Here is a 43,625-nt window from a genome sequence, read left to right as displayed (position 1 = left end):
TTGATCGCAAGAATTATTCTTATCCAGACCTTGTAAAAGGTTACCAGATCAGCCAGTACGATGAACCTTTTGGCCTTGGTGGCTGGATGGAAGTTGAAACCGATGGGAAGACACGCCGGCTCGGCATTACCCGTGTCCATCTTGAAGAAGACGTTTGCAAGCTTCTCCACCGCGGAACCGGTAGCAACGGATACTCCTTGGTCGATGCCAATCGAAGTGGGGTTCCGCTTATGGAAATAGTGAGTGAGCCTGACATGCGCTCCCCTGCTGAAGCCCGCAATTACCTTATTAAACTCAGAAGCATTTTACGCTATTTGGGAGTTTCTCTTGCCAACATGGAAGAAGGCAGTTTCCGTTGCGATGCGAATATTTCAATTCGGCCTAAAGGTTCAACAGAGTTACTGTCTAAAGTCGAAGTCAAGAATATGAACAGCCTTAAAGCCGTGTACCGTGCACTCGAATATGAGCGTGAACGCCAAGAAAAGGCTTTTTTAAATGGTGAAAGAATATCTCAGGAAACACGCGGCTGGGTGGAAGAGACCGGCCAAACCGTTAGCCAGCGCAGCAAAGAATATGCACATGATTACCGGTATTTTCCAGAACCGGATTTGCCTCCACTGGAAGTCAACCGGGAATGGGTGGAAGAAATCCGGCAGCGCATGCCAGAACTCCCCGATCAACGATGCGAGCGGTTTATTAATGAATTTGGATTATCAGATTACGATGCCGGAATACTTACTGCAAGTAAAGAAACGGCAGACTATTTCGAAATAGTATTAAAACGTTCCGCACGCTCTGCAAAAGAAGTTGCCAACTGGATAGCCGGACCTGTTTCAGGTATCGTAAATGCTCAAGCTATTGATTTTGACATCTTTAGTACAAAGTTACCAGCAGAAGAATTAACTGAGCTGCTGAAGTTGGAAGGCAGCGGCGCAATAAGCATGGCAACCGCCAAAACAGTGCTTGAAGAAATGTACACTACCGGCAAAAGCGCAGGCGTTTTGGTTGCAGAAAAAGGATTAACCCAGATCAGCGGCTCTCAGGAACTGGATGAATTTGCAGCTCAAATCATAAAAGCTAATGCATCCGCAGTAGCAGATTATCAAGCCGGCAAAGAACAAGCCTTGAAGTTCTTGATCGGCCAAATGATGAGAGTTACAAGAGGAAGAGCTAATCCAGAAATTGCCGCGGATATTATTAAACGCAAACTGGAGGAAAGTTAACATATGCAAACTTATTTATTGGTAGCCCAGATAATCATCTCGGTAGCGCTAATTGCGGTTCTTCTCCTGCAAGTGCGCGGAGGTGGTCTGGGAGGGATATTCGGGCAAGCAGATACCGTTTATCGAACCCGCCGTGGCATCGAAAAAACCCTTTTTAATCTTACAATAGTGCTTACCGTGCTTTTTATCGCTATTGCCCTTCTGATCCTTGCCATTACATAGATCAGGATACCTCAAGTTATAGCAAATGCTCTAATTAATAAACGGGCTCCGTGGATATCCACGGAGCCCGTTGCTACTTATTGATATGCAACTTACCTCTTCGCTCCCTACCCCTCCATACTGGCAACCGCCAGAGGCCCCCTTTATAAGCTGGAGCGCAATTTAAGCGAGAGGCTCGAGAGCCTTCTTCCGCTCCTCACCGGTGATGCTAACCGACCCCGCCTCTCACCAGCAAGGAGCAACTACAAGGAAATTTTCTGCGGCACAACACAGCAATGATCTCCATCGCACAACCTCCTTTCCGGTATTGGAGGGTTGATCCAAACCCCTCCTAAAATCCATTATAATATCTGGAAGAAAAAAGTCAATACTTTGTAAGGGTCCAGGTCATGCCACTTCAAGTGTTTAGTAAAAATGTCACCCCCCCGGATATTTATACTAGTTATCTGTAATTGCTAGTACTATTCAGTGAGCGCAATACAGCCTCTTTTGATCGTGTTAATAAAATTCCACCTACATTCATCCTGATGCTTTTCCTCGATTAATAAATTCTCAAGATAGCTCGTTTATTACTAAATAGTAATATCTAACAACCAGATTGTAACAATTTAGTAATGTACCACGTGATATATTTGCATACGGCTATGAAGCAAAGTTATAGCTTGGCTTAAAAGGCTAATAAGTTTGCATAAAAGGTTATTTGTAGTGCAGCCACCATTGTTAGCCATTATTACCGCGGAAAACCAAGCTATTAGGCCTGTTCAGGCTTTAAGCTGCTGGTTTAATGACATTTCACCTCTTCTCAACATAAACAGAAACCTGAGTTGAATCATTGAATAAGATAAAACCTGGCAGCGCAAAAAGTGCGTTAAAAAAATAAATAAAGCCAAGGAGAAAGCAATGGAAACAAAATTTCCTGAAAGAGCAAGACCGCACAAATACAAGCGAAGCACTATTGGCCTCAGAATTTCTACCAAGGAGATGATAGACCGTTGCCGCGCTCCAGGCCAATGTTACGATGGTTTTATTCAACAAATGGTGGAATATTGGGAAAAAAGTAAGGGCTATTCACATTAACGGCACTCAGTCCAGTAAAGGAGGTAGCGCCTGGCAAAAAACAAATCTTCGTTCATCGACCAAGGAAGTTTCTATTAAATTAAGGAGGGAACCAACTAAATGCCTGAAGAAGAAAAGGTAATCCAAGACGGGCAAATCTCACGCCGGCAATTTATAAAAAACGCCGGTATTGTTGTCGGCGGCACTGCAGTCGGTTCAACCATATTGCTCTCCGGCTGTGGCAATGGTGAAACGGTCACCAAAACGATAACCACCACCGTTGCAGGTGGAACGGTAACCAAGTATGCATGCCCCTACGATTCCCAGGAGTTTGATACTCTTGCGGCGTTAAAAACCCATCTGGAATCCCAGCACGGGGAAGGAGGCGGAGGGCTCGAAGGTTTAATAACCCTGAATGTGAATGGCACCAACTACATACTAAAAGTCGAGCCCCAGTGGACATTGGCTTACACCCTTAGAGAGAAATGCCTGCTGCCGGGAACCAAAGTGCCCTGCTGGAGAGGTGAATGCGGTGCTTGTACAGTAATAATGAATGGCCGAACGGTATATTCATGTCTGGTGTTAGCTATTGAAGCTGACGGTGCCGTAATCAGGACAGTTGAAGGGTTGAAAGTCAACGGTGAACTTAGCGCCCTTCAGCGTTCATTCATAAAGAACCGCGGTTTCCAGTGCGGCATGTGCACCCCTGGTTTCCTGATGACCGGCGTTGCACTACTTGAAAAAAATCCGAATCCGCTCCTTGAAGAAGTAGCCGAGGCTGTATCCGGCCATATTTGCGCATGTGGAAACATGAACCGCAATATCCAGTCGATCTATGAGGGAGGTTCTTAAAATGGCTGATGAATTAACTGTAATAGGTAAGCCAGGAAATATCGATCAGCAAGCCGTAGAATGCGTTACTGGTACTATCGAGTTTCCAAACGACCTTTTCATGGGGCAGAAACTGCATGCTAAAATTTTAGGCTGCCCCCACGCCCATGCTAAAGTAGTCAGCATTGATGCCAGCAAAGCATTGGAACTTGATGGCGTCGAAGCTGTAGTAACCCACGAAGATGTTCCCGGCTGGTCCGAGGTCAAATTCCATGTTGGTGATGCAGTAGCTGCTGTTGCAGCCAAGGACGAAAACACTGCTGCTCACGCACTGACATTGATCAAAGTCACATACGAGACCAGAGCCCATGTTGTTGATCCGGATGAGGCAATGGAACCCGGTGCTCCCTTGGTAGGATTGTTCCCGGACGGTAATACCACCCTCAGAACCGATATCGTTCGCGGTGATGTTGAAGCCGGCTTTGCGCAAGCCGATGTCACTATTGAAGATGAATCAGGGTGGACCAATCGTTGGCAAAATGCCCCCATGGGTGGCGGCAATACCACTGCCTGGTGGCAGGACGATATTCTGCATGCTTGGGTAGATACCCAAAATCCTCACGGTGAACATAGCGGTTTTGCAGGCTTTTTCTCTCTGCCGCACAATAAAGTTCGTGTGTTTACCCATGCTGCCGGCGGCGGTTTCGGCGGTGGCCGGGCTGCAGTACAAGCCGTTGCAGCCGCATTGGCCAAGAAGACCGGCAAAATAGTCAGCCTGCATACGGACAAACGAGATAACTTTTTCCGTGGCGTAACTCATTTTGCCTGCAAGTCCAAAATAAAACTGGGAGCTAAAAGTGATGGTACGCTAACTGCTATCGACGCCCAGTTCTGGGGAGATGGCGGCACCAATCCCAGCCCTCCTTATAACGCTCTGCCAGATTGTCTGCAAATTGGTTTTCGGTGCCCAAATGCCAACTTTAAAGTTACCGGAGTTATCACCAATGCTCCCCCGTCAGGCTATTACCGCTGCGTTCAGCACCCACCAGGAGCATTCCTGATGAACACCGCTCTGGACGCCATGGCCGAAAAGCTGGGTATGGATCCGTTAGACTTCAGGTTGAAAAATATTCTGACTATTGAGGAGCCAGATCAGGACAGTGGCGTAGCATTTTCCTTCAACACATTAAGAGAATGCCTGTTGGATTCAGCGGCAGCCATCGGCTACGCATCTAATAAACATGCCCCGGGCGCCAGAACCCTTGATGACGGCCGTAAGCATGGCATGGCAGTGACCGGGCATCTTGATGGTCACGGCGGATATGGCTCCGGTCGAGGTGCTATCATTACACTCAGACCAGACGGCACCTGTTTTATAAATGCCGGCATCGCCCGATCTTCCTGTGGTACCAATACAGCCCACTGCCACTTTGTAGCTGAAACGTTGGGCCTCAAGTATGACGATGTAAAGACTGGCGATTGGGGCGCAACAGCTGTCACTGCCGATGGTGGCATGCAGGCTGGTAGTACCAACACCAACCAGGCCGGTGCAGCTTTTACCATAGCCGCACGGGATGCACGGGAGCAGCTGTTTAAAGCAGCCGCTAAGATGTTTGATCCGCAAGTAAACCCCGAAGACCTGGATGCCCGGGATAGCAAGATATTCCTTAAATCCAATCCTTCCAAATCTATCACTCACAAAGAAGTTTGCGCACGAAATCAGAGAATTATCGGGCGAGCTTCAGCCGGTTGGAATCCAGTGCTTCAATTCGATGTTGGCCCGTGGAAAGCGGGAACACCTGCCAACCAAAGGGTCCCTTGTGCCGCTGGTGCCGAAGTGGCCGTTGATACTGAAAGCGGCGAAGTTGAAGTACTGAAATGGACTGCAGTTACCGATATAGGACGAGTAATTTATTACGATGGTGCTCATGCCCAGGCATGGGCAGGTCTCTATCATATGTTCTGGCAAGCTTTCTTCGCTGAACATATTTACGATCGGGAAACTGGCATCAGCTTGAATCCAAACTTCCTTAATCACCGCTGGCCAGCCAGCCTGGATATTCCTTATGACGCTCTGCAGGAAGTCCTTCGAGAAGGTGTTAGCGGTCTTGGCCCTTACGGGGCAACCGGCGCTGGAGAACCTGTCGCTTCCCAATATAGCGTTATAGCCTGCGCCATCTACAATGCCATCGGCGTATGGATTAAAGAACCTCCGTTTACTCCGTGGAAAATTCTCAAAGCGCTTGGAAAGGCTTAAGGAGGTAAATAAGATGAATATTTTTAAACACGTAAATGCAGCGACAGTTGCTGAAGCAGCCAGCCTCAAAGGTGCAGGTAAAGCCACTCTTATGGCTGGAGGAACCGATTTACTCACTACGTTAATAGACTACATCAATCCAACACAGCCGGAAACGGTTGTCAACCTGAAAAACATACCCAACCTCGATTACATCAAGGAAGAAAGCGGCGTATTGAAAATTGGTGCTCTTACCAGGCTAACCGATATTAATGAGTCTTCCGTAGTCAAGGGCAAATGGAGCTGTTTGGCCGAAGCTGCCGGAAGGGTTGCCACTCCTCAGATAAGGAACATGGGCACCATTGCCGGTAATCTGTGCCAAGAATCCAGGTGCTGGTATTATCGGGCTGCCAACAACTACTTCCACTGTCTCAGAAAAGGCGGGGTGATTTGCCAGGCGGTTCCAGGGAATAATACTTATCATGCTATTCTTGGCGGTCAAGGATGCTTTTCTCCCTTCCCTTCCGACACCGCTATTCCGCTGACTGCTCTTGGGGCAACTATTGTAACCAACAAAAAAAGTATCCCGATTGCCGACTTTTATACTGCCCTGGGCAATAATTTGGGTGCCGATGAATTGGTTACCGAAATCCAGGTACCCGCACCAGCTTCCGGGACCAAGCAGATTTATTCAAGGTACGCTTTAAGAAAGTCTTTCGACTTCCCAGTGTCCTGCGTTGCTATCGTGGCTACCATGTCAGGCTCTAATGTCAACGATTGTAAAATCGTACTTGGCGGCTGTGTTACCCGGCCATGGCGTGTTACTGGGGCAGAGAATGCACTTAAGGGTAAAGCAATCAACGAAACCAATGCTGAAGCAGTAGCTACAGAAGCTGTGAAGGGGGCAGTGCCTCTCCCTTATAACAAATGGCTTATCCAACTGACCAAAACTCTGGTCAAGCGGGCAATAGTTTCTTTAGCATAAATAGTCTGATACAAATTCGTTAATTTTTATTAAGGTGGGGGAGGCTAACCCTCCCCCACCTTAATAAAGCTGGAGTCATGCAAGGATGGTTATTGATTTTGTAATTCTTTGGTTGTAGCATAGAAGTGATGGATAGCAACTTGAAGAGTATTCGTTCGTGTGGGACATTGTGATGAAATTACTGACAAATATCAGAATTCAAAAGAAATATATTGCCTTTTTTACTCTTGTCCCCTTGATAGGAATAACCGCGCTGATTAAAACCGGCTGTCCAGTATGCGAAGGAGAAAGTTTTGTATATTCCTACCCCGAAATGGAGCATGTCAGAATTACAGGAATAGAAACCACTGAGCTACCTGTAACCAGAGATGCCTGCGGTTTGTTCCTTATCTACAATTTTCTGATCGACTTGTCCGTAGAAAACAGCGGGCCAAATGATGCAACGGGCTGGCTGTTAATGCACCTGATAGATTTTAAGGATGGCCAGCTTATAGACCGGCAATATACAGTCATAGAAATCCCCGGCAATGAATCCTGGACGATCACCTACAGGATTTCCTTCCAGGCTGGACATGATGAACCACACCGAACAGAAGTACAACCAAAATTATTAAAAGGAGAAGTCCCTTGCGAAACTTGTGACGGAACTGGGGCTATTTCTTTGAATACATGGCCAATTGTCAATGCACTTAAAGACGATTTTCAGGCCTTGCAATACAATCCCAAACCCTGGGCTCCTCCGCCGTGGCCTGTGGATGATGAAGGATAGAATAGGGGGAAAATAATGGCTATTAATGAAAGGGTATTAAAACGGGTATTTTTTATCGCCTTGTTGCTTGTGATGATGTTTATGGCAGCTACTATACAGATTGAAGCAGGAACCACAGAAGCCCAGGCAGATTTCATGGTAAGCCTTGAAGTGTCACCCGAAGAAATCTATGCCGGGGAAACAACTACTGTTATTGTTCAAATTAAGAATACTGCGAGTGTTGATGGAACATATGAAGCCGTTCTCAAAGTAAACGGCATTGAAGAAGAAGAAAAGTCAGCACGAATAAATCCAAGAGGCACCGGTAGCATCGAATTCAAAATCTCCAAGGATACTCCCGGGGAGTATTCAGTCGATGTCAATGGGCTGGAAGGCAGTTTTGTTGTACTCGAAGGAGCAAATCCGAGTCAACCTTCAAGTTCTTTGCCTGTAATTTTAATCGTAGTGGCATCTGTAGCTATTATCGGTACCATTGTTTTTCTTCTACTTCGAAGAAAAAACACTACAGCACACTAGCAATTGTTTCCCACAATATCACTTGACACGAAGAGGAGTGCGGTCTTGTAATAACAGACGAAATTGGTCTGCAATTGTTTTATTGATGTAAAACTGATACGTTTGTCGTAAAACATTTATAATATTCAGGAATACTATAGTTTTGAGTAAAATAACCCGAAGGGAATTTATTAAAGACGCCAGTCTGGCTGCAGGTGGTTTATTAGCTGGAAGTGGTGCCGCAGCTCTGTATTCAAGGAACCCCGTTTCTACGAATGTTCTTAAACCTAATAACCGATTGACTCAAACGGCAACGAACGAATCGGTTTGCACAGGTTGTGAGACCTGCGAGTTAGTTTGCTCTGTTTTTCATGATGGTGCAGTTGGCCCTAATCTACGCCGCATATGGCTGAATAAAAACGAAGATAGCCTGACCTATCAAGTACTTACCTGTTTGCAATGCGATTATCCCTCCTGTTATTTTGCCTGCCCTCAAAGAGATAAAGCGTTGTGTATTGAAGGGGGATCAGGAATACGTTATATCAATTCCAATGAATGTACCCAAGGCTGCAAAGAATGCGTTAAAGCCTGTACGCTGGAACCACCTAGAATCAGTTTCGATCCTGAACAACAGATTGTGCGAATGTGCGATATGTGCAGGAACAGGCCAGCCGGACCTGCCTGCATTGAGTTTTGCCCTGCCCAATGTCTGAAAATGGAGGGAAGATAATTTGAGCGAGCTTTATGGCTGGGCAGGAAATATTTTGGATATAGATTTGGGAAGCGGGCGTATTTCAAAGATCGCTACTGAGAAATACGCTTTTGAATATATCGGCGGAAAAGGGCTAATGCATTGTCTGGCTTGGGAGCATATTCCCAAAGGAACAAGCGCTTTTAGCCCAGATAATTGCCTTATGCTTTCAACTGGCCCGCTCACGGGTACACCAGCTCCCACTTCGGGCAGAATGGAGGTCGGTGGTGTATCTCCGCAGAGCATACCGGAGATGTATTCACATTCTGGTATCGGTGGCTGGTTCGGCCCCAAACTTAAATACAGTGGATTCGATGCAGTTATTATTCGAGGAGCTGCTCCTTCACCTTGTTACGTATGTATCACTGATGGTAACGCTGAAATCAGGGATGCACGGTATTTGTGGGGTTTGGGTATCTACGCAACCCAGCACGAATTAAAAAGAATACATGGAAAGGATTCGTGCAATCTGGTAATCGGGCCAGCAGGTGAGAAAAAATCCAGAATTGCAATTATGCTTACCGACAGCGGCAATGCAGCTGGCCAGGGCGGATTTGGAGGAGTCGCTGGTTCCAAGAATCTTAAAGCAATAAGCGTAAAGGGATCGGGCTCAATTCGCATAGCTCGACCTGTTGAATTATTACAAAGGCGCAGTGACATTGCCCGCATACCAGCAAAAAATCCTCTGACACAGTATGAGGATCTGGAATATTTTGGACAAACTCTCAAGAATATACCCTGGCCGAGGTTCAAACTTTCTTGCTCTCAATCTTGCGATAGATACTGCATGCCAGCATTGTTAAATGTTCCCAGATCAACCCGTGGTGGATTCCATTGTTCTGATTTTGCTTGTATCGGTAAACTGGCTGCCGGCTGGCAGCAAAGCGATGATCACGGAGAGGAACCTGGAGTCGAGTGGCCATTGTGGTCACACAACATTGAAAGAGGGCTTGAAGTTATCGAGCTAACCAATGACTTGGGCTTGAACCAGTATGAAATCTTGGGTGGAATGGTTCCGTGGCTGGTAATGTGTGCACACGAAGGTCTCTTTTCAGCAAGCGAAACCGGTTTAATCATAGAACCAGAAAAGCCCGAATGGTGGGTAAAACTACTCAACCAGATTGCATATAGGCAAGATTTCGGTGACTTACTGGCTGAAGGAACAAGCCGGGCAATAAGCACCCTGGGAAAAGAAAAATTTGGCGAAACCATATATACAGGTATTCGACGCTATAAAGGAGTTGACCGGCCTACACCAGTGAGCCTTCAGCAAGCTTGGGGGTATGCCGCGCATTATAGCGGTAGAGGCATAAATGCATCTCTACCTTATCCCGACTGGCTACTCAGAGCCTTAACCTGGATGACTCAAACCAGGGATTCCAACAATGATACACACCATCGTTCAAAGGCTGATGACCTGGAGAAATTTAAAAAAGATCCCTATAAAAGCGATATCGGGCCTAAGATGGCTATTTGGGACGAGCATCGCTCAGAAATAAAATGCTCCCTTACGTTGTGCGATTGGGCGTTTCCTATTGTTCATTTCTCCAGCGCTGAATCAAAGTTTTTATCTGCAGTTACCGGTCGGGATACTTCTGAAGAAGAGCTGGACTTCATCGGAGAGAGGTTAAAAAATCTGCAAAGGGCAGTGCTTATCCGAAATCACGACCGAAGCAGAGAGCAAGAAGTTAACGAGATTTTGCCTTTTTTCAAACGCCCTGATGGAACAACGGGATCAATAATAGATGAAGGCGGTTTTTCTTTAATGGTAGATAATTATTACAAGCAACGCGGCTGGGATACCATCACCGGTTGGCCAACCAGAACCAAGTACGAACAGCTGGGCCTTGGGCATGTTGCTGATGAAATGGCAAGATTGGGATTATTACCGAATTAGGATAACTGATAACAAAATAAGGAGGTTGTCAATGACAGAATACATCGTAGCCGGGGTCGATATTGGTAGCACAACAGCGAAAGCAGTAATCCTGAAAAATGGCGAATTTCTGCTGGGCAGAATCGAACCAACCGGTTCAAATCCGGCACATGCAGGCCGGGAGATCATGGAGTCCGCCATAATCGATTCCGGTTATGATAAATCCTTGCTTGGGTTCACTGTGGTAACAGGGTATGGAAGAGTAAGTGCATCTTTTGCGGATAAGACAGTGACTGAAATAACCTGTCACGGACGCGGCGCCCACTTTGTGTCACCGGATATCAAGACTGTCATTGATATCGGCGGTCAGGATTCCAAGGTGATATCGGTAGATTCGAGTGGTAAAGTGGTCGATTTCGTAATAAATGACAAGTGCGCTTCCGGCACTGGTCGGTTTTTAGAATCAGCTGCCCAGTTAGTATTGCACGTACCTCTTGAAGATCTTGGAAATTTATCTGCGGCTTCAACTGAAATATGCAAAATTTCAAGCATGTGTACCGTATTTGCCCAAACGGAGATTATCTCTCTTTTAGCTGCCGGAGAAAGCAAGGAGAACATCATTGCCGGCTTGCATAGCTCTATAGCCGGACGAGTCGGCACGATGGCTAATCGATTAGGAGTAAAACCCGTTGTAATGATGACTGGCGGTGTCGCTAAAAACAGCGGAGTCAAATATGCACTGGAGCAAGAGTTGGGTACTGAAATCATAGTACCAACAGATATTGATCCCCAACTCATTGGCGCCTTGGGGGCGGCTTTGATTGCCGAGGATTTGCTTAAGGCTGGTACAACAAAATAAAGCTAGGAGACAACACTGTGAACACATACGATAGTATTCTGCTGGCTCCGCTAGAAGAAAGGATAGAAACGGATTCCGTCAGGATCATTCAAGCCAAAGCAGAGGGGAAAAAAGTCGTCGGCTATTTTTGTCCTCATGTACCAGAAGAGCTGATTCTGGCTGCGGGCATGATCCCCGTACGCCTCGCTCAGGGGGGTGATATTGAAGCAGTGACAGCCGGTGAAGATTATTTAAAAGCCGACAGCTGCCCTTATGCTCGATCTTGCCTTGGCTTTCAAAAACAGGGAAATCCGATATACTCTAATGTTGATGCAATTTGTGTTGCTTATACCTGTGACAGCATGCGAAAAAACCAGGAGTATTGGGCGGAGTACCTTGGCGTTCCCTCATTCCCATTGGGAATAACCCAATCTCATGACCGGCTGCGCTCCAAAACGCACGCTCTGGATTATTTCAAAAACGAGCTCAACCTGCTTGCCAGCCGGCTGGAGGCTTTGTCCGGCCAGAATATCACTTCCAGCAAAATTAAACAGGCTATCAGGATAAATAACCAAATAAGAGAACAGCTATGGCGTTTATTCGAATACCCGGTTGATAAACGCACTCCGATCGAGTGGAGAAACGTTTTCCGAATAGCCCAGGCTGGATTTACCATGGACAGGCTATTATATCTTAATGAACTGATAAAATTTAACAAACAACTTGCTAAAATCCGCCCAAATAAATCGATAAAAGACACCCGGCCGCGCCTGATGATATGCGGAAGTATTATAGCCCAGGGAGATAATAAAGTACTGGATATTATCGAACAGGCTGGCGGCAACATAGTAGCTGACTCCATATGTACCGGCTCGATGTTTGCCCGGAAACGGGTGACCATGTTTGGTTTGGCAGGTAATCCTATGGACGCTCTGGCTGAAAGGTATTTGTATAATATACCCTGCCCTTTCATGACAGACCTGCCAAAACGGCTTGGCCGGATTGTAAAGATAATACGAGATTACAACGTAGCTGGAATTATCTATTACAGCTTGAAATACTGCGACACCTGGCGGGCAGAATTCAAAGCTATCCGAGATGTTGCCCAGCAAAAACTGGCAACTCCAACTTTATTGATCGAAGCTGAATACTCTCCGGCTGACATTGGAACAATAAAGACCAAGGTAGAAGCTTTTATTGAAATGATGGAGGGCAGGTAATGTCTGAAATACATAGCTCCCCAGGGTACAGCCGTCTTATATTCGACAAGAATTTTGACAGTTTTTCTGAATTTTTGCACCTTTTCAATGGTGGATCATTAAAATTCCCGGATTCGGAAAATAAAATAATTGCCAAAACGCCTTTGTCACCACCCGAATTGATTTACGCTGCTGGAGGGTTGGCTTATGATCCCTATACCCGGGAGACAATCATCCATTCGGTAATGAATGAAAACTTCGATTTGGTCAACAATGGTGTTGATACCGGGCTGAGCCCAGAATACAACCCATGGAACCTTATCATGGCAGGGAGCATGGCTTCTGGCGCAACCAAAACCACATTATCGGGCGCTGCAATCTCTTGCGGCAACTGGGACGACCAGACTAAAAAAACCTGGCAGGCATTATCTGAAAAGCTTGGCACCCCGGTGTATTTCTGGGAAATTCCCCGCTGGGATTCAGATTCGGAAAAATGGGCGATAAAATTTCTCAAAGCTGAGCTTGAACAATTATTTCAGTGGTTACAATATACCACCGGTGTTAAAGTCACAAGTCAATCTCTTTCTGATGCTGTTATTAATGGAAATAGAATACGCCAGCAGTTGCAAGAGATTGACGAGTTGGCTTGCTCCCCAGGGAGACCATTAAGCGCACTTGAATACTATATGCTGCATCTGGCATCTACGGATTATTTTCCAAACCCCAGAGAAACACATCGCATCTATGATCAAATTATCTGTGAGCTAAGACAGAGAGTGGAAAAGGCTACCTCAAATACTCCTGATGAACCCCTCCGCATATTTATGATGGGGGATGAAACTCAACAGTTTCAACTTTTTAAAATGATTGAAGATTGCGGCGGACAGGTTGTCGGCGCTGATTTCAGGCTGGCACTCTATTACAAGCTGATTCCTCAGGATGGATCCATACTCGATAACCTGGCCCACTGGATATGGAACATGCCAACAAATATGCCTACTATGGAACGAATTAGAGCAACTATACCGTTCATTCAGCGCCAAAAAGCAGATGCAGTCATCATCAACAGCACAATTGGGTCAAGAAACCTGCCCGGTAGTGAAAGAATTGTGCGTGATATTATCAAACAAGAGATGGAAATCCCGGTTCTTTCCATTGAGACCTCTTTGCCGCTGCAAGATAACGAAAAAACCGAATACCTGATTCGGGCATTTATTGAAATGAACAGGTATTAAAATCCAACTCAAACAGAACTTTACTGGAGGCAATAATGAAACCAGCCATAAAGTCAAAAAAGAAAGCCTTGATAGGTGCTATCATTGTGGGGGGCTTCGGCTTATGGTGGTATTTTGACCCATTCCCCTGGTTAGGGTTTGCCATAGGCATCCTTGGTGGATTATTTACATACTATCTGCTGACTTCTTCAAGAATGGAAACAGGACGACGGCTGTTCTTTATAGGACTCAATCTGTTGGTAATAGCATCAATCGTTGTGGTAATTGCCCAGATGGGAATGGGAGCTTTCTTGAGCTGGGCAGATATACACGAAAAAGAATACTACCTGCAAGGTCAAACTTCAAGCGGTACGCAGAGTTTTCCTTGTACGCGTGACGTTCCGCAAGTCTGGCTGGGAAAAGCCCAGTATCTTGATTATGCTTCAACCTGGAACATCAAATTCCCCACCACCCTGAACGCATTTTTGCTCACTTTAATTCCATACGTTACCATCGGGCTTCTCTTTGGTCGTGGAGTTTGCGGCTGGCTTTGCCCATTTGGCGGTCTTACCGAGATATTCGTAACCGGCAAAAGAGTTCGTTGGAAACTTGATGCGTTGAAACGTAAGGTCAGCACCAGAAGCGGATTCAGTTATGCCGGTTTAAAAGAGTGGGTGAAGGATACCAAATATGGCTTGTTGATTGTTGTAGTTCTTTTATCCATTTTTTTGTCATTTCCACTGGTATGCGTATTCTGCCCGGTATTCTGGTTGGAGCCATTGTTCGTATTATGGGTAATGGTGGCAATTATTATTGTTTTTGCTATTATCCTTCCATTCATGACAAAACGACGTTGGTGGTGCCTGATTTGCCCTATCGGTGCCAGTTTCGGCCTGGTTAATCGCATCAGCCTATTCAGGATTAAGGTTGACAAGAATAAATGCATAAAGTGCTATGATTGCGTTGATGAATGCCGAATGTATACTATTACGCCTGAAACTATTGAAAAAGACAAAAATCCCGGCGACGACTGCACCAGGTGCGGCCGTTGCATGGAAGCATGCCCGGAGGATGCCATCGAAATCTGCTTTGTGAATACCCGAAAAAAAGTCAGGGGGATTTTTATTGGACTGACAATCATTGCAGCCCTTTCTCTCTATATCTGGTTTGTTATTATAATGGTGGATATATTCCCCAGGGTGATAGGTTAAAAACAATTTATGTTAACTTTGATTGCAACGGGTATGTCAATCGGGTTCAGCGCTAGCACTTCCTGCACAGCGGTATGTTTTCCTATACTGATTCCCTATCTGGCCTCACAGAGCAGTACCCGGATTCTGGGTGGGCTCAAGACAGTTCTGCTTTTTTCAGCCGGTAGGCTAATTTCTTATATGGCCTTGGGGATCATCGTTGCCTGGATAATGGGCTCTATGAATATCAGCCCTTTGATGACTCCTATAGTAACTATTATTCTGAGTCTGGTTCTGGTTCTGCATGGTTTAAACACACTTGGCGCTTTCAATTTCAGCCAACGACCGATAGCTAAAGCTTGTAGAGGAATCTCATCCGGTAAACCACATTTTATCATGGGTTTGCTGGTAGGTTTGCGGCCATGCGTACCCCTGCTTGCTGCTTTAATGTACACAGTAAATTTATCGTCTATTTTCGAAGTAATGGTTTTTATGCTTTGTTTCGGTATCGCTTCATCGCTTCTGGTTATCGCGTTTGGAGTAGCAGGAAGGGGTTTTATCAACCTGCTTGTCAGTCGTATTGGACTTGAAAGGATGCGACGTTTGTCCGGTCTGGTATTAGTTATTTTGGGGGCTTTTTTCCTTTTACAGGGAATTGGCGGTGTAATCCACTTATAAGGTATAACGCAGCATATATTTGGATTAGAACTAGTTGACGCACATTATTAATTTAAAATGAGTCTTTAACTTACGAAATTGAAATTCTCTCAAGTGTGTTTAATTCGGATTTATTTTGGAGGTTTTTTGGAATTTCTTTTATACCAAAACAGCCCGAAAAATGCTGATCGCGCTATTTTTATGTGATTAAAATGCCAAAACCCTTGATTACGGTTTGCGGCGGTGATAAAGTATAAGAGTAATAATAAGCTTATATGCGCATATTAGATTTTACGGCAACTTTGCGCAAGGAGGGCACTGTGGGCTCCCGAAAAAATAACTCCGAACACGCATCTAATGACAAAGAAGTGAAATCGATATCCAGGCGTGACTTTATCAAGAGTGCCGGGCTGGTTACCGGGAGTCTGACAATTTCTACGTTGGCAATTTCTTGTGCTTCCGCAGAAACCACAACCAACCCAAGTACGTCTGTTCCAAATACAACACCAGGCATCCCGATCAGCCCTACCAATGTTCCAGACCCATCGGTTTTGCCAACCAATCCCAGCGACGAGTTTGTTTATAACCCAACAATGGACTACAACTTATTAAACATACAGGGTTGTTATACACGGGTAGCCGATGACCGTTTATATTCAATTGATCATATCTGGGTAAAACCAGCAGGTAACAACATAGTCGTAATTGGCGTTACCGATAAAATGCAGGCGTTGATGGATATAGTATCCTCGATATCACTCAAAGATGTAGGGAATAGCATCCAGGTCGATCAGAGCTTTGGTTATGCTGAAGGTTATAAAATGAATATTGAGCTGGTCAGCCCAATCAGCGGTACGGTAATCAGGAAAAATAACGAGCTTAATGTCCCCCCGTACGGTTATGCCGAAGTGATTAACCAAAGCCCTTATGTGAAAGGTTGGCTTCTCGCGATAGAATTAAACAAACCGGAGGAGCTTGATTTATTACTGACACCGGAGGAGTATGCCTATTCCCAGAGAATTACAGATGAAGAAGCACGAGACAGAGGCCTGATTGAATAATATGGAAAAATGCTCTTCTCGCTCTGCTCCATGGTTAACACAAAGAGCTCCTCGTGCCGGTGAAATTGAACCAGTAAATTACTTGCTGCGACGATTAAATCTACATACCATATGCGAAAGCGGCCGTTGCCCCAATATCGCCCAATGCTTACCCCGGGGAATGGCTTTTTTAATCCTCGGGAACAATTGTTCCCGAGACTGTACTTTTTGTGCTGTATCCAGGGGAACGCCTTCTCCTTCTGATCCGAGTGAACCATACCGTATTGCAGAAGCTGTAAAACGACTCAAGTTACGCTACGTCTTTCTAACATCAGTGACTCGGGACGACCTGCCTGACGGTGGCGCAAATCAGTTTGCCATGACGATTAATATACTAAAAGAAGATAATCCGGGCGTGGTGGTTGAGATCCTTGTTCCCGATTTTCAGGGTAATAATGGAGCTATAAAAACAGTAATCAACGCAAAGCCTGATGTATTTGCTCATAATTTGGAGACCGTACCTCGCTTATATCCAAATGTACGGCCAATGGCCGATTATCAGACTTCACTTGAGGTATTAAGAAGGGCGAAGGAATTTAATCCTGGTATTATTACCAAATCCGGCATAATGCTGGGTATGGGAGAAACCCATCAAGAGATTCTTGAAATCATGGGGGATTTGAGGCGGGTAGACTGCGATCTGTTTACAATGGGACAATACCTGGCTCCTTCACGCAGCCAATATCCTGTTTATCGTTTTGTTACTCCAGAGGAATTTAGCCAATATGAACCAATTGGCAAACAAATGGGATTCAGGGGGATAGTATCGGCTCCACTATGGCGGAGCTCTTTCAAAGCCGATAAATTATATTACCAGACTATAACAGAAAAGTAACAGACTGATTGACAGTTCCAAATCCAGATTGTAACATTAGCGGGATACGCGTTGCTTTCCAAATACTCCGAATAGCCAACTGTTATATTATAGGAGGAATTCATGTCATCGAAATGGCTGGAAGCTTACAACGATCTTAAGAGTTTTATCGGAGCGACTCCCGGTATTGAAATCACCTCCAGTTCCCAGTGTATCCCCGCAAACGTACGAACTGATTTTTATCACTTATTTGACAATACCCGTTTGGCTTTTATTAAAGAATACTTACAGGGATATGTTGATTACTCAAGATCCCTGAGCCAAAGTTATAACGCCACTGTGGAGACCATAATAAAACACTTGGGTGTAGATGAAATAAAACCCAAAAGCACTTTACAGTGGTTTCTTAATGATCCACTGGAAGGTTTAAGCCGATTGTTATTTAACCTGCTTTTTGACCTGCTGAAAGGTAAACTGGATACTGAAGACTTTGAGGAGATGGCAAAAGAAAAGTTGGAACAGTCCTTTCCCGATATGTTCCGCGATGCTTATGAGCACTGGGTATTTGTGGGGCTGCTGAGCCTTCTCGACGGGGATAAGGCTATGACGGTACCACTATATGGTAGCGAAGAAGACGCGACTTTGGTAGGCGGTGGCGAACCAATGCCCGGAACTATTCAAGAAAATATATCCAGCCCCCAGGAAACATCAGTGATCTCTCTTGAACATGCCAAAGAGGCAGCTTATATGGTTCCCGATATTATAATATCATCGAAGAAGCTGGGAGGTTATGCTTCTATCCGGCGCGACCTTTATATGCCCCAGCGAATGGTCAAGGATATCAGCCTTAATAGAGAATGGCTACAATACCGGGAGGTAGGAATTAAATCATGGCATAACTATGCGCTTGATTGGCCTGATATGGTAATGTACGCAGGTCCAACCTTCCGACAATTATCACTCGTAGCTGATTATTCCCGTTTTTGCCGACCGGAAATTATTATTGAGTGCGTAGAACAAGATGGCTGGTTCAGTCAACAAGAAGTTGAACGTATTAAACGAAACCAGGTTTTTTTCCGACCTAAATGCGGGGTTTTTGTCATCTGTCGAGGCCCTATACCAGATGAAGCTTACCAGGCTTTTATGCCCGAACCCGTCGCTCAGGTCACTGCCGGTGAAATCCCGAACGATGAGCAGAATCTTACCGAGACAGATCCTTCAAATTCACTTCCCACTTCATCAAAAGATGAAAATATTACGATAACCAATCAGGCTGACGCGCCAGGCCTCTTTGAAGCTGATGAAAACAATATACATCTTGTTTCTGTAGGTTACGAGGTCAACCTGCTGGCTCCTGTGGTTGAAGCCCTGATAAAAGGCAGCCAGGAAAATCCCCAGTAGAGGAGTATCCATATTAACCTTGTTGTAGCCCGTAACTGCTCCAACTCCTGCCCTTATTGCTTCGAGTCTTCTGAACGAGGGGAGCAGCGCCAAAACCTGATTACAATCGAAAAAGTGGACGAACTGGCTGCGTGGGGAAGAGCTTCGGGATTACAATTTCTTTCCCTCCTGGGCGGAGAACCGTTCCTGCATCCCCAGCTGCCCGAAATTATCAATCATCTTCAGAAAGCAAGCCCAGCAACCAGTCTTCAAATATTAACCGGCGGTGTATTTAAAAAACGGCTTTTGCAGACCATTTCTTCGCAACAGGTTGGGATTATTTTCAACATAAACGAACCTTGTGATTATCGAAACCCCAAACACTTCGCCAAGGTTATCGGCAACATAGAAGAAGCAATCAAGCTTGGTTTTAAAGTTGTAGTGGGTTTTAATGTCTGGAGAATAGATTTTGATACTGGTTTTATACCGACTCTGTCATACAACCTGGGGCGCTCCGGATTTCGATGGGCAGTAGCTAATCCCCAACTGAACCTGCACTCAAATGTAGTTCATACTTCCCAGTTTGCTTCTCTGTCTCCGAGGTGTTTTGAAATGCTTGAAAAAGCAGCCGCTTTGAACTTGGAGGCAGAGCTGGACTGCCCCCTGCCTCTATGTTTTTTTTCTGAAAATCAACTTGCCTGGCTAAGGCAATACCACCCCAAGACTTCTTTGCGCATGGGAGTATGCGACCCTGTTTTGGATGTAACCCCTGAGCTGGAAGCTATTCGGTGTTTCGCATTGTCCAAACTTGAACGGGTTAAAGTAACTGATTTTCCTAATGAGTGGACAATACTGGAATGGTTTCGCCAAAATGTAGATTCATGCCTGGTATCCGAAGGCTGCTTTACCTATTGTAAAAAATGTATTCATTTTAAAAGTGGCAGCTGTAATGGCGGATGTCTGGGATGGCATAAGTACGCCCCTGATCTAAATCCTGACACCAATCCGTATCAGTTAGCCAATGCAATGAACCAGGCAATTGAAATCGGTCAGATAGAAAAGGTTTTAGAACTTTACCAAAAAGCTGGGGAACGTGCCAAACAGGATCTGCCTGCATTTATCGCCGCAGCCGCCGCTCTCCGACTTGGCAAGAGCGAGATAGCATTTCGATTGGCCGCTCGTGTGGTTGATATTACCCGGAATCCCAATTTAAGAAAACAAGCCCTTGAATTGATAAATATAACCTCACTTGAACCTGACACTATACTGCAAATTCCAAATGTGCCGCACCAGCTGCTTTCAACAGTCAGTATGCACAACCTGTGCAATGATAGAATTGACACAATAACTGATTGAAATGCACTTATAAGAAGCAGAATGTTGCATTTATTTAAAGACAGAAAAATAATTGAAAGCTGCTCACTTCTTGCCATATTGGCAAGAAGTGAGCATTAAGGTATAGAATATTACGTAATTTCCTCTTCAATAGAGATTAGTATTAATACAAGGGCTTATATTGATGTCTTTAATAATTCAAAAATATGGTGGTTCCTCTGTAGCTGACGGAGATAAAATCATGAATGTTGCCCGCAGGATTGCAAGAACTGCAGAAAGCGGCAACCAGGTCGTAGCGGTGGTATCCGCGATGGGTGATACTACCGACGATTTGATTAAACTTGCCTACAACGTATGTGATAATCCCAGCTCTCGGGAGCTGGATGTACTTCTGTCTACAGGGGAAATTGTCTCTTCAACCCTATTGGCAATGGCTTTGAAATCACTCGGCGCAAAATCTATAAGCCTTACTGGAGCTCAAGCCGGTATTCGTACAGATAATTCCTACTCTAAAGCACGGATAACCAACATTGATCCCCGCCGTGTTATCAAAGAGCTCGATAAGGACAACATCGTCATTGTAGCCGGCTTTCAGGGAATCAACGATGATATGGATACCACCACCCTTGGCCGCGGCGGCTCTGACACAACTGCAGTCGCTCTGGCAGTAAGCCTTAAGGCCGATAGATGCGAAATATACACAGATGTTGCTGGAGTATATACCGCAGACCCTCGCATTGTCAGCCAAGCTCGCAAACTTGACGAAATTGGATATGAAGAAATGCTGGAAATGAGCACTTATGGAGCTAATGTCATGCACCCCAGGGCAGTAGAGCTCGGCCAGATTTACAATATACCGATCCTGGTTGCTTCCAGTTTTTTGGAAAGCCCAGGAACATTAATCCATGGAGGCTTACCAATGGAAGGAAAAAATAGAGTAACCGGAATAGCTCAGGATTTAAACGTAGCCAAGATTACCATTGTTGGGGTACCGGACAGACCGGGAATAGCCGCCACTATATTCGAAAGGCTGGCTAGCGCCGGGATCAGTGTAGATACGATAGTCCAAAACGCGAGCATCGAAAACATCACAGACCTGACCTTTACCATCGCTAAAAGCGATCTTGCTCCCGCTATGGAAATTGTAAAACCGCTTGCCGCTGAAATTAACGCGACAGATTGCATATTCGACTCTGCCGTTGGAAAAGTAAGTATCATTGGGACTGGAATCCAGACTAGCCCGGGTTATGCTGCCCGAATGTTTACCACCCTCAGCCGTGAAGATATTAATATCATGTTAATATCAACCTCGGAAATCCGTATCACGTGCATCATTAAAGAAGATCGAGTGAAGGATGCAGTCAGGGCTTTGCACCGGGCATTTGAGATGGAGCAGGCTTGACAAATAAATATGGCGGCCAAATTAGCCGCCATATTGTTATCTAAAGCTATTTATTGCTTATACGTTTACTACTTCTTTGACTCCAGGGATTTCCTGCTTGAGCAAGCGCTCAATCCCATTCTTGAGAGTCATCGAAGACATTGGGCAACCAGCACAAGCGCCTTTGAGGCTAACCTTGACAACCCCGTCATCGGTAACATCGACCAACTCAACATTGCCTCCGTCTGCCTGCAAGCTGGGACGGATTTTATCCAGAACCGCTGCCACTTTTTCTCGCATTAACATCTCCTTATTAAAATTTGGCTACGTTTATTTTTTCGATTCGTTTTTTTCTGTCTGCTTTATACCGTGACACTCAAAAATTTGCTCAGGAGAACATTCTCCCGGCTTGCTTTCAAGCCTCTCCGGATGCTCACACTCACACCCCTGACACATTATTACTCTCCTTATGTTAAAATAATAGTTTGATAATCGAATGATGTGAGATTATCATATAGCTAATGGAAACGTCAACGTCAGAAAAAATTTTCAGGATAAAACCCCTTGCAAAAAGGTGTGTTTTTCGTTTACTATTTGAAGCTTGTGTTTGACCAATTGTCACACACCAAGAAAAGACTTATATACAGAGAAGGGGATAAATGGTACAAGACACGGAAAAGCCAGTTTTTGTTCTTCCGTCAACCAGCCGGAAGGCTATAAGCCTGGCCATCGAAGGTCGCTGGCATGATGCGGTAGCTGTCAATTTATCAATTATTGAGGGTTCACCGTGCGATGTGGACGCTTATAATCGCCTTGGTCGAGCCTATTTGGAACTTGGTGAATATGCAGCGGCAAGAGCCGCATATAGCCGAGCCTATGAGCTTGACCCGTATAATACTATTGCTGAAAAAAACCTTCGCCGGCTTTCACAGCTGGGCGAAGGGGTTAGCCACAAAGCACCATCTCTGACCCGCCTGGATCCAGAGCACTTTATAGAAGAACCCGGTAAAGCTGGAGTAATCAGCTTGCAGCATGAGGCGCCAAGGGAAATCTGGGCTAGTATTGTTGCCGGAGAAAAAGTAAACCTGGTTATAGATGGCGCACACCTTCGCGCTGAAAACGACCGGGGAGACTACTTGGGGTTGGTGGATTCACGCCAAAGCCAACGGCTTATAAAACTGATTAAAGGCGGTAACCGGTATAGTTCCAAGGTTGTAAGCACAACAAGCTCAAAAGCTATTATAATAAGAGAGGTATACCAGCACCCATCACAACATGGAATAATCTCATTTCCCTCTCGCAGCCTTGACCGCGTTGAACGATATACCGGAGACCAGCTACTGGGAACCAAGGTTAGCTTGGGCAACGAACCGGCCGAAGATAGCTACTACACCGAACCCGACGAGGGAGACGACTGGATAGACGGCAGTGATGAAAACTACGAAGACCAGGAAGAAACTAACTAGGAGACCATGATATGGATTTAACCACAGGCAACATCACCAACATTAAAATTGAAGATGAAATGCGCTCAAGTTACCTTGACTACGCCATGAGCGTGATCATCGCCCGGGCTTTACCCGACGTTAGAGACGGGCTTAAACCGGTGCAAAGACGCATTCTTTTTGCTATGCGGGAGCTTGGGATAACCCATAGCGGCTCGCACAAAAAAAGTGCGAGGGTGGTTGGTGAAGTACTGGGTAAATATCATCCACATGGCGATTCCTCGGTTTATGATGCAATGGTACGCATGGCTCAGGATTTTTCTATGCGCCATACACTTGTCGATGGGCAAGGCAACTTCGGCAGTGTAGATAACGACCCGCCGGCAGCCATGCGATATACCGAGGTAAGGTTATCCGCGATAGCAGAACATATGCTTCTGGATATTGAAAAGGAAACTGTTGATTTCATGCCCAATTTCGATGCCAGCCTTAAGGAACCAGTAGTTCTGCCGAGCAGACTGCCCAACCTTCTGGTTAATGGCTCCGCTGGTATTGCAGTGGGCATGGCAACAAACATCCCGCCTCATAACCTGGGTGAGATTTGCAGCGCAATTAACTACCTTATTGATAACCCTGAAGCCTCGGTCAGCGATTTAATGAAAATCGTAAAAGGCCCCGATTTTCCCACTGGAGCAATAATCCAGGGCATTGAAGGAATCAGAAGCGCCTATGCCACCGGACACGGCAGAGTAGTAGTCAAGGCTCGTGCATATATTGATGAAACGCCAAATGGCCGTTACCAAATTATTGTAAATGAGCTGCCCTACCAGGTTAACAAAGCAGCTTTAATTGAACGCATTGCTAATTTGATCAAAGAGAAAAAAATCACCGGGATCAGCGATTTGAGGGATGAATCAGACCGACAGGGTATGCGCATTGTTATTGAGCTAAAACGCGAAGGTCAACCTCAGCACGTTCTTAATAACTTGTACAAGCACACACCCATGCAATCCTCCTTCTTCGTCAACATGTTAGCCTTGGTCGATGGTCAACCCCGAGTACTCAGCCTGAAGGAAGCCCTGCAGCATTTTATCAGCTTCCGACAGGAGGTAATCACCAGAAGAACTGAATACGAACTCAAGGGAGCTAAAGATCGCGCCCACATTCTGGAAGGTTTGAAAATAGCTCTTGATTTCATCGATGAAGTAATCGCTACCATCCGCGCGGCGAAATCTGCCGAGGAAGCACGCGGCGATCTGATGACTAGATTTGAACTGAGCCAACTACAGGCACAAGCTATTCTTGATATGCAGCTCAGAAGGCTCGCTAATCTTGAAAGGCAGAAAATCCTTGATGAATATGCCGAAGTACTTAAAATCATTAGCCAACTCGAAGATCTGCTTTCCAGTCCGGTTAAAATCCTGGGTGTGGTTAAAAAAGAAGTCAGCGAACTTAAATCAAAGGAAGCAAATCCGCGCAGGAGTGAGATTAACGAGCAGGAAGCTCTTGCATTCAGCGAAGAAGATCTGATTCCTCACCTGGCAATGGTGGTAACACTTAGCGACCGAGGTTTCATCAAACGGGTGCCGGCAGAGAGCTTTACTCCCCAGCATCGTGGAGGAAAAGGAATTATTGGCATGGTAACGCGAGAGGCTGATACTGTACGCTTCCTGTTGAATGCCGATACGCACGACAATCTGCTGCTCTTTACTGACCGCGGTCGAGTTTTTAGTATTAAATGTCATGAAGTACCCTTGGATGTATCCCGGGTAAGCAAAGGATTGTCTGTTATTAACCTGATTCCCCTCCAGGATGGAGAGCGAGTCACTGCATTGGTGGACGTACAGGAATTCCAACCAGACTGGTTTATGCTCATGGCAACACAAAAGGGAGAAATCAAGAAAGTTGATATCAACAGCTTCACTTCGGTTCGATCAAGTGGGCTGCTAGCCATGGATCTGGATAAAAATGATTGCCTAATCAGTGCAAGAATGGGAACGGATGAAAATGACGTTGTATTGGTAACCAGAAAAGGGCAGTCCATTCGTTTCCCGGTTAAAGACATCCGAACCAGCCTAAGAGCCAGTGGTGGAGTGAGGGCGATAAAGCTGATAGGTGAAGATCAGGTTGTTGACATGGATGTCGTAAACCCCGAAGCTTACTTGCTGGTGGTTACAGAACGTGGCTTTGGCAAGATTACTCCGCTTGCCAGATATCCAATACAGAAACGGGCTGGCAGCGGTGTTAAAACCTTCCATCTTACCAGCAAAACCGGACAAGTTGCAGCTGCTGCACAGGTTACTGAAACGCGGCAGGTAATGTTGATTTCTGCTAACGGAGTCGTAACCCGTACACCAGTAAGGGAAGAAGACCCTCGCAAGGGAATTACTGTCCAGGGACGCTCGACCCAGGGTGTAAAACTGATGGATATCAAACCCGACGACGGCTTGGTCGCCATTACCGTATTTGACTAGGTGGTTATCTAAACAATAGTAATAGCACCGGTGGGGCAGACACGTTCGCATCCGCGGAGACGATCGCACCTGCTTCCATCGGTGACCCGGCATATCCCGGATTCATCAAGGTATAATATTTTTAACGGGCACTTCTCTACGCATGCTCCGCAACCTGTGCACAAATCTGGATTGATGTTGACTATACTATTCGCCATGGTACACTCCTTTATACATCTTGTGGCAATTTTTTACACGCCTTTCAATCCCGCACATATTGCATGCGTCCGTACGGCAATCTGGAGTAGGATTTCCGCACATAGCCCGGTAAAACTCTTCTACTAAAAATTTACGGCTGACACCACTGGAAATATGCTCCCAGGGTAAGGGTTCTTCAAGATCCTTTGGCTGATTAGCATAATTAACCGGATTTATTCCGGCTTCCTTAAAAGCTTTTTCCCATCGACCATAATCGAATAATTCATCCCAGCCATCGAACCGGGCGCCTAATTCCCATGCCCGGTAAATAACTCGACCTAAATTGCGATCACCCCTGGACATAACCGCCTCCAACATACTGATTTGAGGATTATTCCAGCTTATGCTGATTTTTCTCCGGCCAATGTTATCCCGAACCAAATTCACCCGCTTTAATATTTCTCCACGCTCAATCTGCCCGCACCATTGGAAAGGGGTATGCGGCTTAGGTACAAAGGTTGAAAGACTCACCCTTAATTTGGGGCGTCTCCCGGGAGAAAGTCGACCGAGATCATATATCCTCGAAGCAAGCTGCCCAATAGCGATAACATCATCTTCAGTCTCTGTAGGCAGGCCCAACATAAAATAGAGCTTCAATGAGGTCCAGCCTCTTTGGAAAGCTGCCGCGGCTGTTTGCAGGATATCCTCTTCTGGAATGATTTTGTTAATCACCCTTTGCAGCCGACTCGTAGCAGCCTCCGGAGCCAGGGTAATCCCGCTTCGTCGCTTGCTAGAAAGCGCTTCAATCAGATCGAGAGATTTCTCATCTATCCTCAGGCTAGGCAGGGAAAAGGTAGTACCCTGTGTCTGTTCCATCTGGTTCAATCCACTGATAAGGTCAGTGATACCGGGGTAGTCGCCAGAACTTAATGAAAGCAGCGTAATTTCATCGTAACCACAAGAACTGCAGAGCTTATCGATAGCTGAATAAATGTCTTGCTGGGTGCGATGGCGTACTGGTCGATAATAGATCCCCGCATTGCAAAAACGACATCCACGGGTACACCCGCGGCTGATTTCAACTGAACCTTTATCCTGAATTGTTTCTATCAGAGGTACAATAGGTTTATCTGAAAAAACTGGTAACTCTTGGCAAATGATCCTCTCAACCGGTATTGCAGCAGCTTCGGAATTTTTACTAATTTTCTTGAAACTGCCGTCGGTTCTATATTCAACATTATATAAAGAAGGCACGTAAATGCCATCTAACTCCGCCAATGCCAGCAATATATCCTTCCGTCTCGACCCTGCTCTCTTCAGATCCCGGACACGCTCAAGAATTCGTGATATTGCCCCTTCTCCATCACCAATTACAAAGAAATCTATGAAATCAGCCAGGGGTTCTGGATTCATGGTGCCAATGCCTCCGGCCATAACCAGAGGACAGGCCTCGTCTCTTTTTCCAGCATCCAGAGGAATACCGCCTAGATCCAGTATGTTAAGAAGGTTAGTATAGGTTAACTCATAACCGAGGAGAAATCCGATAATATCAAAATCTCTTAAAGCTCGCCCGCTTTCAATAGCCTGAAGGTTCAACCCTGCATTTCTCAGCGCTTGTTCCATATCCGGCCAGGGAGCAAAAATCCGATCTGCAAGAGCAAAAGAAAGACTATTAGCCTCCTGATACAGAATTGGAAGAGTAATACCCGACATTCCGACTTCATAAATATCGGGGTAACTCAACGCAACTCGTATGTCTGTTTTATTCCATTCTTTGCTAGCTGAGTGCCATTCTCCCCCTGTATAGCGAGCGGGTTTTTGCACACTAGCAAGGATATTATCCGGATAAGACATTTTGCTCCTTTATTTTACCCAAAAAGAAGGTTTAAAAAATTATAACCTATCAGGCGATCTCTCTGCCCGCAAAGTATTCTTACTAACACTCCCTTTTTACTGCACAGGTGTCAGGTATTGACAAAAATACGATATAAAGCCTAACATAAATAGGGTGGTTTTACTTATGTCCGATTCCTATTTTGCTGCAGTCTGTCAGCATATGCTCAATTCTATATCAGAAATATGCCTCCTGGGGCTTCATATTAGTTAAAGGGGGTCTCTTTAATGAAAAGGGATTATAATCAACCTTGGATATTCTTCTGGGCTGCACCTGATCCAGATTATTATATTACGGATCAGGAAAAAGAACTCAAACGTAAGCTTCTGTTTAGGCAGACTTTTCTGCATACTATTATCAATGAGGCAATTTTTGAAGAACCCCCACAGGCAGGTTAATCTGGTAGCACCGAGCCGATAAAATCCCGTTGTCCCCTAATAAAATCGGCAGTTAATACTTCTTTTTTCCCTTCCAACTGGATTTTTTTAATTCCCAAAATCCCTTTACCGGTAACCACTCCGACATTCATATCCGAAGTGCCACCAAAGCTGATAACACTACCCGGTTTTTCTTGACTGTGGTGCGAAACAGGTTCAACCGATAATAACTTGAGCATTTTACCGCGCCAGGTTGTATAAATCCCAGGCCAAGGATGATAGGCTCGTGCTTTCCTCCAAATCAAGGCAGCTTCTTCATTCCATGAGATTAAGCCATCTTCCTTGTGGATTATCCCGGAATAGGTCGCAGCTGCTTCATTCTGGGGACGGAGAATGATTTCTCGCCTGTTCCACGCTTCCAGGACATCTATGATCAGCCCTCCCGATATTCCTGAAAGACGTTGGCCCAAACTCAGAGTGGTGTCCCAGTCAAAAACCGGAAGCTGGGAAATGGACAGTATCGGCCCTGTATCTACCCCGGTCTCCATCAACATGATGCTCACCCCGGTAAATCTATCTCCGGCAAGAATCGCCCCTGCAACCGGAGAAGCTCCCCTATGGCGCGGCAGGACTGAAAAATGAACATTGATACAACCTAGCCGAGGAATTTCCAATACTGCTTTCGGCAAGATAATTCCATATGCCACAACAACAATCACCTCAGGCTGCAGGTCCTGCAACACAGAAATATTCTTGCCATCCTTAAAATTTAGTGGCTGGATAACCGGAATTCCAAGCTTTGAAGCCTCTTTTTTTATCGCAGATTGCGCCAGTTCTCTCCCCCGGCCGGAATAAGCATCTGGGCGAGTATAAACAGCCACAACCTCATGCCTCGAGGAAACTGCCTTTAATACCGGTAAAGCTATTTCGGGTGTTCCCATAAATACCAAGCGCAAACTATCTCTCCTTCATTCTATTGTGCTGTATTTTCCATCGGCTTTCATTTATTATAAGCCATGCAGGCTATACACCGCTTTGAGATTAAATCATTATAATCTTGACGTAAATTCGGAGAAAAAACGGCAGCCAGCTTGATTAATGTGTCTTTTTACTGTATTTTATTACAACAGCCCAATTTTTTTACCATCTGCTCATAAAGATTATATTTCTATTGTTCAACTTGATTCCCAGTAGTGATACAATTATTAGCAGAGAATGTATAATGACTATTTATTCTAAACCAGGAGGCTGCGTGGATGTCTGGTCATTCTAAGTGGCATTCCATAAAACACCAGAAGGGTGTCGCTGATGTACGAAGAGGTAAACTCTTCACTAAACTAACCCGGGAAATCATTATGGCGTCCAGAGAGAAGGGGAGCGACCCGGACCTGAACGCCCGTTTGCGCCTTGCCATACAAAAGGCCAAAGATGCCAACATGCCTTCAGAAAACATACAACGCGCGATCAAGCGCGGAGAAGGATCTCTGGAAGGTGCAAACTACATAGAAACCACCTTCGAAGGATACGGGCCTGGTGGTGCTGCAATTATGATCAGCGTACAGACAGATAACCGTAACCGAACTGTACAGGAGATCCGCTCTGCTTTTTCTAAAAGTGGCGGGAATCTTGGAGAAAACGGGAGCGTCGCCTGGCTTTTTGATCCCAAAGGAATAATATCAATAGATACAGAAGACGTAGATCCGGACGAAATCACACTTAAAGCGATCGATATCGGGGCAGAAGATGTCATTGTCGGAGAAGGATATATTGAAATATACACGCGACCGGAAGACATGGAAGAATTGCGACAGTCTTTTGAAGCTGCGGATATTACCATAAGCTCGGCCGACGTAAGCCAGGTGGCCAAAACAACACTGTCTCTGGATGAACCCACCCAGCTACAGGTGCTGCGGCTGCTGGATAGGCTGGAGGATCTGGACGACGTTCAGTCAGTCGTCAGTAACGTTGACTTTGACGATGCCGTCATAGAGCAGTATCGCTCAACTTAATTAGCATGAGAATTCTGGGAATTGACCCCGGTACTATGATTCTTGGATACGGGGTAATCGACAGCGATGGCGATGCAGTTGCATTGGTAGCGTATGATGCCTTGAAATGTCGCAGCCGTTGTTCAATGGGAGAACGGCTTTTCTTTCTGTATCGCTCCCTCTGTGAAGTAATCAGCGAGTACCAGCCGGATGAAATTGCCATAGAGACACCCTTTGTAGCCGAGAATGCCCGTACCGCCCTGGCGATCGGGAAAGCTCAGGCGATTGCCCTGCTCGCTGCAGCTTCAAACTCTATACCAGCGTTTGAATACTCGCCAACTGCAATTAAATACAATACTGCAAGCTACGGCGCCAGTTCCAAGCAACAGGTCCAGGAAATGGTTCGGCTTCAGCTCAACCTTAAAGATGCCCCTACACCCAACGACTGCGCAGACGCATTGGCAGCGGCAATCTGCCATGTTCGCCAGTCCCGTCTTAACAATCTTACCGGAGGGAAATAATAATGATTTCGAGCATTACTGGAAAATTGGAGATGGTTAGCTTTGACAGCGCAATTGTTAACGTTGGCGGCATTGGCTTCCAGGTTTTTATCCCGCCTGTATCCTTATCAAAATTGGGGAATACCGGTACCGAAATCAAGCTTTATACCCATTTCCAGGTAAGGGAAGATGGTCTCAACCTTTATGGTTTTACCAGCCTCTCCGAACTTACTCTGTTTAAAAACCTGCTCAGCGTAAGCGGTTTAGGACCCAAGCTGGCATTAACGATGATTTCTGAAATGGATATCGAAACACTGGCAGCAGCAATAATGTCCGGCAATATTGATCTTTTGACTGCTATCCGCGGAATCGGTAAAAAAACAGCTAGCCGTATTGTGCTAGAGCTTAAGGACAAGCTCGCCACTAGTGATATTCTATTACCCCTTTCGGAGACATCCCAAGAGAATAACGACGTTGTGGCGGCTCTTATTTCCCTTGGTTATTCAACCTCAGAGGCTACCCGAGCAGTAGGTAACCTCCCGACTGATAAAAGCCTCAGCCTCGAAGAAAAAATAAAGACGGCGCTAAGCCAGCTTCGCAAAGATTAGGTATACATGTCCAGGTTTTTAATCCATGCTGATTTTAAACCGACCGGAGACCAGCCCCAGGCTATTGAACGGCTGGTAGCTGGCATTGAACAAGGGTATGCTCAACAAACCCTTCTTGGAGTAACCGGCAGCGGCAAGACCTTCACTCTGGCAAACACCATTGCCAGAGTCGGCAGACCTGCCCTCGTTATCAGCCATAACAAAACTCTTGCTGCTCAGCTTTATAGCGAATTTAAAGAGTTTTTGCCCAACAATGCAGTTGAATACTTCGTAAGCTATTATGATTACTACCAACCAGAAGCCTATATACCCCAAACTGATACTTACATCGATAAGGAAACCGATATCAATGATGAAATTGATAAATTACGCCATGCCGCAACCAAAGCCCTGCTCAGTCGACGTGATGTGGTTATTGTAGCATCAGTTTCCTGTATCTATGGCTTGGGGGAACCTGAAGAATATAAAAGTTTTATCATTAGCTTGGAAAAGGGCGGGAAATACCCCATGGATAAGCTACTCAGGCAGTTTGTCGACCAGCAATATGAGCGCAACGATTTTGATTTCTCCCGCGGACATTTCAGAGTAAGGGGCGATACACTGGAAATCCTCCCAGCATATGAGGATACGGCAATCCGGCTGGAGTTTTTTGGTGACGTATTAGAACGCATTATCCGGCTTGATCCCCTCACGGGTGAATTCCTGATCGAACTTGAAGAGATCGATATATACCCAGCCAAACATTTTGTCACTTCTCCGGAAAGGATGATACAAGCCATGGACCGTATCCGGGAAGAACTTGAACAAAGACTGAAACAACTGGAAAGCCAGGGTAAGCTGCTGGAAGCCGCCAGACTTAAAGCACGCACCAATTATGACCTTGAAATGCTTGCCGAGGTGGGTTACTGCAGCGGCATTGAAAACTACTCGCGCCATCTTACTCAGCGCCCGGCAGGCAGTGCTCCCTATACTCTGATTGATTACTTCCCCAAGGATTTCCTGTTAATAATTGATGAGTCACACATGACTATTCCGCAAATACGCGGCATGTATAATGGTGACCGCGCACGCAAAGAGGTACTTGTCGAGTATGGTTTCCGCCTTCCTTCAGCTCTGGATAATCGCCCCCTGGATTTTCAAGAGTTTAACCAGCATGTAAACCAGGTAATTTATGTTTCCGCAACGCCAAAGCCCTATGAATTGGAGATAAGCCAACAAGTCGTTGAACAACTGGTGCGCCCCACTGGCTTGCTCGAGCCTACTATAGAAGTTAAACCAACCCAAGGCCAGATTGATGATCTGGTTGGAGAAGTACGCAAGAGGGTAGAACGAAGCGAAAGATGCCTGATAACCACTCTGACCAAGAAATTAGCTGAGCAGCTTACTGAATATCTCATCGAACTGGGGATTAAAACTAATTATCTGCACTCCGAAGTGGAAACTCTGGATCGGATAGAAATCCTGCGCGATCTAAGGCTGGGAGTATACGATGTGGTTGTCGGAATTAACCTTCTGCGGGAAGGTCTTGATCTGCCGGAGGTTAGCCTGGTTGCCATACTTGATGCTGACAAGGAGGGATTTCTTCGATCTGAAGAATCTCTGGTGCAAACAATGGGGCGGGCTGCGCGTCATATTGATGGCCACGTAATCATGTACGCAGATACCATAACCGGTTCCATGGAACGCGCTATGGCAGAAACCTTACGGCGCAGAAAAATCCAGGAGGCTTACAACGAGGAGCACGGAATAAACCCACAGAGTATCCGCAAGGCAATCAAGGATATAACCGAAAGAGTTAAAACCGCAGCGCTAAGCCAGGAAAAAGGGGAAGATAACAAACCGGCCACTCGCGAAGAGATCAGCCGCCTTATCCGTGATCTTGAAAAACAAATGAAAGCTGCCGCAAAAAACTTGGAATTCGAAAAAGCTGCTTTATTGCGCGACCGGGTTATTGAACTCAGAGTCGCTATGGAAAGCAAGGAAACACTCTCTAGAAGCCGCAAGGCGCCATAAAAAGGCGGGTGCCACACTCGAATCCCCTCTTTCTCTCGCGAGTGAAGCGAAGGGTCTCACACGAGCTGTGCTCGTCTTTTCGTAAACACTGCCGTTTTAATCAGGGATAATGAGCTGCAGTACATGTTGCTCAACAGTGTGCCGGACAATTTTCAAAACACTATTCTCATGCATGGATAAATCCATCAGGATAGGACCTTGCTCGATCGATGACACGGCCGATAAATCCAGCCAGAACCTGATGAAAATATTTTCCCCAGCTTCAGTATCGAAAGATGGAATATCTAAAACAGCTTTAGAATCGTTACCGCTCAGCTTATAATGATAGGGTAAATCCTCACCGCTTTCTGGATCTGCCATCAGAATGGCTGAATATACATTGTTTACGTAAAACTCCAGACGAAGGGAATCCATGCAGTAACGATGGCCGGGAGTTAATTCAAGCGTTACCAATACCAGATCATCCTTTGCAAGCACTGAATTGAAAGTGAGATTAAGAACATTAGCCTGATATTTTTGCCATGCGTCTTTATACAGATAAAAGGGAAACACGGAAGAGCCGTCTGTATTTTCGGTTATTTCTCCCTGGTCCAGATATAAGGTGGTAAAAAATGCCTTGTCCGTTAAAGCCACGCCGAAAAGGCCTGCTGTTACCAATACAATGATTGCCACAATTGTGATTTTTACTTTTACTGTCATTTAACCCGTTACCTTATAATCACTTCTATTAGTTCATAACGACCCGAAATCAAAGAGGTTATCTTTTTAATCAATCAAGCCAACCTCTATTCTACAATATTAAGTACCTGAGTCTAAAGCCTCAACAATTCCTGGCAGCGCATCTTACTTGCCAAATATTAACAAAGACGATATACTGCATTTTACTCCCAACCAAGCTACAAACAGATAAGTCGCATGAGCGTAAAAATACTTACAGACAGCACTGCTGATATCCCGGCAGATTTGGCACAAGAACTGGATATAACCATTGTACCAATTTATATACTGTTTGGAATTCAATCATACCGCGATGGTATCGACATCGATCATGATACCTTCTATGAAAGACTTCTGGGCGGGGAGCAACCCACTACTTCACAACCAACTCCACAGGATTTTATTCATGCTTATGAAAGAATAGCCTCCGGCGCAGACGGGATATGCTCAATACACATTTCAAGCAGCTTAAGCGGCACGTACAGCTCGGCTGTGCAAGCCGCAAATACAAAACCGTGGCCTTGCCCTATTAATGTAATAGATACTCGCCTATTATCAATTTCTCACGGCATTCTTGCCATTAAAGCTGCTCGCATGGCAAAGAAAGGTAAAAGCCTGGAAGAGATAACCCATGCCGTTGAAAGTATGATGAAACGAGTCCGCTTGCTGGTTCTTTTCGATACCTTGAAATATCTGGAAAGGGGAGGGCGCATCGGTAAGGCCAAGTCATTGGTAGGATCGGTACTAAGCGTCAAACCTCTTCTATCCATGCGGGATGGGGAATTTGTACCAGTGGGACAAGTACGCAATCGTAAAAAAGGTATCGATAAATTGGTTGATCTTGTGGCTACTCCAGAGGGCATTGAAGAAATCTGCATCCTGTACTCCACCACATCGGATGAAGCCAATGCGTTGGCCGAGCAGCTTGATCCAATCTTTCCTCAAGAGAAAACACTGGTGGCGAGGCTGGGGGCTGGGCTGGCACCTCATGGAGGGCCTGGTGTACTTGCTATCGTAACCCTGATTAAGGAAGAGATAACTGACTAATAGCTATCGCCAGATCTCTCTTCCTCTATCTCTGCCCCATTTTCATCCGTTTTGTCATCGCCCATTTCTTCCTGGAGTTGCTCCATTATACGCGCCGCTCTAGGATAGCCAATATGTAACTTTCGCTGTAGAAAAGAAGTAGATATATTACTATGCTCTTCTGCCAGTTTTCTGGCAGCGGTGATCAAGGGGTCAGCCGGGGCTGCAGTCTCCTGGATTTTAATTGACGGCTCCAATGAAGCTAGTTCATCAAGATTAAGGGTGGCAGCCTGCTCCTGTTTTTGGGTACCCCAGAAATAAACCAAACGTTCCACTTCTGGATCAGAAACAAAACAGCCCTGCAGACGCCTGGGTTTGGCTTCTTCAGTTGGCAGATAAAGCATATCGCCGCGACCCAGAAGTTTTTCTGCCCCGGTGGAATCCAGAATTGTACGCGAATCTACCTGGGAAGTCACCGCAAAGCTGATACGTGTGGGGAAGTTTGCTTTAATAAGACCGGTGATCACATCAACCGATGGTCGCTGGGTAGCAACCACCAGATGGATGCCAACTGCTCGTGCCAACTGTGCTAATCGGCAAAGAATATGTTCTACCTCTGCAAATCCAGTCATCATCAGGTCGGCAAGTTCATCGATAACAAGCACCAGGTTCGGCATTTTCTTTTCTCTGGGCACTTTTTTGTTATATGCCTCGATGTTGCGCGCGCCCACTGCAGATAAAGTCTTGTACCGGTTATCCATTTCCTGGCTGAGCCAGCGAAGGGTGTTTAAGGCTTTATCGGTATCTACTACAACTTTAGTAGCCAAATGCGGCAAACTGTTATATTGAACAAGCTCTACCCGCTTAGGGTCTATGAGTATGAATTTCAAATCCGCAGGTGAGTTACACATGAGTAAACAGCAAACAATGGCATTCAAACACACAGTTTTACCGCTACCGGTGGAACCAGCTACCAGCAAGTGCGGCATCTTGGCAAGATCTCCGGCAATGGATTCGCCTCCTGCTCCTTTGCCAAGTGCCAGCGCTAAATTCGATTTGCCCAGAATTTTCTGGAAATTGGCGCTTTCTATAACACTTCTAAGGCTTACTATTCCAAAATTAGCATTGGGGACCTCGATTCCCACCAAGGCTTTACCAGGAATCGGCGCTTCTATGCGCACGCCAGGAACCGCTAACGCCAAAGCAAGGTTGTTCGAGAGCGCTGTGATACGTTCTACCTTTACCCTGGTGCGAGAGACTTCTTCTTGCCGGATTACAACATTGCCTTCTTCATCCCGGTCTTTTATTTCGCGAAACTTACGATCCCAACCAGGCTCAATTCCAAACTGTGTAACTGTAGGCCCGGCGTTAACTTGTACGACTTTTGCTTCAACTCCGTAGCTTTCCAAGGCTTCTTCAATCAAGCGCGCCCGCTTGCTGTTATCCGCCTGGCCGAAATCGACCTCTGGAGACAAGTCCAATATATCGATTGGCGGCAGCTTCCAACCATCGATCAGAACTAAGTCGGAGGATTCCCCGTACTTTCTCCATACATCACGAGCTACATCTTTGACGTCACGCGCGCCTTCACCGGTTTTTAAAGCTGCTCGCGGTGCTGCGGATTGCTTCTCCGGGGAAGGTTGTTTTGGTTTTTCGATTGTTTCGGGTGCAATATCAGGATACTTCTTGCCTGGCATTATTTCAGGCGGAATTAATACTGACGGAGGCTTTATTCCAAGGGGAGCTTTCTCCGGTATAGCTGATTTTTCTGTCTGATCACCAGCAACTGCACGGTTCTCGGTAACGGTGGGTGGGTAATTGAATTTAAACTCTTCCTGAACCGGCCGGGAGGTTTTTGGCCGCGGGGCTGGCAGTTTAATTATCCCAACAATACCTTTTACAGTAGCCTTCAAACCTCTCCACACAAGCCCCGGGAATAACAGTATAAATCCGCCAAGTACAAGACCGACAACTATCAACCAACCAATATAACCTTTATCTCCATTTATAATCGCATCGCCGATAGCTCCACCCAATTCCAGGATCCCCAGGAATCCCCATATGGCAGCAAACCAAGCTGCTGCTCCAAGCCATTTATTCCATTGATACAGCTTCCAGCGCTGAGCGAAAGCAGCAATTTCATGCCTGAAAACAACAACTAGTATAATCAGAACTGCCAATCCAATCAGGACGACCCCCCACCCAAACAGCCCCATAGTGCTTGCAGCCACATCCCATACAAAATCGACAACGTTGTCCCACTGCCAATACAACAGCCCGCCTGCAATCAAAACCAGTAGTATCAGCCAAAACCAGACTTTTGTGAGCAGTTTCAGCGGATTAAAACGCTTGCGTGGCGCCTTGGTTTCTGAATACTTCTCTGCGGAAGCCTTCTTTTTATCCACTTTCCTGGCTACAGCAGTCTGTTCTTTGCGTTTTTTATCTTTATCCCTGGACACTCCCTCCTCCTAGACTTTTACCATCACTGGTAAAATCATCGGTCGGCGTTTGGTCTTTTCAAAGAAAAAGCGATTCAGCTCATCTCGCACCCTGGAATCTGCAGAAGATAAATCAGCCTCTCGTTTACCCCGATGATCAACAATCGTTGCAACCAAGTCTTTGCCTTCTTCTATCATATCCTTTGCTTCTATGGTGTCAACAAAACCACGGGATACTATATCGGGGCGGCTGACCAGCTTACCGGTTTGTTGATTAACCGCAATAATTACCACTACTATGCCATCCTTGGATAGCATGCGCCTATTTCTGAGCACCACTCCTCCAACATCACCCACACTCAAGCCATCCACATATACATGCCCGGAAGTAACTCTTCCAGCTATCCGGCCCGCGTTGGGGCTTATCTCAAGCACGTCTCCGTCTTCCAGCCGAAAGATATTGTTCTCTTCAACTCCAGCATCTAACGCCAGCCGAGAGTGAATGGTAAGGTGACGAAACTCGCCATGGATGGGTACAAAGAAGCGAGGTTTAACCAGGTTTAACACCAGCTTAAGTTCCTCCTGCGATGCATGCCCATGGACATGCACCTGAGAAAGCTGGTCGTAAAATACTTCTGCCCCTTGCTTGAACAGGGTATCAATGGTACGGTTAATAAGAGACTCGTTGCCGGGAATCGGTGAGGCCGATACCACCACCGTATCTCCCTTAGTAATGGAGACCTGGCGGTGCCCATGATTGGCAATACGCACCAGCGCTGAGGTCGGTTCGCCCTGTGAGCCGGTAGTAATCATGACTATCTTTTCCGGAGGCAGCCCCTTTAGCTCCTCCCCCTTGCCAAGCACTTCTTCCGAAGCCTTGAGGTATCCAAGTTCGAGAGCCATTTTTACGTTGTCGCTCATACTCCGCCCGAATACAAATACTTTTCTGCCATGGTTGGCAGCAGCATCGATGACCTGCTGAATGCGGGAAATCAACGAAGCAAAAGTAGCTACAATCACCCTTCCCTCTGCTCTGGAAATAATGGTATCCAGCGCTTCTCCAATAACCTTTTCTGAAGGAGTATAACCAGGTCTTTCAGCATGAGTGGAATCAGAGAGTAATGCCAGTACTCCCTGGGAGCCAGCTTGGGCAAGCCGGGAAAGATTGGTGGGCTCACCATATACCGGGGTATAATCCAGTTTGAAATCACCGGTATGGACAACCAGGCCCAGGGGTGTTTCGATAATCAGACCAACTGCATCGGGTATACTGTGGCAAACCGGGAAAAATTCTACTTTAAAGCAACCCAGAGTAAAGCTACCCCCGGGCTCAATTACGTTGATCTGGGCATTACTCAGAGCTTTCCCTTCCTTGAGCTTAACGGAAATCAGCCCTTTAGCCAGACGAGTGCAGTAGATTGGCACGTTTAGTTGTGGCAATATATAAGGTAAAGCTCCGATGTGGTCTTCATGTGCATGGGTTATCACGATTCCCCGGATTTTATCTTTTTTATCCGACAGATAACTAATATCCGGGATAACCAGATCGATACCCATCATATCTTCTTCCGGGAACATTACACCACAATCTACAATAAGGATGTCTTTGCCGTACTCGACAACCATCATGTTTTTACCAATTTCTCCCAGCCCTCCCAACGGGATAAGCTTGAGCTTGGGTTTAGGATTTCTTGTTCTTCTTTTTTGCATTGTATTCCTTATATTTTAAAGTAATGTCAATTGTTGTGGAGACTCCTCAACAGACGCCTTCTCTGTCAATTTGCTCCCTTCAAGCAAATCGGGGATCTTTCTTATATCTGCCTTGATCACTTCTTTCAGACCACCCTGATGCAAAGCGGCGGCAGGATGATACATTGGAAAATAGATTACACCGTTGTTAATTATTGAATTTCCGTGAATTTTACCAATAGCCTTACCTGGGAAAAAAAGAGACATCGAAAAACGTCCAAGGGTAACAATCATGCGAGGATTTATCAACTTGATCTGGCGATCTAGCCAGGGCTTACAAGCCAAAAGCTCATCTGGTAACGGGTCGCGGTTTCCTGGCGGGCGGCATTTGATAATATTAGCAATATAAACATCGCTCCGCTTTAATCCAATTGAGAATAAAAGCTCATCGAGGAATTTACCAGCTGCACCTACAAACGGCCGCCCCAGCTGGTCTTCTCTTTCCCCTGGTGCTTCTCCAATGAACATAATTTCAGCTTGGGAACAACCCTCACCGGGCACTGTGTTAGTGCGGCCGTCCGCAAGCTTGCATGCCCGGCAGACAGCTATCTCATGACTGAGTTGATTGAGTTCTATCATATAATTGTTTCGGAGAACTTGCCCTCCGGCTATGATAACACGGGCTTTTTACCCAGTCAATTTAAACACAACGTAGCCTGCTATGAAAACCTTTTAACAAAAAAGGGCGTCCATCCAAGCTTATGGTATAATATTTTGGTGATTTTACTGGGAATAGAAACTTCATGCGACGAAACTGCTGCTGCAGTAGTGGAGAATGGCCGGCACATTCTTTCCAGTGTTGTCAGTTCTCAAATCGATATCCACTCCCGCTTTGGCGGAGTCGTCCCGGAAATAGCTTCCCGGCAACACATTTCTGCCATTATCCCAGTTATTGATGAAGCCCTAAGTCAAGCCCATACTGATTGGAATGAGTTAGATGCTATCGCCACTACTCATGGACCGGGACTAGCCGGCTCTTTACTGGTAGGAGCAAATACCGCCAAGGCAATCAGTTTCGCAAGGAAGTTGCCACTAGTCGGAGTCAATCACCTCGAAGCCCACATCTACGCCAATTGGCTGAGTGGCTGCGAACCCGAATTTCCACTGTTATGCCTTATTGTATCCGGCGGTCATACCGATCTTATTCTGATGAAAAACCACGGAGACTATACCCTGCTGGGAAAAACCAGGGATGACGCTGCCGGGGAAGCATTTGACAAAGCCGCCCGCATTTTGGGGCTGAGTTACCCGGGCGGACCAGCGATCGATAACGCAGCAAGAAACGCAATAGCTGATATAAAGCTGCCTCGAGCCTGGCTCAGAGGAACAGATGATTTCAGTTTCAGCGGTCTAAAAACAGCCCTCTTGCGGCTTGTTGAAGCTGGTACAATCACCAGCATCGAAAACGCAGCAGCCAGTTTCCAGGAAGCGGTCGTGGACGTACTGGTCAAAAAGACAATTAATGCGGCCGTAAGGCATCGAGTAATGCAAATTCTTCTTTCAGGTGGAGTTGCAGCCAACAGCCTTCTGAGGGAACAAATGACTCTCGCTTCACCGATACCAGTGTTAATTCCATCGCCTTCATTATGCACCGACAACGCGGCCATGGTAGCTGCCTGTGGCTACTACCGCCTACAAAGAGGGTGTATCAGCGGTATTGAATTGGATGTCATACCTTCAATGGCACTACTGTAACCAGTTTTTTTTATTCTGGCTCGGAATGATATTGGTTCTAACCTACAAAATTTCTTTTATTGTTGCTCGCCAACACAATTTTTTACCAGATTCTTTGTTAATATACCAATCAGCCTCATCTGTTGTTGCAAGACTTGAAAAATTAGTTTATTATATTATTTAGCAGTCTCCGACTGAGACTGCTAAATAATTGCCTTTCATAAAAATACAAGGAAAAGGAGGATTAAGAATGGCAGTTAAAATCCAACCCCTGGGAGACCGAGTTCTGGTCAAACCAATTGAGGCTGAGGAGGTTACCAAAGGAGGGATTGTGTTACCGGCATCTGCCCAGGAAAAACCGCTGGAGGGTAAGGTTCTTGCCACGGGTCCTGGTAAACGCAACGATAAAGGCGAACCAGTGGCAATGGACGTAAAGACAGGAGATGTGATTCTATATTCCAAATACGGCGGTACTGAAATTAAAATTGATGGTGAGGAACTCATCATCCTTACCGAATCTAACATTTTAGCAAAAAGAGTCTAATTTATAATAAAGGAAATAACAGGAGGTAAATATGGCGAAACAGGTAATATTTGGAGAGGAAGCCCGTCGCGCTTTGAAAAAAGGCGTTGATATACTGGCAGACTCTGTCAGGGTAACCCTTGGCCCTAAAGGCCGTCCGGTAGCTTTGGACAAGAAATGGGGAGCCCCCACCGTAGTTGATGATGGCGTCACTATCGCCAAGGAAATTGAGCTTCCAGATCCCTTTGAGAACATGGGTGCCCAATTAGTTAAAGAAGCTGCTTCCAAAACCAACGACGCCTGCGGAGACGGAACAACCACTTCCACTGTACTAGCCGCAGCTATGATTAGCGAAGGCTTCAAGAACATTGCTGCTGGCGCTGATGCACTCGGTCTTAAGAGAGGAATCGAAAAGGCTACATCCGCTATTATGCAAGAGCTTAAAACGGTTTCCACTCCGGTTAAAGGCAGGGACCAAATCGTCCAGGTAGCCACCATTACTGCCAAGGATTCTCAAATTGGTAACCTTATCGCAGATGCCATGCAGGAAGTTGGCAATGATGGCGTAATCACTGTCGAGGAATCCAAGGGCACAGAGTATGAAACTGAATTTGTAAAAGGTATGCAGTTTGACCGCGGTTATTCCAGTGCTTATTTTGTCACTGATACAGCCAGAATGGAAACTGTGATTGACGATCCCTATATCCTTATTACAGATAAAAAAATCACCGCTATAGCTGATATTCTCCCCACTCTTGAAAAAATACTGCAGGTTACCAAGAATCTGCTTATCATCGCCGAGGATGTAGAGGGAGAAGCGCTGGCAACCCTGGTTGTTAACAAACTGCGCGGCACTATGAACGTACTGGCAGTTAAAGCTCCCGGCTTCGGTGATCGCCGCAAGGCAATGCTTCAGGATATCGCCATTCTTACCGGTGGCCAGGTAATTTCAGAAGAGATCGGCCGTAAACTTGATGCTGTAGAAATTGAAGACCTCGGTCAAGCTCGCAAGGTAGTTTCAGATAAAGATAACACCACCATTGTTGAGGGCAAGGGTGATCCCCAGGCTATTGCAGATAGAATCAAGCAGCTCAAAGCCCAAATCGAAGAGACCAAGTCCGACTTCGATCGTGAAAAACTACAGGAACGCATGGCTCGCCTGGCCGGTGGTGTAGCCGTAATCAAAGTCGGAGCTGCCACCGAAACCGAAATGAAAGAGAAAAAGCATAGGGTGGAAGATGCGCTTGCCGCAACCCGTGCAGCAATCGAAGAAGGCATTCTCCCCGGTGGCGGCATCAGCCTGCTAAATTCTCTCAAAGTAATTGATAGTTTATCCCTAACCGGCGATGAAGCTACCGGTGCCAACATAGTAAAGAAGGCTGTTGAGGAACCAATTCGCGCTATTGCCAACAACGCTGGTTTCGATGGTGCAGTTATCGCCGACGCAGTCAAGAAAAGCAAACCTGGTATAGGCTTCAACGCCTCAACTGGCGAATTTGGGGAAATGGTTAATATGGGAATTATCGATCCCACTAAAGTAACCCGCGCTGCTCTTCAGAACGCTGCCAGCATTGCCAATATGGTATTGGTAACTGAGTCTCTGGTAGCCGATATACCCGAGAAAGAGAAGACCCCACCCGCCATGCCCGGTGGCATGGGAGACATGTACTAAACCTTTAAACCTTAACCAGTAAATGAAAACCGCGGTTGGGTATAAATCCAACCGCGGTTTTCATTTCGATTACTTCATATGCGTCATTACTTCAATTAGAGACAAGTGAAATGCATTATGCAAACTGGATCTCCCTTGCATATCTGCTTTGAAAGATGGAATTTGATGTCTTCACCAAATTCCTTTGCCCAGGCAGTGTGATCTGCTGCACAAACCATATCACCTACCCTGCCGGAAAGGGTAACCCTTCCCGATTTTTTCATCAGCTGATGCCATGGACAAACACTGATGCTGATATTAAGATCTCTATCAGCCTGCTTTTCAAGCCTGTATCTAAATCCATCGATATTAAACCTGGCTGCGAGACTTTTAGCCAGTCCGTCAATTCCGTTTTCCAGCCTAAGCATGTTTTTTAACATCCGTGCCTGTATTTTAGGAAGAACTTTCCATACTTCTCCGTCGATTTCCAGAGCGGTGTCAAAACCTAATTTTTCTTCCACCTTCATAAACCAGAGCCCATCTACAGCCTCATAACTGCGTTGCAAATACTGTGATATCTGTCTATCAGAAAGTTCTTCCATACTTCAATCCTCCAACCAGATAAAAATAGAGGCCGGTTTTATCCCGGCCTCTATTATATTACTAAACTACTTAGAGCTGTTGCTTTATTACCGCAAAGCAAAACACGCTCTTAAAATACCATTACCTAGCGGGCATAAATCGGTTTGAACTCGCTAAAACTATCCAGATGGCTGATGTAGCCATTCAAGCTGGTATAAGCTAACATGCCAGCTGCAA

The 43,625-nt window shown here is 45.8% G+C and carries 40 protein-coding genes; 31 read left to right on the top strand and 9 right to left on the bottom strand.

All coding sequences use genetic code 11. The features are described from left to right. The 20 genes from gatB to PHX29_03525 form a co-directional block, all read left to right on the top strand. The coding region (gatB, locus tag PHX29_03620) for an Asp-tRNA(Asn)/Glu-tRNA(Gln) amidotransferase subunit GatB (protein ID MDD5604985.1) at positions 1-1,223 on the top strand (1,223 nt) is incomplete at its 5' end. Between the two features lie 3 nt (positions 1,224-1,226). Further along, the gene (gene secG / locus PHX29_03615) at positions 1,227-1,445 is read left to right on the top strand and encodes a preprotein translocase subunit SecG (GenBank protein ID MDD5604984.1); all 219 of its coding nucleotides are present in this window, start codon (positions 1,227-1,229) and stop codon (positions 1,443-1,445) included. A gap of 900 nt (positions 1,446-2,345) precedes the next feature. Continuing rightward, complete coding sequence (locus tag PHX29_03610; protein ID MDD5604983.1) at positions 2,346-2,522, top strand: hypothetical protein; 177 nt, start codon at positions 2,346-2,348, stop codon at positions 2,520-2,522. A 99-nt stretch (positions 2,523-2,621) separates the two neighbouring features. After that, on the top strand, positions 2,622-3,353 hold the full coding sequence (locus tag PHX29_03605) for a (2Fe-2S)-binding protein (GenBank protein MDD5604982.1): 732 nt from the start codon (positions 2,622-2,624) through the stop codon (positions 3,351-3,353). A 1-nt stretch (position 3,354) separates the two neighbouring features. After that, positions 3,355-5,589 carry a molybdopterin-dependent oxidoreductase gene (locus tag PHX29_03600; GenBank protein MDD5604981.1) on the top strand — a complete coding sequence of 745 codons (2,235 nt, stop codon included), beginning with the start codon at positions 3,355-3,357 and terminating at the stop codon, positions 5,587-5,589. 13 nt (positions 5,590-5,602) lie between these two features. Beyond that, on the top strand, positions 5,603-6,553 hold the full coding sequence (locus PHX29_03595) for an FAD binding domain-containing protein (protein ID MDD5604980.1): 951 nt from the start codon (positions 5,603-5,605) through the stop codon (positions 6,551-6,553). 172 nt (positions 6,554-6,725) lie between these two features. After that, positions 6,726-7,322 carry a hypothetical protein gene (locus tag PHX29_03590; protein ID MDD5604979.1) on the top strand — a complete coding sequence of 199 codons (597 nt, stop codon included), beginning with the start codon at positions 6,726-6,728 and terminating at the stop codon, positions 7,320-7,322. A 15-nt stretch (positions 7,323-7,337) separates the two neighbouring features. Beyond that, positions 7,338-7,838 (top strand): hypothetical protein, encoded by a 501-nt coding sequence (locus PHX29_03585; GenBank protein ID MDD5604978.1) that lies wholly within the window; start codon positions 7,338-7,340, stop codon positions 7,836-7,838. 142 nt (positions 7,839-7,980) lie between these two features. After that, on the top strand, positions 7,981-8,547 hold the full coding sequence (locus PHX29_03580) for a twin-arginine translocation signal domain-containing protein (GenBank protein ID MDD5604977.1): 567 nt from the start codon (positions 7,981-7,983) through the stop codon (positions 8,545-8,547). A 1-nt stretch (position 8,548) separates the two neighbouring features. Beyond that, positions 8,549-10,465 carry an aldehyde ferredoxin oxidoreductase N-terminal domain-containing protein gene (locus tag PHX29_03575; protein MDD5604976.1) on the top strand — a complete coding sequence of 639 codons (1,917 nt, stop codon included), beginning with the start codon at positions 8,549-8,551 and terminating at the stop codon, positions 10,463-10,465. 31 nt (positions 10,466-10,496) lie between these two features. Then, entirely contained in the window at positions 10,497-11,303 is an 807-nt protein-coding gene (locus tag PHX29_03570) for an acyl-CoA dehydratase activase (GenBank protein ID MDD5604975.1), read from the top strand. Positions 11,304-11,320: 17 nt separating this feature from the next. Then, positions 11,321-12,502 carry a 2-hydroxyacyl-CoA dehydratase family protein gene (locus PHX29_03565; GenBank protein MDD5604974.1) on the top strand — a complete coding sequence of 394 codons (1,182 nt, stop codon included), beginning with the start codon at positions 11,321-11,323 and terminating at the stop codon, positions 12,500-12,502. Next, positions 12,502-13,716 (top strand): 2-hydroxyacyl-CoA dehydratase family protein, encoded by a 1,215-nt coding sequence (locus PHX29_03560; GenBank protein ID MDD5604973.1) that lies wholly within the window; start codon positions 12,502-12,504, stop codon positions 13,714-13,716. The genes PHX29_03565 and PHX29_03560 overlap by 1 nt, the downstream gene beginning before the upstream one ends. A gap of 35 nt (positions 13,717-13,751) precedes the next feature. Beyond that, positions 13,752-14,906, top strand: coding sequence for a 4Fe-4S binding protein (locus PHX29_03555; GenBank protein ID MDD5604972.1), 1,155 nt, complete (start codon positions 13,752-13,754; stop codon positions 14,904-14,906). Positions 14,907-14,915: 9 nt separating this feature from the next. Further along, positions 14,916-15,563, top strand: coding sequence for a sulfite exporter TauE/SafE family protein (locus PHX29_03550; protein ID MDD5604971.1), 648 nt, complete (start codon positions 14,916-14,918; stop codon positions 15,561-15,563). 299 nt (positions 15,564-15,862) lie between these two features. Then, entirely contained in the window at positions 15,863-16,603 is a 741-nt protein-coding gene (locus PHX29_03545; GenBank protein MDD5604970.1) for a twin-arginine translocation signal domain-containing protein, read from the top strand. 1 nt (position 16,604) lies between these two features. Further along, entirely contained in the window at positions 16,605-17,477 is an 873-nt protein-coding gene (lipA, locus tag PHX29_03540; protein MDD5604969.1) for a lipoyl synthase, read from the top strand. A 102-nt stretch (positions 17,478-17,579) separates the two neighbouring features. Further along, on the top strand, positions 17,580-18,857 hold the full coding sequence (locus PHX29_03535) for a hypothetical protein (protein MDD5604968.1): 1,278 nt from the start codon (positions 17,580-17,582) through the stop codon (positions 18,855-18,857). A gap of 12 nt (positions 18,858-18,869) precedes the next feature. Continuing rightward, a complete protein-coding gene (locus PHX29_03530) occupies positions 18,870-20,192 on the top strand; it encodes a radical SAM protein (GenBank protein MDD5604967.1) in 1,323 nt (440 codons plus the stop codon). Between the two features lie 163 nt (positions 20,193-20,355). After that, complete coding sequence (locus PHX29_03525; protein MDD5604966.1) at positions 20,356-21,573, top strand: aspartate kinase; 1,218 nt, start codon at positions 20,356-20,358, stop codon at positions 21,571-21,573. 57 nt (positions 21,574-21,630) lie between these two features. Here PHX29_03525 and PHX29_03520 read toward each other — a convergent pair whose 3' ends face one another. Next, positions 21,631-21,852 (bottom strand): NifU family protein, encoded by a 222-nt coding sequence (locus PHX29_03520; GenBank protein MDD5604965.1) that lies wholly within the window; start codon positions 21,850-21,852, stop codon positions 21,631-21,633. A gap of 359 nt (positions 21,853-22,211) precedes the next feature. On the opposite strand from PHX29_03520, the gene PHX29_03515 reads away from it, so the two are divergent. Both PHX29_03515 and gyrA read left to right on the top strand, forming a co-directional pair. After that, positions 22,212-23,018, top strand: coding sequence for a tetratricopeptide repeat protein (locus PHX29_03515; GenBank protein ID MDD5604964.1), 807 nt, complete (start codon positions 22,212-22,214; stop codon positions 23,016-23,018). A gap of 11 nt (positions 23,019-23,029) precedes the next feature. After that, positions 23,030-25,471 carry a DNA gyrase subunit A gene (gyrA, locus tag PHX29_03510; GenBank protein MDD5604963.1) on the top strand — a complete coding sequence of 814 codons (2,442 nt, stop codon included), beginning with the start codon at positions 23,030-23,032 and terminating at the stop codon, positions 25,469-25,471. A gap of 8 nt (positions 25,472-25,479) precedes the next feature. Here the strand turns inward: gyrA and PHX29_03505 are convergent, their stop codons facing one another. Beyond that, complete coding sequence (locus PHX29_03505; GenBank protein MDD5604962.1) at positions 25,480-25,668, bottom strand: 4Fe-4S binding protein; 189 nt, start codon at positions 25,666-25,668, stop codon at positions 25,480-25,482. Further along, a complete protein-coding gene (locus tag PHX29_03500; protein ID MDD5604961.1) occupies positions 25,658-27,502 on the bottom strand; it encodes a TIGR03960 family B12-binding radical SAM protein in 1,845 nt (614 codons plus the stop codon). Before PHX29_03500 ends, PHX29_03505 begins: the two co-directional genes overlap by 11 nt. Positions 27,503-27,769: 267 nt before the next feature. On the opposite strand from PHX29_03500, the gene PHX29_03495 reads away from it, so the two are divergent. Beyond that, positions 27,770-27,940 (top strand): hypothetical protein, encoded by a 171-nt coding sequence (locus PHX29_03495; GenBank protein ID MDD5604960.1) that lies wholly within the window; start codon positions 27,770-27,772, stop codon positions 27,938-27,940. Here the strand turns inward: PHX29_03495 and fmt are convergent. Continuing rightward, positions 27,937-28,875 carry a methionyl-tRNA formyltransferase gene (gene fmt, locus PHX29_03490; GenBank protein ID MDD5604959.1) on the bottom strand — a complete coding sequence of 313 codons (939 nt, stop codon included), beginning with the start codon at positions 28,873-28,875 and terminating at the stop codon, positions 27,937-27,939. The two genes, PHX29_03495 and fmt, sit on opposite strands and share 4 nt — an antisense overlap. Positions 28,876-29,175: 300 nt before the next feature. Here fmt and PHX29_03485 point away from each other — a divergent pair, with 300 nt between their 5' ends. Genes PHX29_03485 through uvrB form a run of 4 tightly spaced genes read left to right on the top strand, consistent with a single transcriptional unit; the run spans position 29,176 to position 33,028 of the window. Next, positions 29,176-29,928: a YebC/PmpR family DNA-binding transcriptional regulator gene (locus PHX29_03485; protein ID MDD5604958.1), complete on the top strand. Its 753-nt coding sequence runs from the start codon at positions 29,176-29,178 to the stop codon at positions 29,926-29,928. Between the two features lie 5 nt (positions 29,929-29,933). Beyond that, positions 29,934-30,428, top strand: a complete 495-nt coding sequence (ruvC, locus tag PHX29_03480; GenBank protein MDD5604957.1) for a crossover junction endodeoxyribonuclease RuvC — start codon at positions 29,934-29,936, stop codon at positions 30,426-30,428. A 2-nt stretch (positions 30,429-30,430) separates the two neighbouring features. Continuing rightward, complete coding sequence (gene ruvA, locus PHX29_03475) at positions 30,431-31,015, top strand: Holliday junction branch migration protein RuvA (protein MDD5604956.1); 585 nt, start codon at positions 30,431-30,433, stop codon at positions 31,013-31,015. 6 nt (positions 31,016-31,021) lie between these two features. Continuing rightward, positions 31,022-33,028: an excinuclease ABC subunit UvrB gene (gene uvrB / locus PHX29_03470; protein MDD5604955.1), complete on the top strand. Its 2,007-nt coding sequence runs from the start codon at positions 31,022-31,024 to the stop codon at positions 33,026-33,028. 96 nt (positions 33,029-33,124) lie between these two features. Here uvrB and PHX29_03465 read toward each other — a convergent pair whose 3' ends face one another. Further along, a complete protein-coding gene (locus tag PHX29_03465) occupies positions 33,125-33,727 on the bottom strand; it encodes a hypothetical protein (protein MDD5604954.1) in 603 nt (200 codons plus the stop codon). A 216-nt stretch (positions 33,728-33,943) separates the two neighbouring features. On the opposite strand from PHX29_03465, the gene PHX29_03460 reads away from it, so the two are divergent. Continuing rightward, complete coding sequence (locus PHX29_03460) at positions 33,944-34,792, top strand: DegV family protein (protein ID MDD5604953.1); 849 nt, start codon at positions 33,944-33,946, stop codon at positions 34,790-34,792. Here PHX29_03460 and PHX29_03455 read toward each other — a convergent pair. Genes PHX29_03455 through PHX29_03445 form a run of 3 tightly spaced genes read right to left on the bottom strand, consistent with a single transcriptional unit; the run spans position 34,789 to position 39,537 of the window. Further along, positions 34,789-37,230 carry a DNA translocase FtsK gene (locus PHX29_03455; GenBank protein ID MDD5604952.1) on the bottom strand — a complete coding sequence of 814 codons (2,442 nt, stop codon included), beginning with the start codon at positions 37,228-37,230 and terminating at the stop codon, positions 34,789-34,791. The genes PHX29_03460 and PHX29_03455 overlap by 4 nt on opposite strands. Before the next feature lie 9 nt (positions 37,231-37,239). Next, positions 37,240-38,919 (bottom strand): ribonuclease J, encoded by a 1,680-nt coding sequence (locus tag PHX29_03450; GenBank protein ID MDD5604951.1) that lies wholly within the window; start codon positions 38,917-38,919, stop codon positions 37,240-37,242. A 15-nt stretch (positions 38,920-38,934) separates the two neighbouring features. After that, complete coding sequence (locus tag PHX29_03445; GenBank protein ID MDD5604950.1) at positions 38,935-39,537, bottom strand: uracil-DNA glycosylase; 603 nt, start codon at positions 39,535-39,537, stop codon at positions 38,935-38,937. Here PHX29_03445 and tsaD point away from each other — a divergent pair. The 3 genes from tsaD (at position 39,511) to groL (ending at position 42,827) form a co-directional block, all read left to right on the top strand. After that, the gene (gene tsaD / locus PHX29_03440) at positions 39,511-40,653 is read left to right on the top strand and encodes a tRNA (adenosine(37)-N6)-threonylcarbamoyltransferase complex transferase subunit TsaD (GenBank protein MDD5604949.1); all 1,143 of its coding nucleotides are present in this window, start codon (positions 39,511-39,513) and stop codon (positions 40,651-40,653) included. The genes PHX29_03445 and tsaD overlap by 27 nt on opposite strands. Positions 40,654-40,882: 229 nt before the next feature. After that, positions 40,883-41,176 carry a co-chaperone GroES gene (locus tag PHX29_03435; GenBank protein ID MDD5604948.1) on the top strand — a complete coding sequence of 98 codons (294 nt, stop codon included), beginning with the start codon at positions 40,883-40,885 and terminating at the stop codon, positions 41,174-41,176. A gap of 31 nt (positions 41,177-41,207) precedes the next feature. After that, positions 41,208-42,827, top strand: coding sequence for a chaperonin GroEL (gene groL / locus PHX29_03430; GenBank protein ID MDD5604947.1), 1,620 nt, complete (start codon positions 41,208-41,210; stop codon positions 42,825-42,827). Between the two features lie 95 nt (positions 42,828-42,922). Here the strand turns inward: groL and PHX29_03425 are convergent, their stop codons facing one another. Beyond that, on the bottom strand, positions 42,923-43,408 hold the full coding sequence (locus PHX29_03425) for a DUF6125 family protein (protein MDD5604946.1): 486 nt from the start codon (positions 43,406-43,408) through the stop codon (positions 42,923-42,925). Positions 43,409-43,625: the final 217 nt, after the last annotated feature.

This window comes from Dehalococcoidales bacterium, from assembly GCA_028717385.1.
Taxonomy (GTDB): Bacteria; Chloroflexota; Dehalococcoidia; order Dehalococcoidales; family CSSed11-197; genus CSSed11-197.
This window is presented reverse-complemented; position numbering and strand designations above follow the sequence as displayed.

Coding starts and splice junctions, on each gene's coding strand:
- secG (MDD5604984.1), top strand. CDS start 1,227: ATGCAAACTTATTTATTGGTAGCCCAGATAATCATCTCGGTAGCGCTA.
- PHX29_03610 (MDD5604983.1), top strand. CDS start 2,346: ATGGAAACAAAATTTCCTGAAAGAGCAAGACCGCACAAATACAAGCGA.
- PHX29_03605 (MDD5604982.1), top strand. CDS start 2,622: ATGCCTGAAGAAGAAAAGGTAATCCAAGACGGGCAAATCTCACGCCGG.
- PHX29_03600 (MDD5604981.1), top strand. CDS start 3,355: ATGGCTGATGAATTAACTGTAATAGGTAAGCCAGGAAATATCGATCAG.
- PHX29_03595 (MDD5604980.1), top strand. CDS start 5,603: ATGAATATTTTTAAACACGTAAATGCAGCGACAGTTGCTGAAGCAGCC.
- PHX29_03590 (MDD5604979.1), top strand. CDS start 6,726: ATGAAATTACTGACAAATATCAGAATTCAAAAGAAATATATTGCCTTT.
- PHX29_03585 (MDD5604978.1), top strand. CDS start 7,338: ATGGCTATTAATGAAAGGGTATTAAAACGGGTATTTTTTATCGCCTTG.
- PHX29_03570 (MDD5604975.1), top strand. CDS start 10,497: ATGACAGAATACATCGTAGCCGGGGTCGATATTGGTAGCACAACAGCG.
- PHX29_03560 (MDD5604973.1), top strand. CDS start 12,502: ATGTCTGAAATACATAGCTCCCCAGGGTACAGCCGTCTTATATTCGAC.
- PHX29_03555 (MDD5604972.1), top strand. CDS start 13,752: ATGAAACCAGCCATAAAGTCAAAAAAGAAAGCCTTGATAGGTGCTATC.
- PHX29_03550 (MDD5604971.1), top strand. CDS start 14,916: ATGTTAACTTTGATTGCAACGGGTATGTCAATCGGGTTCAGCGCTAGC.
- lipA (MDD5604969.1), top strand. CDS start 16,605: ATGGAAAAATGCTCTTCTCGCTCTGCTCCATGGTTAACACAAAGAGCT.
- PHX29_03535 (MDD5604968.1), top strand. CDS start 17,580: ATGTCATCGAAATGGCTGGAAGCTTACAACGATCTTAAGAGTTTTATC.
- PHX29_03525 (MDD5604966.1), top strand. CDS start 20,356: ATGTCTTTAATAATTCAAAAATATGGTGGTTCCTCTGTAGCTGACGGA.
- PHX29_03520 (MDD5604965.1), bottom strand. CDS start 21,852: ATGCGAGAAAAAGTGGCAGCGGTTCTGGATAAAATCCGTCCCAGCTTG.
- PHX29_03515 (MDD5604964.1), top strand. CDS start 22,212: ATGGTACAAGACACGGAAAAGCCAGTTTTTGTTCTTCCGTCAACCAGC.
- gyrA (MDD5604963.1), top strand. CDS start 23,030: ATGGATTTAACCACAGGCAACATCACCAACATTAAAATTGAAGATGAA.
- PHX29_03505 (MDD5604962.1), bottom strand. CDS start 25,668: ATGGCGAATAGTATAGTCAACATCAATCCAGATTTGTGCACAGGTTGC.
- PHX29_03500 (MDD5604961.1), bottom strand. CDS start 27,502: ATGTCTTATCCGGATAATATCCTTGCTAGTGTGCAAAAACCCGCTCGC.
- PHX29_03495 (MDD5604960.1), top strand. CDS start 27,770: ATGAAAAGGGATTATAATCAACCTTGGATATTCTTCTGGGCTGCACCT.
- PHX29_03485 (MDD5604958.1), top strand. CDS start 29,176: ATGTCTGGTCATTCTAAGTGGCATTCCATAAAACACCAGAAGGGTGTC.
- ruvC (MDD5604957.1), top strand. CDS start 29,934: ATGAGAATTCTGGGAATTGACCCCGGTACTATGATTCTTGGATACGGG.
- ruvA (MDD5604956.1), top strand. CDS start 30,431: ATGATTTCGAGCATTACTGGAAAATTGGAGATGGTTAGCTTTGACAGC.
- uvrB (MDD5604955.1), top strand. CDS start 31,022: ATGTCCAGGTTTTTAATCCATGCTGATTTTAAACCGACCGGAGACCAG.
- PHX29_03465 (MDD5604954.1), bottom strand. CDS start 33,727: ATGACAGTAAAAGTAAAAATCACAATTGTGGCAATCATTGTATTGGTA.
- PHX29_03460 (MDD5604953.1), top strand. CDS start 33,944: ATGAGCGTAAAAATACTTACAGACAGCACTGCTGATATCCCGGCAGAT.
- PHX29_03450 (MDD5604951.1), bottom strand. CDS start 38,919: ATGCAAAAAAGAAGAACAAGAAATCCTAAACCCAAGCTCAAGCTTATC.
- tsaD (MDD5604949.1), top strand. CDS start 39,511: ATGACTGAGTTGATTGAGTTCTATCATATAATTGTTTCGGAGAACTTG.
- PHX29_03445 (MDD5604950.1), bottom strand. CDS start 39,537: ATGATAGAACTCAATCAACTCAGTCATGAGATAGCTGTCTGCCGGGCA.
- PHX29_03435 (MDD5604948.1), top strand. CDS start 40,883: ATGGCAGTTAAAATCCAACCCCTGGGAGACCGAGTTCTGGTCAAACCA.
- groL (MDD5604947.1), top strand. CDS start 41,208: ATGGCGAAACAGGTAATATTTGGAGAGGAAGCCCGTCGCGCTTTGAAA.
- PHX29_03425 (MDD5604946.1), bottom strand. CDS start 43,408: ATGGAAGAACTTTCTGATAGACAGATATCACAGTATTTGCAACGCAGT.